The following is a 53,863-nucleotide window of genomic DNA, read 5'->3' on the forward strand; positions in this document are numbered from 1 at the left end:
TTCACGTGAAACAGGGAGGACTCGTTTAACGGCGGCGATGCTGTCGCTCATGCGGCTTCTCGTTCGGCGCGGCGGATGGCCGTCAGCAGGATCGCTAGAGCTGCTGGCGTCATGCCTTCGATCCTGCCGGCCTGCCCGAGGGTGGTCGGACGGACCTGCCCAAGACGCTGCTTCAGTTCGTTCGAGAGCCCCGTAAGGGAAGAGAAGTCCAGCTGCGGATCAATCGCCACGGATTCATCCCGTGCCACGGCCGCGACATCCGCCTTCTGGCGGTCGAGGTAAACGGCATATTTCGCCTCCGATTCGATCTGGCTGAGAACCGCGGAGGAAAAGCGGCTGAGTTCCGGCCAGAGGCCAACAAGCCGCTCGGCATCGATATCCGGATAGGCGAGCAGTTCAAACGCGCTGCGTCGAACACCGTCCGCATTGATAGACAGGCCGCGCCGATTGGCCTCTGTCGGCGTCAGCCTGATCGCCTGGAATGCATGACGCGCCGCATTGATCGCGTCCTGCTTCCGGCCGAAGGCGTTGCTGCGCTCCGATCCGACGATACCCAATGCCTGCCCGAGAGGGGTCAGACGCTGGTCGGCGTTGTCGGCGCGCAATGACAAGCGATACTCCGCGCGAGACGTAAACATGCGATAGGGCTCTGTCACCCCGCGCGTGACCAGGTCATCGATCATGACACCAATATAGGATTCAGCGCGGCTGAAGATCATCCCATCCTGAACGCCGGCGCGGCGCGCGGCATTGACGCCCGCGACTAGCCCCTGGGCCGCCGCCTCCTCATAGCCCGTTGTTCCATTGATCTGACCGGCAAGGAACAAACCGGGGCAACGCTTGGCTTCCAGGGTCTGACGAAGCTCCCGGGGATCGACATGGTCATATTCTATCGCGTAGCCCGGCCGCATGATCGTCGCCCGCCCAAGGCCAGGGATCGAGGCAATGATGGCCGCCTGCACGTCCTCCGGCAGCGAGGTCGAAATGCCGTTCGGATAGACAGTCGGATCATCAAGACCTTCGGGCTCCAGGAAGATCTGATGGCCATCGCGATCGCCAAAGCGCACCACTTTATCTTCGATGCTCGGGCAGTAGCGCGGACCGCGGCTTTCGATCTGGCCGGAATACATCGGCGACCGATCCAGATTGGCCCGGATCACGTCATGGGTCACCTGAGTCGTGCGGGTAATGAAGCAGTCCACCTGCGGATTGGTAATGGCCGAGGTCAGAGTCGAGAACGGCTCCGGCTCATCGTCTCCCGGCTGACGCTCCAGCCCGGACCAGTCGATGGTTCGGCCGTCGAGCCGTGGCGGTGTTCCCGTCTTCAGCCGCGCAAGCTGAAATCCAAGTCGCGCGAAAGCAGAAGACAGCCCGAGAGCCGGCTTTTCGCCGACCCGGCCAGCCGGCGTTGTCTGCGTTCCTATATGGATCAAGCCACGCAGAAATGTCCCCGTGCAGATAATGACGGCGCCGCAGGCAATGCGGCGTCCGTCCGCCAGGACGACGCCAGCGATGGACCCCTGATCCAGGATCAAATCGTCCGCTTCGCCTTCCATCACGCTCAGACCGGCGGTCTCACGAATCGCTGACTGCATCGCCTGGCGGTACAGCTTGCGATCTGCCTGCGCCCGCGGTCCCCTGACCGCCGGACCCTTTCGACGGTTGAGCAACCTGAATTGTATGCCGGCGGCATCGGCAACGCGGCCCATCAGCCCGTCCAGCGCATCGACCTCTCGGACGAGATGTCCCTTCCCGAGCCCGCCGATGGCCGGGTTGCAGGACATGACGCCGATCGTTGCCTGCGAGTGTGTCAGAAGCACCGTCCGGGCGCCAGCACGCGCCGCCGCCGCAGCCGCTTCGGTCCCGGCATGGCCACCGCCTACAACAACTACGTCAAATCGCATTTCAGTCATCAGCTTCTCTCAATTCACCGACGCCATACCGGAAGCTGGCCGAGCCGTCAAAGCGGTGCACTGTTTCACGTGAAACAGGGCGCGTGGGCGCGCTCATTTCCCGATACAGAACTCGCCGAAAATGACGCCAAGCATCTCCTCGACATCCGTTTGCCCGGTCACGCGGGCCAGGCCATCGGCGGACTGTCGAAGCTGTTCCGCCACGAGTTCAGGCGCCATCGACGCCGATATGCCGATCAATCCGTCTCGCGCAGTCGCGACGCCGCTGCGCTGGCGCTCACGTATCAAAAGCGCCGAAGGACGTGGAACTGCAAGGCCGAGCGCTTTCCCGATCGCCTCTCGAAGTCCCGCCAACCCATCTCCGGTTCGCGCGGATACGCCGACGCCTGACGAGATGGTGCCGCCGAGATCCGTCTTGGTTCGAACAGGCAGGGCAGGTCGACCAGTCGGCGCAGACGGCATCTCATGGTCACTATCATGGAGGAGAAGCACGAGATCGGCCCGTTCGCCGCGCTGCCGTGCCCGGTTGATCCCCTCCCGCTCGACACCACTTTTCGCCTCCCGAAGGCCGGCCGTGTCAACCAATGTTACGGCATGGCCATCGATCGTCAGCTGCACCTCGATCATGTCGCGGGTCGTTCCCGCCTCCTCGGACACGATGGCGGCGTCGCGCTGCGCGAGCGCGTTGAGCAGGCTCGATTTGCCGACGTTGGGCGCGCCCAAAAGCACGACTTCAAAACCGGATCTGACGCGCTCTCCCCAATGGCTGTCCTCCAGAATCTCGCCCATTTCGTCGGCGAGCTTGGCGGCCTCGACAAGAGCGGCAGTTCGCACGGACGTTGGCACATCGTCCTCGTCGGAAAAATCGAGCTCAGCTTCGATCAGGGCCCGGGTGCGTAGCAGCCGCGTGCGCCAGGCTTCCAGGCGCCCCGACAAGCCCCCCTCCGCGACGGCCAGAGCCTGTCGCCGCTGCATCTCCGTTTCGGCTGCGATCAGATCAGCGAGGCCCTCGACTTCCGTCAGGTCCGCTTTGCCATTTTCGAAGGCCCGGCGCGTAAACTCCCCGGCCTGCGCGGCCCGAAATCCAGGTAGTGCTCCAAGGACCGACAGAATTGCCGATATGACCGCCCGGCCCCCATGGACCTGCAGCTCCGCCACATCCTCGCCGGTAAAGCTCGCAGGTGCGCTAAAGAACAGGATGATTCCCTGATCGATGACGCTACCATCCGCGGCATGCAGTCGGCGAAGCGCCGCACGCCTCGGTTCAGGGACGTGACCGATCAACGTTTCGAGTCCGAATCGAACTCGCGGTCCGCTGAGGCGGATCACCGCGACGCCGGTAGGCGCGGCGCCGCTCGAAAGGGCAAAGATCGTCTCGGCTGCCATCTGCGCTATGTTCCCTCAAACCGCCGTTCCATCAGGCGCAGACTGTCCGGAGGCCGCCGACGTCATGACTGATAACCAACTCCGCCATGAGACCAGCCCCTATCTGCTGCAGCATGCGGACAATCCCGTGCATTGGCGGGCTTGGGGCCAGGCGGCGCTCGACGAGGCCAAGGCCACCGATCGACCCATCCTTCTGTCGATCGGCTATGCCGCCTGCCACTGGTGCCATGTCATGGCGCACGAGTCCTTCGAACATGCCGAGACAGCCGCGTTGATGAACGCTCTCTTCGTCAACATCAAGGTCGATCGCGAGGAGAGGCCCGATATCGATCAGCTCTACATGGGCGCACTGCATGCCCTTGGTGATCAGGGGGGCTGGCCGCTGACGATGTTCCTGACGCCGGACGGAAAGCCGATCTGGGGTGGAACCTATTTTCCGCGGAAGCCCCGCTACGGCCGGCCCGGCTTCGCGGACGTGCTCCAGCAGATCGCGGGACTTTATCGAACGGATCGGGAGCAGATCCTTGAACAAGCCAACAAGATAACCGCCCATATCGCAGCAACGAAAGAGTCGAGAGGCCCCAGCCGGCTCGATGCGTCGCTATTGGACCAGGCAACAGACGCCATCCTGGGCATTATGGACCCTGTGGCCGGCGGAACGCGCGGGGCACCTAAATTTCCCAATGCGCCGGTGCTGGGCTTCCTGGCTGGTCGCGCCGAGCAGACGGGTCGTACAGACCTTGCCGACGTCGTCAGAGCGACGCGGCTCGGTCTCTGCAACGGCGGTATCTATGATCATGTCGGAGGCGGCTTGGCGCGTTACAGCACCGACGCTCGCTGGCTGGTGCCGCATTTCGAAAAGATGCTCTATGACAACGCGCTTCTGATCGAAGACCTAGCACTCGCATGGCCCGGGTCAGGGCGCGATGCTGATCTGTTTCGTAGCCGAATCGAAGAGACGGTCGGCTGGATGCAACGCGAGTTCCAGCGCGCCAGCGGTGGCTTCGCTGCCGGCCTCGACGCCGATTCGGAAGGCCAGGAGGGTCGATTCTATGTCTGGCGTCCGGACGAGATTGTACGTTTGATCGGTGCCGAAGAGGCGGAATTTCTTGCGGCGCTCTATGACATCACCGCGGCGGGTAACTGGGAGGGCTCGACGATCCTCAACCGCCTGCGCCATCCGGAGCGTCTCGCGGCGCCGCAGGAAGCGAGAGCGCGACGGGCGCTCGACATGCTGCTGCACCAACGCGAAAAGCGCCCACGACCGTCGCTCGACGACCAGCCGCTCACGGATTGGAACGCCCTTGCTATCGCCGGTCTCGCCACCGCCGGCTTCCGGCTCGAGCGCCCCGATTGGATCGATCTCGCGAAAACCACCTACGCGGCGATCGTCTCGGGCGCGACGGAACACGACCGCTTACATCACGTCGCCTACCCGGGTGCCAGACGAGCGAAGGCGTTCTCGACGGACCTCGCAAATCTCGCCCGTGCCGCGATCGCGCTGCATCAGGCAACGGCCGACGAGGGCTGGGTGGCAGATGCGGAACGCTGGCTCGACGAACTGCACCGTCATCATGGCGATGGCGATGGCGGCTTCTATCTGGCGCCAGACGACGGGGACGAGCTGATCGTGCGCCGGCGCGAGCGATTGGATGAGGCGACGCCGAACGCGCATGGCATCGCGGCAGAAGCCCATATCCGTCTCTGGGCCCTGACCGGACGTGATGACCACCGTGCGGCGGCCGACACAATCCTCGCCGCTTCGGCGGGGACGATCCGCGGCAATGTCTTTGGAACGGCGAGCCTGCTCTCCGCTCTCGACCTTCGCCTCAACATCGCGTCGCTGGTCGTGATCGTTCCGGACGGCTCGTCAACGGCAAGCTTCGCCGAGACGCTGCGGGCCTGTGCAGGGAAACACCTGATGATGGATTGGCGCACGGAGGGGCGGCCATTACCGCAGAGTCATCCGGCCTTCGGAAAAGAAGCCGTCGGAGGAATGCCGACGGCCTATCTCTGCCGTGAGGGCAGCTGCTCGCTGCCCGTGACCGATGCCGAAGCGCTTGCCGCGCTGCTGATGCGCGGCAAGGGCGACCGTCAGGTGTTCATCTGATCGAAGAAGTCGGAATTGCCCTTGGTCTGGCGAAGCTTGTCGAGCAGGAACTCGATCGCGTCGACCGTGCCCATCGGCATGAGGATGCGGCGCAGCACATACATCTTCTTGAGGATGTCGGGCGGCACGAGCAGCTCTTCCTTGCGGGTGCCGGAGCGAGTGATGTCGATCGCCGGGAACACGCGCTTGTCGGCCACCTTGCGATCGAGAATGATCTCGGAATTGCCGGTGCCCTTGAACTCTTCGAAGATCACTTCGTCCATGCGGCTACCGGTGTCGATCAGCGCCGTGGCGATGATCGTCAGCGAGCCGCCTTCCTCGATATTGCGCGCCGCGCCGAAGAAGCGCTTCGGCCGCTGCAGCGCATTGGCATCGACGCCACCGGTCAGCACCTTGCCGGATGACGGCACGACGGTGTTGTAGGCACGGCCGAGGCGCGTGATCGAATCAAGCAGGATGACGACGTCGCGGCCATGTTCGACCAGGCGCTTGGCCTTTTCGATGACCATTTCGGCCACCGCGACGTGGCGGGTCGCCGGCTCGTCGAAGGTCGAGGAGATCACCTCGCCTTTCACCGAGCGCTGCATGTCGGTGACTTCTTCCGGCCGCTCGTCGATCAGCAGGACGATCAGATAGCATTCTGGATGATTGACGGCGATCGACGACGCTATGTTCTGCAGGAACACGGTCTTACCGGTACGCGGCGGCGCGGTCACGAGAGCGCGCTGGCCTTTGCCGAGCGGCGCCACGAGATCGATGATTCGCGGCGTCAGATCCTTGGAGGTCGGAACCTCCAGTTCCATCTTGAAGCGCTCGTTGGGATAGAGCGGCGTCAGATTGTCGAAATGGACCTTGTGGCGCGCCTTGTCCGGGTCCTCGAAATTGATCGTGCTGACCTTGAGCAGCGCGAAATAGCGTTCGCCGTCCTTCGGGCTGCGGATATAGCCCTCGACCGTATCTCCGGTGCGGAGCGAAAAGCGGCGGATCTGGGAGGGCGACACATAAATGTCGTCGGGACCGGCAAGATAATTGGCGTCCGGGGAGCGGAGGAAGCCGAAGCCGTCCTGCAACACTTCCACGACGCCCTGGCCGACGATCTCGACATCGTTGCCGGCGAGTTGCTTGAGGATCGCGAACATCAGCTCCTGCTTGCGCAGTGTGCTCGCATTCTCGACCTCGAGTTCCTCGGCGAAGGCAAGAAGCTCCGTCGGGGATTTGGACTTGAGGTCCTGAAGTTTCATTTCACGCATGAGTTTGGCGAATCTCGCTTGGATTCAGGAAAAAGCGTTCATCGAGGGGATTGCGCAGAACTTGAGCCGGGCGGAGCCGCGAAGGGCTGCCTGCATGGTGCGTCGTTCGGTCCTGGGCAAGACCAACCGCACCCGTCTGCTTCGACAAGATTGGCGCACCATAGTCGCTCGAACGCCGCTGGGCAAGCACCGCGCTGAAATGGCGCGGTTGGGTTCAGAACGGCTTGACCACAACGAGGATGACGATGGCGATCATCAGCACCGTCGGAACTTCGTTTGCCATCCGATAGCCGCGCTCGGAAACGGTATTCCGATCCTCGGCGAAGGCGCGCCGTTTGGCCGCAAGCCACATGTGGAAAGCGCTCATCACGATGACAAGAGCGAATTTCGCCATGAACCAGCCCTGACGTTCCCAGCCGCCCATCATCGCGATGGTGAGACCGGTGATCCACGTCACGATCATCGCCGGGTTCATGATGATGCGCAGCAGCTTCTGCTCCATCACCTTGAACGTCTCGGACTGAGGCGAGCCCTTGGGCGCAGCGGTGTGGTAGACGAAGAGACGCGGCAGATAGAAGATCCCCGCCATCCAGCTGATCACTGCGATGACATGTAGCGCCTTGATCCAGTCATAAGCCGCCATCGTTAAGCCTCCGCGTTCAGCCGCGAACGCGGCGGATCAGTTGCTCGACATGAGCGATCGGCGTCTCCGGCACGATGCCGTGTCCGAGATTGAAGATGAACGGGCTGCCCTCCATCGCGGAGAGAATATCATCGATCGCGGCATCGAGCCCGGCGCCGCCTGCCAGCAGCAACATCGGATCGAGATTGCCCTGCAGCGCAGCGCGGCCGCGCAGCTCGGCCCGAACGGCATCCAGCGAGACCGTCCAGTCTACGCCCACGGCATCGACGCCCGTCTCGCCGACAAAATCGCCGATCGCGCGATCGGCGCCCTTGGGAAAGCCGATGATCCTGGCGCCCGGCACGCGCTCGCGGACGCCTTCGACGATGCGCGCGATGGGCTCGATCGTCCAGCGGCAAAAGCCCTCAGGCGAAAGGACGCCCGACCAGCTGTCGAAAATCTGCACGGCATCGGCGCCGGCTTCGAGCTGAGCTGCGAGATAATCGATCGAGGCGACGACCAGATGGTCGATCAGCTTTGCAAAGAGCTCCGGGTGTCGCGCCGCAAAGACACGCGTCGGCGCCTGATCCGTCGTGCCCCGGCCGGCGATCATATAGGTCGCGACCGTGAACGGAGCGCCGCAGAAGCCGATTAGAGCGGTCTCCCTGCCGAGCTGCCCCCGAGCCATTGAAACCGTCTCCAGCACGGGCGTCAGACGTTCCGAAGCCCCTTCACTGGTCAGCGCTTCGATCCCGGCTGCATCGATCGGATCAAGCCGAGGTCCCTCGCCCTCGACGAAACGAACGTCACGGCCAAGCGCCTTCGGAATGACCAGGATATCCGAGAAGAGAATTGCCGCATCGAAACCAAAGCGCTCGATCGGCTGCAGCGTCACCGCGGTGGCCAGCTTCGGATTGAAACAGAGATCGAGGAAGCTGCCGGCCTCGGCGCGCAGCGCGCGGTATTCGGGCAAGTATCGGCCAGCCTGGCGCATCAGCCAGATCGGCGGCGGTGTCACGGCCTCGCCGCCGAGGACCCGCAGCAGCTTCGAAGGCATTTCGTCCTGTCGCGATCCGCTGTCCACCGGGACCCTCTTAATCAAAAGGAAGACTCTAGATTCTGGATTCTTCTTCTTCTTGGCGGGGGATTAGCGTCATTCAGCACCGTCCACAATCGCGCGGCTCTGCGGCATACCATCCGAAGACGGCGAAGCAGGTTCTGGGGACATGTGGAGAAGCTTACCACGCCGTCAGCCTATCGGCTTGAATCGCCACAGGAGTTTCATGATCGTTAAAATTGGAACGATCTGCGCCGGGCTGTTAACGAAGTGTTAGGAATTGGGGCACTGCTGCCGCAATTCCCGATTCCAGCCTTAGCGGGATAATCCTGTCCCCAACCCCAGCCCCTGTTGATCGTTTTGAGCGCTTCGGGGACAGTCGGGCGATGGTGCGTCCGTGCCGGGCATTTGTCCGCGCATCGTCCACAGGCCTGGGGACAATCGTGTGAAGAGCGAGCCGCGACATCTGCATCTCCATCTCGTGTCGGATGCGACCGGCGAAACGCTGATCACGGTCGCCCGGGCGGCATCCGCCCAATATCCGAGCGTTTCCGTCATCGAGCATCTTCATGCCATGACGCGTTCGCCGAAACAGGTCGAGCGGATTCTGGCCGATATCGAGCGCGAACCCGGCATCGTCCTGTTCACGCTGGTCGACCGCAGCATCGCTGATCCGCTTGAAAGTGGCTGCCGACTGATTGCGGTGCCCTGTTTCTCGGTGCTCGATCCCGTGCTGCAGGTGTTCCAGTCCTATCTTGGCGCCTCGCGGGAAGGCCGGGCGGGCGCGCAGCATGCGCTGGATGGCGACTATTTCCGCCGGATCGAGGCGCTCACTTTCGCGATGATGCATGACGACGGCCAGCTGCCGGAAGAACTCGACCTTGCCGACATCGTCATCATCGGCGTCAGCCGAACATCAAAGACGCCGACGAGCATCTATCTCGCCAATCGCGGCGTGCGCACGGCGAATATCCCGATCGTTCCTGGTGTCGCTCTGCCGGCCGAACTGGAGCAGGTGACGAACCCGTTGATCGTCGGCCTGGTCGCGACGCCGGATCGGATCGTGCAGATGCGCGAGAATCGGGTCCTCGCCTTCTCCTCGCTCGGCAATGACGATCCCTATGTCGACCGTGCCGCCGTCGCGGCCGAAATCGCCTCGACGCGGCGCATCTGCGCCCGCAAGGGCTGGCCGGTGATCGATGTGACCCGAAGGTCGATCGAGGAAACGGCGACCGCGATCCTCGCGCTGCGTCGCGGCGGCGAACATGGACGGCGGGAATGACGCGGATCGTCCTTGCCTCCACGAGCCATGCGCGACGTCTCCTGCTGACGAATGCCGGCGTCGCGTTTGAGAGTATCGCTGCGCCGGTCGACGAACGTGCGCTGGAAACGCCGCTGATCGCGGCCGGCGCCAGCCCGTCCGATATTGCGCTGGCGCTCGCCGAAGCGAAGGCCCATGCAGTGCTTGTGCTTCATCCTGACGCGCTGGTCATCGGGGGCGATCAGGTGCTGGATCTCGATGGCGAGCGGCTGGTGAAGCCAGGGAATCGCTCGGGAGCGGCGGCGCAGATCGCGTGTCTCGCCGGCCGCACGCATGTCCTTCGCACAGCCGTTGCGATCGCGCAGCGCGGCGAGATCGTCTGGCGGCATGTAGAGAGCGCGACACTTACGATGCGACCGCTCACCGCGAGGGCGATCGAGCGCTATCTTGATGACGCCGGCGACGGCATTTTCGGTTCGGTCGGTGCCTATCATCTGGAAGAACGTGGAATTCGGCTGTTCTCGGCGATCGAAGGAGATTATTTCAGCATTCTCGGCCTGCCGTTGCTTCCCCTTCTTGAAGCACTGCGTGATGCAGGCGCCATCGACGGGGACGAAGCTCCAGCATGAGCGCATCGAAGATCCCGACCGCTGCCGTTCTTGGCTGGCCGATCAAGCATTCGCGTTCGCCGCTCATCCACCGGCATTGGCTGACGCGCTATGGCATCGAGGGTGACTATGTCCGCCATGCGGTCGCGCCAGAGGAAATCGGCGAATTCCTGTCCGGATTCGCCGGCGGCCCCTTTATAGGCGCCAATGTCACCGTGCCGCACAAGGAAGCGGCCTTCGCTGCGGTTGCGAAGGCGGATGCGGTCGCGACTGCACTCGGTGCCGTCAACACACTGTGGCTGGAGAAGGGTGATCTCATCGGCAGCAACACGGACGCGTTGGGCTTCCTCGCCAATCTCGATCAGTATGTTCCGGATTTTGGCGCCGGCGGCGGCCCGGCGATTGTGCTCGGTGCCGGCGGCGCGGCGCGGGCTGTGATCCATGCCTTGAAGACGCGCGGTTTCGCGCCGGTTTATGTCGTCAATCGCAGCCTCGACCGTGCCGAGGCCATGGTGACGCGCTTTGGGCCGCCGGTCGTCGCTGCAACCTGGCAGGACGTGCCGGGCCTCCTCAAGGAGGCAACCCTCCTGGTCAACACGACATCGCTCGGGATGGAGGGGCAGCCGCCGCTCGAGATCGACCTTGAACCGGTACAGGACACGATGCTGGTGACCGATATCGTCTATGCGCCGCTCGAAACGCCGCTGCTGAAGGCGGCGCGGGTACGCGGGCTTGCCACGGTCGACGGGCTCGGCATGCTGCTCCATCAGGCCGCGCCCGGCTTCGAGCGGTGGTTCGGCGTGCGGCCGGAGGTGACGGATGAGCTCCGCCGCATCATCCTTTCGGATATGGGCGTCGCCGCGTGATCACGCTCGGCCTCACCGGCTCGATCGGCATGGGCAAGTCGACGACCGCAGCGATGTTCGCGGCGCGTGGGGCTGCCGTCTACAACGCCGACACGGCTGTTCACGCGCTCTACAGGCCTGGCGGCGCCGCGGTCGCGCCGGTGAGCGACCTGTTTCCGGACGCAGTGAAGGATGGCACGATCGACCGGGGCTTGCTCGGGGCTCTGGTCCAGAACGATCCGGCGCGGCTTGCGGCGCTCGAGGCGGTGGTGCATCCGCTGGTGCGGGCCGAGGAGCGCGCCTTCCGCGTGGCCGCGCATCAGGCTGGACGCCTTGTCGCGGTGCTAGACATCCCGCTGCTGCTGGAGACACAGGGCGAAAGCCGTGTCGATGCCGTCGTCGTCGTGTCGGCGCCGGAAGCCATCCAGCGCGACCGTGTCCTCGCCCGGCCCGGCATGACAGAAGCGCGGTTCAAGGTGATCCTCGCCCGGCAGATGGCGGATGGGGAGAAACGCCGTCGCGCGCATTTCATCGTCCCGACCGGAAGCGGCCTTTCCCAGGCAGCCCGAACTGTCGACGACATCCTGCGGGCAGTCGCGCCTGTCGCAGCTGCGAGGGGAACGCCGCGCCTTGACTGACGATCTCCTTTACGCCGATCCGGAACTGGTCCGGTTCTATGACTGGGAGAATCCCTGGACGGAGAGCTTCTCGTTCTTCGCAGATCTGGTCGAGGGCTCCGACCGCGTGCTCGACCTCGGCTGCGGCACGGGCCTCTTCGGGGCCGAACTGGCGCGTCGCGGCCATCGTGTGACGGGCTGTGATCCGGCCGGTGCGATGCTGGACGTGGCGCGCCGTCGTCCTGACGGGGAAAAGGTGCGCTGGATAGAGGCCGATGCGCGATCCCTCGCTCTGGACGAGCCCTTCGACATGATCGTGATGACTGGCCATGCCTACCAGACGCTGCTGGCTCCGGCCGATCGCGCGTCGTTGTTCGCCGTCATCGCGCGCCACCTCGCGCCCGGCGGACATTTCTTCTTCGACAGCCGCAATCCGGAGGCGCGCGCGTGGGAGCTATGGACGGCCGACGCAACCCGGGCAACGCTGCCGCATCCGGTTTTCGGAATGGTCGAGCGCTGGAACGACGTCGTGTTCGATGCAGAATCGGGCGTCGTCACCTATGGCACACACTATCGTCTGGACGATGGCCGGCTCTTCGAGGCGCAGTCGAGGATCGCTTTTGCACGAAAGGACGAAATCGAGCGCGAGATTGCGGCTGCCGGCCTTCGCGTCGATCGCTGGATGGGCGACTATGAGGGCAGTCCATTCACAGCCAAGAGCCGGGAGATCATTCCGTTCGGCTCGCTCTGAAGCAGTGCTTTGGCTATGATCGGCAGCGGCCCCGGCGAGGAACGCAGCCGGCGGCGAGGATTGATGAGAACCGATGCGCGAAATCGTCTTCGATACCGAAACCACCGGCCTCGACCCGTTGAAGGGAGACCGGCTTGTCGAAATCGGCTGTATCGAGCTCTATAACCACCTGCCGACCGGCCGCCATTTCCATGTCTATATCAATCCGGAACGCTCGATGCCGGACGAGGCGTTCCGTGTGCACGGCCTATCGACTGAGTTTCTCGCGGACAAGCCGCTCTTCGCCGCCGTCGCAGGGGAATTCGCTGACTTTATCGGTGATGCCCCCCTGATCGCCCACAACGCGACCTTCGACATCGGCTTCATCAACGCGGAATTCGCTCGGCTCGGCATGCCGGCTGTTGCGTCGGCGCGGGTCGTCGACACGCTGATGCTGGCGCGCAAGAAGCACCCGAACGGTCCGAACTCGCTGGATGCGCTCTGCGCGCGCTATGGGGTGGACACGTCGAAGCGCACGCTGCATGGCGGTCTTCTCGACGCGCAGCTGCTGGCCGATGTCTATCTGGAACTGATCGGCGGTCGCCAGCCGGGCCTGATCCTCGTCACCGAGCAGGAGGTCGCAGCAGCGGCGACCGTTGCGGCGAGTGGCGGCGTGCGGCCGATCCTCGTGCGTCCAGCGCCTCTGCCCTCGCGCCTCACGGAGGCGGATCGCGCCGCGCATGCCGCGCTGGTCGGCAAGCTGAGCGGCGCGATCTGGTCGTCCTATCTTGAAGCGGAACGCCAGGCCTGAGCGTCAGCTCGGACGGCCGCTCGGCTGGTTCTGCGAGAATTCCATCAGGCGCTGGCGATAGAGCGCCGTGAAATCGACCGGGTCGATCAACAGTGGTGGGAAGCCGCCATTGCGCGTCATGTCGGCCAGGATCTGCCGCGCGAACGGGAACAGCAGTCGCGGGCATTCGATCATCAAGAGAGGCGCGAGATTTTCCTTCGGCACATTGGCGATGCGGAAAATGCCGGCATAGAGCAGCTCCGCGACGAACAGCACCTGGTCGCCGTCGGTCGCCTTGCCCTCAAGCCGCAGCTCGACTTCGAAATCCTCGGCGTCGAGCGGATTGGCCGAAACATTGATGCCGATATTGATCGAAGGCGCCGTCCGGCGCGGACCAAGCGAGCGCGGCGCTTCCGGATTCTCGAACGACTGGTCCTTCACATATTGCGTCAGGACGGAAAGATTCGGCTGGCCCTGGTTCGGGTCGACCTCGGTGCTGTCTGCCATGAACTGGCGCTCCCTCGACGTAAGATCGGCCGCTCCGGCCGCATCCTTCTGGCGTGGCTCGCTAACACTTCCGCCCCCGTGATACAAGCTTGCAAGGCCGGCCTTCCGCCGGCTGCCGCGGCGAGCCCTTGACAGCATCGACCCCGATCTGTCTTCAACGGGAAAGTGCACTTGGATCGACGCTCCCAGATACCAGATAAAGGGGAGCATCGGCTTGCAGGGACCGGCCTCGCGGCCTGAGAGGATTGGGACGCCTTCGGCATGAACGGCTTCGTCGACATTTACACGCTGATCTTCCTCGTGCTCGCGGTGGTGATCTTCTGGAAACTTCGGGGCGTGCTCGGACAGCGGACGGGCAGCGAACGCCCGCCTTTCGATCCGTTCACACGCAAGAGCGCCAATGACGCCAACGGCAAGCCGCTCGACGCGCGCCCCGTCGAGGTTCCCCGGGGCGACAAGGTGATCCCGATGCCGCGGCGCGACGGGGTCGATGCCCCTGCCGCTACCGTCGATGTTGTCGCGGATCGCATCTCGGCCTATGCGCCGGAGGGATCGCCACTGGCGACCGCGCTCGCCGCGATCATGGCGGCGGATCGCAATTTCGACCCCAAGCAATTCCTCGATGGCGCCCGCACCGCCTATGAGATGATCGTCACGGCCTTTGCCGAAGGCGATCGCAAGGCGCTGAAGCCCCTGCTCGGCCGCGAGGTCTATGACGGCTTTGCCGGAGCCATCACCGAGCGCGAACAGCGTGGCGAGACGGTCGAGTTCAATTTCGTTGGCATCGACAAGGCCGAACTGGTCGACGCGGCGATGAAGGGTAAGTCGGCGCAGGTCACCGCACGCTTCGTCTCCAAGCTCGTCTCCGCGACGCGCAATAAGGCCGGCGAGGTTGTGGACGGTGATCCGGTCGTGGTCGCCGATGTCACGGATATCTGGACCTTCGCGCGCGACACGTCGTCCCGCGATCCCAACTGGCTGCTCGTCGCCACCGAAACCGTCGAATAGCGGAGCCGCCCGTGACCTCGGGGGAAGTGGGTCCGCTCGTGCCGGTCGGCTTCGACACGCTTGCCGGCTGGAATGAGGACGACCATGCGAGCGCCTTTCGGGCGTTTCGTCTTTCGGCCGCCTATATTTCCGACAAGCCGCCAAAAACCCGGGCGCTCGGCGTCGACGGCGAGGCGCTTTCGGCTGTCGCGCGGCAGGCGCTGGCCCTGCCGGAAGCGCTCGATGCGGGTACCGCGCGCGTGTTCTTCGAAACGCATTTTCTGCCACATGAGGGTGCGGCGGGCGACGGGTTCTTCACCGGCTATTACGAGCCCGAGGCGGATGCCTCACGCGTCGCAGACGACCGCTTCCAGACGCCTCTTTTGTGTCCACCGGTGGAACTCGTCGAGGTCGACGAGACGGCGCCACCCCCGGGCTTGCCGCCCGGCATGCGCTTTGCCCGAAAAGTCGCCACCGGCTTCGAGCCCTTCTTCGATCGCGGCGCGATCATGGCTGGCGCGCTCGACGGCCGTGGCCTGGAGATCGCCTATCTCGCCGATGCGGTCGAAGCCTACTTCGTCCACGTGCAGGGGGCGGCCCGGCTGCGGATGCGGGATGGCACCCTGCTGCGCGTCACCTATGCGGCGAAATCCGGCCATGACTATCGCTCGATTGGCCGCGAATTGCTCGATCGCGGCGCGCTGCAGCGCGGCGGCGTAACCATGCAGTCGATCCGCGCCTGGCTCGCCGACCATCCGGACGAGGCGGCCGCCGTGATGGCGTCGAACCCGTCCTACATCTTCTTCCGCGAAGCGCCCGTGGAGGACGCGTCGCTCGGCCCGATCGCCGCCGCCAAGGTCCCGCTTTCGGCCGGCCGCAGTCTTGCGGTCGACAGGACCTTGCATACCTTCCACGCGCCGATCTGGATCGAGACCAGCGTCCCGGAGCCGCATGGTCTGTCACCGTTCCGGCGGCTGCTCATCGCGCAGGATACCGGCTCGGCCATTCTCGGTCCGGGGCGCGGCGACATCTTTTTTGGCTCCGGCGATGCGGCCGGCGAGACGGCCGGGCGCATGCAGGCGAAGGGCCGCTTTGTGACCTTCCTCCCCCGGTCGCCGCAATGAGCCGCCGCCGCCGCGGCCTCTCGTCGGAAGAGCGGACGCTCTGGGCCACCGTCGCGCGAACCGCCGTGCCGCTTCGTGCGGATGAGGCGATCGCGCCGGAGCCCGCACTGTCGGAACCAGTGACTGAGGAGATGCTGGCGGCGTTGCCGGCACCGGACAAGGCAGTGGCGCCGGCCGCGCAGAAGCCGAAGACCCCGCCGCTCGCGGCGATCGAGCGGCGGACGCTCAATCGCGTCGCCCGCGGCATCCAGGGCATCGACGGCCGCATCGACCTGCATGGCTTGACCCAGCACGACGCCCATCATCGCCTCCGCGCCTTCCTGGTCGGCGCGCAGGCGCGGGGCGCGAAGCTGGTTCTGGTCATTACGGGCAAGGGACGCGACGGAGACGTCACGCATGCGGCGCATTTCGGCGAGATGGAGCGCGGCGTGCTGCGCCGGCGTGTCCCGCAATGGCTCGCCGAGCCAGGGATCCGCGATATCGTCATCGGATTCGAGGAGGCCCATCGCAGCCACGGCGGCGGCGGCGCGCTCTATGTGCGCATCCGCCGACGCCGCGAGGGTTGAGCCATGACGCCGTTCGGGCGACGGTTGCGTGAGATGCGCGCCGAGCGGGGCGTTTCGCTGAAGGACATGGCGGAGGCCATCGGCGTGTCGAGCGCCTATCTCTCGGCGCTCGAACATGGCCGACGCGGCCGGCCGACCTGGCTGATGATCCAGCGCATCATCGCCTATTTCAATGTGATCTGGGACGATGCAGAGGAATTGCAGCGCCTCGCGGCACGCTCGCATCCAAAGGTCACGATCGAGACGGCCGGCCTCGCTGCCGAGGCGACCGAACTCGCCAATCTTCTGGCTGACGAGATCGCCGATCTGTCGCCGGAAGCCCTCAGAACCCTAAAGGCCGTCATTCTCGCGGCGACACGGCGCAAGCCCTGAAGGCGTCAGAGCAGGGCGCGCAGCTGCTCGATGCGGTCGTTGACCAGCCAGCCATAATAGTTCTCTTCCGGCCAAGCCTTCTTGTTGCGCTTGCGCGCGGCCGCGAGCGTCCGGGCGCGCACCTTGACGTCGCCGACATTATAGAGCGTCGCGGTGATGCCAGGATTGTCGGAGATGTCGACGCCCGCCGTGTCGCGATAGACATCGATCGACAGGCGGATGATCGCCGCCATGTAGTCGAGCGAGGAATCCGGATCCATGATGGCCTGGTAGACCGCCGGCGCCTGGTCGGCATCGAGTTCCGGCAATCTGCTCTTCTGGTGCACGATATCGGTGACCATCAGCGCCGTCAGCGGATTGATCTGGCCGAGGCCGAAGGTCTGGCCGGCAAAAAGCGGCTGGAAGAACACCTTCGAGAAGCGGTCGCGCGGATAGGCGACGCCGTCGACCTTCTTGCCGCGGAAGCTGGCATTCCACACGCTCTCACGGCAGGTCCAAAGATCGTAATTACTCTTGAAGCTGTCGCAGGCCTTGAATTCCGGCCGGCTCAGAAAGGCGTCGATCGGTTCGCCCTGATAGCCGAAGACAAGTTCCTTGGTGCCGAGATAGGCCAGCGCCTTGACGTAATAGGCCTGGGCATTGTCGATCACGCCGACATTGTAGGTGTGCTCGCCGACGATGGCCCCGATCATGTGGATCGGGTCGATGCCATAGCGAGCGGCTGACTTCTTGATCGAACGGATGAGGCCGGGATCGCGCTTCAGCAGGTTATAGATGCGCTGATACTTGCCCTCGAAGCTTTCCTTGGTCTCGCCCGTGCGCTTGATCGAGCTCATGTCGATCGCTGGCTGCGTCTTCGAGCGATTGCCCGGCGGAACGTCGACCGCAGCATGCGCCGGCAGAACGAAGGCAAGGAGGAGGAGAGCCGAGAGGGCTCCGCTGAGGCGCGACATCGAGACGATCCGCCGTTCGGGACCAGAAGCTGCGGGGCCGGAACCGCGGCTGGCTGGCCGGGCGGCAGGGGCGGCTTATAGCATTCAAACGGGCGCCGGCAACAGACCGGCGCCCGCCACGATGCCGTGAGCGCGCTAGAGAATGTAGCGCGAGAGGTCGGTGTTGCGCGCGAGGTCGCCGATATGGGCCTCGATATAGGCCGCGTCGACCGTCACCGTCTCGCCGCTGCGGTCGGGCGCGGCGAACGAGATGTCGTCGAGAATGCGCTCCATCACCGTCTGCAGGCGCCGCGCACCGATATTCTCGATCGCCGAATTGATCTCGACGGCGATGCGGGCGATGGCGTCGATCGCATCATCCGTGATCGCGAGCGTCAGGCCCTCCGTCGCCATCAGCGCGATATACTGCTTGATGAGACTGGCCTCGGTTTCGGTCAGGATGCGGCGGAAATCCTCTTCCTTCAGCGCCGAGAGCTCGACGCGGATCGGCAGGCGGCCCTGAAGCTCCGGCAGAAGGTCCGAAGGTTTGGCGATATGGAAAGCGCCCGACGCGATGAACAGAATGTGATCGGTCTTGACCGGCCCGTATTTGGTGGCGACCGTCGTTCCCTCGATCAGCGGCAGCAGATCCCGCTGCACGCCCTCGCGGGAAACGTCGCCGGCCCGGCCCTCGCGTGCACAAATCTTGTCGATCTCGTCGAGGAACACGATGCCGTCATTCTCGACGGTCGCAATGGCTTCGGCGGTGATCGCGTCGGTATCGAGCAGCTTGTCCGATTCTTCGTCGATCAGCAGCTTGTAGGAATCCTTGACCGTGACACGTCGCGTCTTGGTCTTCCCGCCGCCGAACGCCTTGCCGAGCATGTCGCCGATATTCATGACGCCGATCGACGCGCCCGGCATGCCCGGAACGTCGAATTGCGGCATGCCGCCCTGGTCGCGCAGCTCGATCTCGATCTCCTTGTCGTCGAGCTCGTTGGCACGAAGCTTCTTGCGGAAGCTCTCGCGCGTCGCCGGGCTCGAAGCATCGCCGACCAGAGCCGTCAGCACGCGTTCCTCGGCCGAGAGATGCGCCTTGGCCTCGACATCCTTGCGGCGCGTCTCGCGCGTCAGCGCGATGCCGATCTCGACGAGATCGCGCACGATCTGCTCGACGTCGCGGCCGACATAGCCGACCTCGGTGAACTTGGTCGCCTCGACCTTCAGGAAGGGCGCATTGGCGAGCTTCGCCAGGCGGCGGGAGATCTCGGTTTTGCCAACGCCGGTTGGCCCGATCATCAGGATGTTCTTCGGCAGCACTTCCTCGCGCATCGGCCCGGTGAGCTGCTGCCTGCGCCAGCGGTTGCGAAGGGCGATGGCGACCGCGCGCTTCGCGTCCTGCTGGCCGATGATGTAGCGGTCGAGCTCGGAGACGATCTCGCGGGGGGAGAAATTGGTCATGTCGGTCTCGTCTGGTTCCCGGAATCCCGCCCCATGATGAGCGCGGGACCGTAAATCGTGGTGCGTTGGTCGAGCACGCGGAACCCGGCCTTGGCATAGGCCCGGACCGCCCTCTGATTGGCAGGGTCCGGATCGGTGATGATGCGCGGCACGCCTTCGGCAAAGCGCTGCAGTGCGAATGTTGCGATCAGTGCCGGCCCGTGACCGACGCCGATGAGGTTCGCCTCGCCGATGAACTGGTCGATGCCGAGCGTGCCGTTCGGCTGGTCTTGATAGGGATGATCCGCCTCCGCATGCGGATCATAGGATTGGAGATATCCGGCCTCGCGGCCGTCGATCAGGATCAGGTAGGAACGGACGGCTGGATCGCTCAGATGGGCTGCGATCTTTTCGGTCGCGAAATCTGCCTCGTCCCACCAGGCCGCCACATGCGGCGCTGACAGCCACGCCCGGATTCGGCCGAGGTCGCAATGCTCAAGCGGCCGGAATCCGTAGCGTTGGCTGGCGTCAGGCGGCATCGAGCTGTTCGAGCGTCACGCTGGTATTGGTGTAGACGCAGATATCGGCAGCGATGGCCATGGCCTTGCGGGCGATCTGTTCGGCACTCTGTTCTGTGTCCATCAGCGCGCGGGCGGCGGCGAGTGCATAATTGCCGCCGGAACCGATGCCCATGACACCGCCTTCCGGCTCCAGAACATCACCTGTGCCGGTCAGCACCAGGCTCGTTGTTTTGTCGGCAACGAGCATCATCGCCTCGAGGCGGCGCAGATAGCGGTCGGTGCGCCAGTCCTTGGCAAGCTCAACGCAAGCGCGCGTGAGCTGTCCGGGATATTGCTCGAGCTTTGCCTCGAGCCGCTCGAACAGCGTGAAGGCGTCGGCGGTCGAGCCGGCGAACCCGGCGATCACGCCGCCCTTGCCGAGCGGGCGTACCTTCTTGGCATTGTGCTTGATGACGGTCTGGCCGAGGGACACCTGCCCGTCGCCGGCGATGACCACCTTGCCGCCCTTGCGGACGGTGATGATCGTCGTGCCATGCCAGGCGGCATAGGGATTGTCGGAATCGTGATGAGACATGAGAGGCTTTCGTGGCGGATCGCGTTGGTCCGCTTGGGCCCCGCGGCGATCCCTGTTGAATCGAGGCTCTTATGTAAGTCCGCCTTTTCAAGATGCAAAGGAGGGGCGCCGGCGTCGATAGACATCGATCGGCAAGCTGGTGGCATTCGCGCGCGACGCCTGCTAAAAGCGCGCCGATCCTCGTTTTCGCGGGGAAGTCAGAAGGAAGCCCTGCCGATGCGCAGCGCCACGATCGAGCGCAAGACGAAGGAAACGGAGATCAGTGTCACCATCGATCTCGACGGCACCGGCCGTGGGGCGATCGCGACCGGGATCGGCTTCTTCGATCATATGCTCGACCAGCTCGCGCGCCATGGCCTGTTCGACCTCGATCTCGCGGCGAAGGGCGACCTGCATATCGACCAGCATCACACCGTCGAGGATGTCGGCATCGCGCTCGGACTCGCCTTCCGCAAGGCGCTCGGCGAGATGCGCGGCATCACGCGCTATGCCGATACGCATCTGGCGATGGACGAAGCGCTGACGCGCTGTGCCGTCGATGTGTCCGGTCGGCCCTATCTCGTCTGGAAGGCCGTCTTCACGCGGCCGAAGGTCGGTGATTTCGATACCGAGCTGTTCCGCGAGTTCTTCCAGGCTTTCGCGCAGAATGCGGCCATCACGCTGCACATTGAAAATCTCTACGGCGAGAATAACCACCACATTGCGGAAACCTGCTTCAAGGCCTTGGCGCGGACGCTGCGAGCCGCTGTCGCCATCGACCCGCGCCAGGACGGACGCGTCCCTTCCACCAAGGGCAAGCTGGGCGATTGAGGCGATCATGAGAGATTACATCGTTCTCGCGCCGCCGCTTCCCTCGAAGGACGGTGCGCCCGAGGCGCTCCGCCTCGTCTTCGTGAAGGATGGCTTCTGCTGGCCGGCGCTGCTGATCACGCTGCCCTGGATGCTGTATCGCCGCCTGTTCGTCGAGGCAGCGCTCTATGTCCTGGCCGTCACCGGGCTCGGCTTTCTCGGCGAGCGGATCGGTGCGCCCGCGACGCTGCTCGCGGCAGCGCTCCCTTTGGCGCTCGGCATTCTTGGCAATGATCTGCGCCGTTTCGCGCTTCGCCGTCGCGGCTATGCCCCCCGCGGCGTCGCGAGCGGCGCCAATATCGATGAGGCGGAGATCCGCTACTTCCTCGGCCTGCCTGAGGCGGCGGCCGCGCCGCTGCCGCCGCGCATTCCTCCGTCCGCGCCGGGCCCGATGAACAGTCAGGTCGGCGGATCGGTCATCGGCCTCTTCCCGCAGGCGGAGGGCGCGCGATGACCATCGCCATCATCGATTATGGCGCCGGCAACCTGCATTCGGTCGGCAAGGCGCTGGAACTCGCGGTGGCGCGCAAGGGCTCCGGCGGACCGGTCGTCGTCACCTCCGATCCGGCCGTGGTTGCTGCCGCTGATCACGTCGTGCTGCCCGGCGACGGCGCCTTTGCCGATTGCCGCGCCCAGCTCGACGCAGTCGACGGCATGATCGAGGCGATCATCGAGACTATCGACCGTCGCGGCCGGCCATTTCTCGGCATCTGCGTCGGCATGCAGCTTCTGGCGACGCGCGGCGTCGAATATGGCATCTCGCCCGGTCTCGATCGCATTCCGGGCGAGGTTCGTCCTGTTCACCCGGCCGATGCCGGGCTGAAGGTGCCGCATATGGGCTGGAATACGCTCGACGCGTCCAGGGATGCCCATCCCCTGCTCGCGGGCATCCCGACGGGGCCCGAGGGCTGGCACGCCTATTTCCTGCATGGCTATCAGCTTTATCCGGATGATCCAGCCGACGTGATCGCGAGCGCCGACTATGGCGGACCGGTCACGGCGATCGTCGCGACCGGCACGATCGCCGGCACGCAGTTCCATCCCGAGAAGAGCCAGAAGCTCGGTCTCGCCCTTCTCGCCAACTTCCTGGACTGGCGCCCCTGATGATCCTTTTTCCCGCCATCGACCTCAAGGACGGCGCCTGCGTCCGGCTGAAGCGCGGTGCCATGGATGAGGCGACTGTGTTCAACACCGATCCGGCCGCGCAGGCGAAGCAGTTCGAGGACCAGGGCTTCGAATATCTACATGTTGTCGATCTGAACGGCGCGTTTGCCGGCAAGGCGGTGAACGGCGCCGCCGTCGAGGCGATCCTCGGCTCGGTGAAGATGCCGGTCCAGCTGGGCGGCGGCATCCGCGATCGCGCCGGCGTCGAGACCTGGCTCGACAAGGGCATCGCCCGCGTCATCCTGGGCACGATCGCCGTGCGCGATCCTGATCTCGTGCGCGAGGCCTGCCGCGCGCATCCCGGCCGGATCGCGGTCGGCATCGACGCACGCGCCGGCAAGGTCGCGGTCGAGGGCTGGGCGGAGACATCGGAACTCACCACGATCGAGCTTGCCCGCCGTTTCGAGGATGCCGGCGTCGCCGCGATCATCTTCACCGACATTGATCGCGACGGCGTCCTCGAAGGGCTCAACATCACCTCGACGCTGGCCCTGGCCCGCGCCGTCGGCATCCCCGTCATCGCCTCGGGCGGCCTCGCTTCGATCGCCGACATCCGCCGTTTGTTGGAGCCTGACTGCCGCATCCTCGAAGGCGCAATTTCCGGCCGCGCCCTCTATGACGGCCGACTCGATCCGGCCGAGGCGCTGAAGCTGATCCGCGACGCGCGGAGACTGAACTGATGCTCAAGACCCGCGTGATCCCCTGCCTCGACGTCAAGGACGGCCGCGTCGTCAAGGGCGTGCAGTTCATCGACCTGATCGATGCCGGCGATCCCGTCGAGGCCGCCAAGGCTTATGACGCGGCCGGTGCCGACGAACTCTGCTTCCTCGACATCACCGCGACGCACGAGAATCGCGGCACGATCCTCGATGTCGTGGCCCGCACCGCCGAGGCTTGTTTCATGCCGGTGACGGTCGGCGGCGGCGTGCGTACGGTCGAGGATATCCGCGCGCTGATGCTGGCTGGCGCCGACAAGGTGGCGATCAACAGTGCAGCCGTGTTCGATCGGACGATCGTCGGCCGTGCGGCCGAGAAGTTCGGCGCGCAGGCGATTGTCGTTTCCATCGACGCCAAGCAGACACGTCGGCGCGGCGTCGGCGGCGACAACGAGGACCGCTGGGAGATCTTCACCCATGGCGGCCGCAAGCCGACCGGCATCGATGCCGTCCAATATTCACGCGAGGTCGCGGAGCTCGGCGCCGGCGAAATCCTGCTGACTTCGATGGACCGTGACGGCACCCGCGATGGCTTCGATCTCGCGCTGACGCGCACGATTGCGGATATGGTGTCGGTGCCGGTCGTCGCATCCGGCGGCGTCGGCAGCCTCGATCACCTCGTCGACGGCGTGCGTATCGGTCATGCCAGCGCCGTTCTGGCCGCCTCGATCTTCCATTTCGGCACCTTCACGCTGCAGCAGGCGAAGGCCCATATGGCGGCGGCCGGCATTGCCGTCCGGCTTGATGGCTGAGGAGGCCCCCGTGTCCGATTTCACTCTTCCCGACCTCGTCGCCATCGTGCATGCCCGCGCGACCTCGGGCGATCCCGGCTCCTACACGGCGAAGCTCCTCGCCAAAGGGCCGGCGCGCGTCGCCAAGAAGTTTGGCGAGGAAGCGGTCGAAGCAGTAATCGCGGCTGTCGAGGGCGACAACGCCGCCTTGACGTCGGAGGCCGCCGACATGCTCTATCATTTTGTGGTTCTCCTCGAAGCGCGCGGCATCCCGCTCGATGCCGTGATGGCCGAGCTTGCCGGGCGTACCGGACGCACCGGGCTCGAGGAGAAGGCGTCGCGGCCGCCCGAATAGGCCGCTGGGAACAGACGATGGACAGCGCATCGCGGCCTCAGCTCGCCCCGCACCGCTACTTCACCCGCGAGGAATGGGCGTCGCTGCGTGCCGACACGCCGCTGACGCTTGACGAGAGCGATCTGGCGCGGCTGCGCAGCCTCAACGACCCGATCTCTATCGACGAGGTCGTGAGCATCTATCTGCCGCTCTCGCGCCTGCTCAATCTCTATGTTGCGGCGACGCAGCGGCTCTATAAGGCGACGCGCACCTTTCTCGGGACTACCGACGGCAAGACGCCCTTCATCATCGGCATTGGCGGCTCGGTCGCGGTTGGCAAATCGACCACGGCGCGCGTTTTGCGCGCCCTGCTCCAGCGCTGGCCGGATACGCCGAAGGTTGAGCTCGTCACCACCGATGGTTTCCTCTATCCGAACGCCGTGCTGCAGCGCGAAGGGCTGATGGAGCGCAAGGGGTTTCCCGACAGCTACGATCTGCCGGCGCTGCTGGCTTTCCTCTCGGACATCAAGGCGGGTTCGCCGCGCGTGTCCGCGCCGCTGTATTCGCACCTCGTCTATGACATCGTCCCTTCCGAGCGCGTCACGATCGATGCGCCCGACATCCTTATCGTCGAGGGCCTCAACGTCCTGCAGACGCCCCGCCTGCCGCGCGACGGCAAGGCGGTGCCCTTTGTCTCCGACTTCTTCGATTTCTCGATCTATATCGACGCCGACGAGATCGATATCCACCGCTGGTATGTCGCGCGGTTCGAGCGGCTGCGCGCCACGGCCTTCCAGGATCCGAGTTCCTATTTCCACCGGTATGCGCTCATCCCCGAGGAAGAGGCGCTGGCGATCGCCGAGCGGCTCTGGTCGCGCATCAACCTTGTCAATCTGCGCGAAAACATCCTGCCGACGCGGCCGCGCGCCGATCTGATCCTCAGCAAGGGCGCCAATCACCTCATCGAACAGGTCGCGCTGCGGCGTCTCTGAAGTCTGTTGCCGACGGGCTGGAATGCCACTCGTTCGCAGTTGCGAAGATAGGCGTTGTGGCGGTGTGTGCCGGGGTGCTAAGGGCGCGAACCCCCACGTGATGCGGATGCGCGCAATGCCGGTACGGATGGATAAGGTGACGCTCGTCGCCTTCAGCTCGATCGTCATCGCCCTTCTGGTGATGGGCCTCAAATATGCGGCCTATCTCGCCACCGGCAGCGTTGCGCTGTTTTCCGACGCGCTCGAAAGCATCGTCAATCTGGTGACGGCCCTCGCCGCCTTCTGGGCAATCCAGGTGAGCCGCAAGCCGGCCGATAACGACCATCAGTTCGGGCATCACAAGGCCGAGTATTTCGCCGCGGTCCTGGAAGGCGTACTGATCGTTGTCGCAGCGCTCCTGATCGCGCGCCAGGCATGGATCTCCTACAATCTCCATCTCACGCCCGAGAACACCATGCAGGGCCTTGCCATCAATGCGGTGGCGACGGCGATCAACGGCGCCTGGGCGCTCTATTTGTTCCGCTTCGGCCGCCGCCGCCGCTCGCCGGCCTTCATCGCCGAAGCGTGGCACCTGACCAGTGACGTCATCAGCTCTGTCGGCGTCATCATCGGGCTTGTGCTGGTGGTGATCACGGGCTGGACCGTGCTCGATCCGCTGGTCGCTGTGATCGTGGCGGTCAACATCCTTTGGTCCGGCTGGAAGGTGATCCGCGATTCGGTCAGCGGCCTGATGGATGAGGCCGTGTCGCGATCGGTTGATACCGAGATCCGCACCATCATCGCCGCCGAGGCCGAAGGAGCGCTTGAGGTGCATGATCTGAGGACCCGTAGCGCCGGCCGTGCTACGTTCATCGAGTTCCATCTCGTCGTTCCCGGCTCGATGTCGGTGGCGGCGGCCCATGCGATCTGCGACCGGATCGAAGTTGCGCTGATGAAGGCCGTCGAAGGGGCGGAGGTCTCGATCCATGTCGAGCCGGAGGCCGAGGCGCAGCATCACGGCGTGCTCGTCCTCTAGCTTGGAGGCCACGCCATCTGCCGCGACTTGATTTTCAAGGCGCGAGCGCTGATATCGGGCGCAAAATGGATTACCAGCTACGAAAGCGAGACGCCGCAATGACCAACGATCCGCAGACGACGCCGGAGACCGAGACGGCCGTCGATCAGCCCGAGGCCGATGGCGCAGCCGAGGCGCGCATCGAGGCCCTGGAAGCCGAGAACGCGGAGATGAAGGACCGTGTCCTGCGCACCATGGCCGAAATGGAAAATCTCCGTCGCCGCACCGAGCGCCAGATCGCTGAAACTCGGCAGTATGCCATCGCGGCGTTTGCCCGCGACATGCTCACGGCCGGTGACAATCTGGCCCGCGCGCTCGAGGCTGTTCCGGACGAGGCACGGGGCGCCGAAGCGATGAAGACGCTGATCGAAGGCGTCGAGATGACCGAGCGCGACCTCCTCAATTCGCTCGAGAAACATGGCGTCAAGAAGCTCGATCCGCTCGGCCAGAAATTCGATCCGAACCTGCATCAGGCGATCTTCGAGGTGCCGACAGACGCGCAGCCTTCGGGCACCGTGATGCAGGTGATGCAGTCCGGCTATGTCATCGGCGAGCGCGTCCTCCGCCCCGCCATGGTGGGTGTCGCCAAGGGTGCGCCGCGACAGAAGGATCCGTCCGACGCGTCCGGCGCCGGCGAGACCGGCTAGTCCAAAATGGGCCTGGATGTCTCCTTGCTCCAGGCCCTCGATTCGATCGGGGTCGTCGTCTTTGCCGTCACAGGCGCACTGGCCGCGTCGCGCAAGGAACTCGACCTTGTCGGTTTCGTCTTCCTGGCGGCGATCACTGGCGTCGGTGGCGGCACGCTGCGTGACGTCATTCTCGGCGAGACGCCGGTCTTCTGGATTCGTGAGCCGCAGCCGGTGATCCTCTGCGCGCTCTCCGGCGTCGCGGTCTTCTTTGCCGCACCGTTCGTCGAGTATCGCTATCAGGCACTGCTCTGGGCCGACGCCATCGGCATTTCCGGCTATTGCGTCATGGGCGCCTCGCGCGCGCTGGATGCAGGCGCGAGCCCATTCGGCGCGGTCGTCATGGGCGTCATGACCGCGTCCTTCGGCGGCATCATCCGCGACGTGATCGCCGGGGAGCCGTCCGTGCTTCTGCGTAAGGAGATCTACGTTACGGCGACGCTGGTCGGCGCGGCGCTGTTCGTGGTCGCCGTTCGATCGGGCATGCCGTTCTGGCCGGCTGCGTTCCTCGGCGGCCTTGCTGCCTTCGCCGTCCGCGCGGGCGCGCTCAGCTTCGGCTGGACGCTGCCGACCTATCGCTCGCGCCCAGGCCGCGAATTCCCGCCGCGCTGAAGTTCAGGCGGCGTAACGCGTCGCATCGACGCCGTAGTGATTGACATAGCGCTCGTTGATGGCGCTGACAGGCAGCACGATCAGCACGTCCGTGGTGCCGAACTGACGATCGACGACCGCCCCGTCGCCGACATAGGCGCCGATCCGCAGATAGCCCTTCAGCAGCGGCGGGAGCAGGTGCAGCGCCGCCTTCGCATCGATCGCCTCGACCGGCACGCGGTCCATCGCAACGCGGCGGCCGGGCAGGGCGCCGACCTGCCAGTCGCCCGGCGCGCGGGCATGATGATGCAGAAAGGCGAGCGGCAGCGCGAGACGGTCGGGGTCGGTTCCCTCGAGCGACGCGCAGCCGATCATGACGTCGATATTGTGCCGGCGCACATAGCTCCAGATGCCGTGCCAAAGCAGTTCGACGGTTCGCTTGGTCCGATAGGGGCGCAGCACGCAGGAGCGGCCGAGTTCCAGGAAACTGAGGCCGCTGTGTCGCTCGATCAGCGGCGCGAGGTCGAATTCATTGGCTGAGTAGAAGCCGGAAAAGCGCTGCGCCACGTCTTGGCGCAGCAGGCGATAGGTGCCGACAATCGCCGCCTCGCCTGACTTGGTGATCGTGTCGTGGTCGATGACGAGAAGATGATCGCAGATGGCGTCGAATGCATCGCGGTCACGCCGCGAAACCTGCGTCTGAATGTCGGGGATCGCCGACATCTCCTCATAGAAGACCTTGTAGCGCAGCTTCTGCGCCTTCTTCACTTCGCGCGGCGTGACCGCTAGGCGCACCTCGAGTGCGCCGATCCGCCCAAGCGGAGGAGGCGACAACGGAGCCGGCAAAAGACCTGGCGGCATCGTCTTTCTGAGCCCATGCAACATGCGCCGGGAAAGATCCGGCAGCGTGGAAAACGGCTCCGGAAACGGCCGCATCTTCGGCCGCGCCCCGCTTTCCGCCCGCTTCAGCATAGCACGATCTCCCATGACGCGGCGTGCCGGCAGGCCCAGGATCGGATTCGCCGGCTGCGATCGACGCGTTAGATCACGGAATTCATGCAGTTTGGTGACGGGGATTGAGAGCAACGCTTCGCCTGCTCAGCGCCTTCTCGAAGGCGTGGCCGAGGCGCTCGGCGGAGATGGGTTTCTCCAGGAACAGATCGGCGCCGGCCGCCAGTGCAGCTGCCTCGTTGGCCGCATCGCCATTTCCCGACGTCGCGATCATCGCAGGGCGCGCGCGCTCGGCTGCGGGTGACGCGAAGGCGCGGACGAGGTCGAGCCCGTCGCCGTCGCCGAGTCTCAGATCGACAAGCACGACATCCGGCGGATCAGCGAGCCGCGCCTTGGCCGCCACCAGCGTTCGCACCTCACTCACCTCATGGCCAAGCCGCTCCAGCACGGCTCGGGCGAGGAGCGCCGAAACGGGATCGTCCTCGACGACGAGGACGTCGAGAGGCCGGCGGCCGCGCCGTTCAGGAGCAATGCCATGGGGTTCGTCCGCCGGATCGGCAACGAAGCGGGCCGGACGGTGGATTGCTTCGCCGACCACGGCAACGAGCGAGCGGCGACGCACTGGACGCATGAGATAAGCGTCGAACCCGTCGTCCTTGAGTGCGTCGACGGCCCGCCGGTCCCGCGATTCGATCATGATTCCCACCGCCAGACGCCCGCCGGCCGCATCGCGCAGCCGCTTCAGCGCAACTTGGGCGTCGATGGCGATGCGTGCGTCGGCAAGAACCATGCGATAGGGCTGTCCAGCCGCTGCGGCCGCTCCGACGAGGCCGGTCGCCTCGGAGAGACTGCCGACGAGACGCGTCTCGGCTCCCGCTTCTTCGAGCGCGGAACCGAGAGCCTCCGATTCAAGACCGGGTGGGGCCACGAGCAGGACCGCCTCGCCGTCGAGCGGCCGGGCTGCGCGGGGCGGGTGCCCGAGGGGCGCCAAGCCAAGCGTGAAGTGAAAGACGGCGCCGCCGCCCGCGCGCGCTTCGAGCGCGATATGGCCGCCCATCCGCGAGACGATCTGTTGCGAGATCGCGAGGCCGAGGCCAAGCCCGGTTCCATCGACCCTCGCCCGCTCGAAGCTCGCGAATATCCGGTCGCGGTCGTCGCTGTCGACCCCCAACCCGCTGTCATGAACTGCAAAGCCGAGGGCGATACCCTCGTCCGCGATCGAATCGGCCGGATCGACGGCCAGCAACACCGATCCCTGCTCGGTTGCCGCGATCGCGTTGGTGAGGAGGTTGATCAGGATCTGGCGCAGCCGTCCGGCGTCGACCATGACCGGCGGCAGGTTGGGCGCGACCCGCGTGCCGAGGCCGATGCCGCGCTCATGGGCCAGCGGGGCCAGCAACTCGGCGATGTCCTCGACGAGCGCCTCGATCTCTGCTGGAGCGGGCTGGAGCGTGAACTGGCCGGTCGCGATGCGTGAGGCATCGAGCAGATCATCGACCAATCGGGCGAGCGCGCCGGCGGACTGCCTGACGGCGCTGACATAGGCGCGCTGCTCGGCCGAGAGCTCGGTTCCGGCGAGCAGATCGACCAGCGCCAGCACGCCATGCAACGGCGCCCGCATCTCGTGGCTGACGGTCGCAATCGGGATCATCGCCTCGGCCGCCTTTTGCGACCCGGCATCGCTGAGTTCCCAGGAGAGATCCTGCAATGCCTCGAAACGCTCAGCCATCGCCCGGCGCGTACGGCGTTCGCGAAGGAGCCGCAGCCAGAGGCCCCCGGCGGCGCCGACGGCCAGGAATAATCCAGCGGCCAGGAAATAGCTGGCCCCGCTCGACGGTTCCAGGAGCCCGATCATCAACGCGAAAATGGCAGGCAGTCCCACACCAAGCGCGATCAGCGCCGCGGCGAGACGGTGCGTTTCGGACGGCGCGACGACAAGGCGGAGCGGATCGGCGGACATCAGGCTGGCCCCTCAGGGTGCCGCAACGATACGGCCGCATCAGGCTAGTGGAGGTTGATTGCGAAACCCTTGCGTCTGGCCGATCGACCCGGCGCTAGATGCTTGCCGCGGCTGATCAGGCGGCCGCCTGCAGCCGCTCGCCAACGGCCCGGTAGCTCAGGGCTTCTGCCAGATGCATGCGGCCGACGCGCGCGGCAGCGTCGAGGTCGGCGATGGTCCGCGCGACCTTGAGCACCCGGTGATAGCCGCGTGCCGAAAGCTTGAGGGAATGCGCCGCCTCCGCGAGAAGCGCGCGGCCACTGGCGTCAGGTGCCGCAATCTCCTCCATGAGATTGGTCGGGCAGCGTGCATTGCTGCCGACATCCCTGAGCGAAAGGGCCTCATAGCGCTCGGCCTGCAAGGCACGCGCCGCAGCGACACGGGCGCCGACCACCGCACTCGTCTCGCCGCGGCCGGGCGCGATCAGATCGGCGGCCGTGACGGCAGGTACCTCGATGCGCAGGTCGATCCGGTCGAGGAACGGCCCCGACAGTCGCCCCTGATAGTCGGAAACGCAGCGAGCTCCGCGCGCGCAGACATGTCCGGGTTCGCCGGCCATGCCGCAGCGGCAGGGATTCATCGCCGCGATCATCTGGAAGCGGGCCGGATAGCTGACGCGATGATTAGCGCGCGCGATGACCGCCTCACCGGTCTCCAGCGGCTGGCGCAGCGAATCGAGCACCTGCGGCTGGAATTCCGGCAGTTCGTCCAGGAACAACACGCCATGATGGGCGAGCGAAACCTCGCCCGGCTTGACACGCAAGCCGCCGCCGACCAGCGCCGCCATCGAAGCCGAATGATGCGGGGCGCGGAAGGGCCGACGGTCGGTGAGCTTTCCTCCGGAGAGTTCGCCGCCGATCGACGTCACCATCGAGACCTCGAGAAGCTCTCGCGGCGTCAGCGGCGGCAGGATCGAGGGCAGGCGGCTCGCCAGCATGGACTTGCCGGCGCCGGGCGGCCCGACCATCAGAAGGTTGTGCCCGCCGGCCGCGGCGATCTCCAAGGCACGCTTGGCGACTTCCTGGCCACGGATGTCGGCGAGATCAGCGAGAAGCGGCGGCTCGCGCATCAGCGCCGGCTCCGGCCGCGTCAACATCTGCGTGCCTTTGAAGTGATTGGCGATTGCGATCAGGCTGCGCGGGGCGAGGATATCGAGTTCGCGGCTCGCCCAGGCGGCCTCTGGGCCGGTGGCCGCCGGGCAGATCAGGCCGCGTCCCATGGCATTGGCACCGATCGCCGCCGGCAGCACGCCCGCGACGGCTGTGATCGTGCCATCGAGCGCCAGTTCCCCGAGAACCAGATAGTCGGACAGCCGCTCGCCGGGAAGGGCGCCGATCGCGGCCATCAACGCCATGGCGATCGGCAGATCGTAATGGCTGCCTTCCTTCGGCCGTCCTGGACTATGCGCTCGCATAATCTCACGTTGCCGGAAGTGCACTCCTCTGCAGATTACCGCCGTTCTAGTCTTATCCGCCCATGCCGGCGATTGGCCGACGTCTCCTATTGTTTCCCCGCGCGAGGTGAGCCTATTGTGAGTGCAGTCTGCAAACTCACCCGGACGCGATGTCGAAACTCACCAAAACGATTGTTGAAAGCGCTGAGCCCCGCGAAAAACAATATACGGTCTGGTGCTCCGACCTGAAGGGCTTCGGCGTCTATATCCAGCCCTCCGGCCGGCGGAGCTATTTCGTCGACTATCGGACCGCGGACGGCGTGCGTAGGCGGATGACGATCGGAGCCCACGGCGTGCTCACGACGGAACAGGCCCGCAAGCTCGCCATCGAGACTATGGGCGGCATCGTTCTGCAGAAGGCTGATCCGCTCCTCGAGCGTCGCACGCGCCGGGCATCGCTTACGGTGGCCGAGCTTTGCGACCGATACATGCGCGCCGCCGAGAAAGGCCTCATACTCGGAAGGAGGAAGAGCCGACCGAAGAAGGCCTCGACAATTGAGATCGATCGCGGCCGGATCTCCCGACATATCAAGCCGCTGCTCGGCAACAAGCTCGTGATCGACCTTAGCCGGGCAGACATCACGAAATTCGTGCGGGACGTGTCGGCCGGGAAGACCGCGGTGAAGAATCGATCGGGCAAGAACGGTGCCCGCGTCGAGGTTACTGGAGGCCTGGGCACCGCCGCAAGGACGGCTGGTTTTCTTGGCGGGATCCTCACCTATGCGGTCGAGGAGGGCATCATCCCGAGCAATCCGGCTCAGGGCGTCAAGCTGCCAGCGGACGGGGTCCGGACGCGGCGCGTTCTTCCCGCCGATTACAAGGCCATTGGGGCAGCCCTCACGGCGCCGGAGGCCGAGATAGACACGCCACAGGCGATCTTGGGCGCGTGGCTGCTCGCGCTCACTGGCTGCCGCCTGGGCGAGATCCAGTCGCTGCGCTGGTCAGAGGTGGACGTGGAGGGCCATTGTTTCCGCCTCGAGGACAGCAAGAGCGGTCCCTCGGTTCGCCCGATCGGCACGGCAGCATTTGACGCTCTCTCCCGCGCCAAGAAGGTGGCGGGCAATCCTTATGTCCTCCCGGCGCTACGCAAGAACGGCCACTACAATGGCCTCTCCGGGGCGTGGGGGCGTCTGATGCAGCGTGCGGGCTTGGAGGGCGTGACACCGCACACGATGCGCCATTCGTTCGCGTCGGTCGCGGGCGACCTGGGTCTCGCCGAAAGCACGATTGCTGCGCTCCTCGGCCATGCCGGCGGGACCGTCACCAGCCGGTATGTGCATCGGCTCGATTCGGTGATGGTGGCAGCCGCGGACAAAGTATGCGGTGAGGTGCTCCGGCAAATGACCGCTGCCGATGACAGCTAGAAGGGCTCTTCGGAGTCGTCTAGCGGGGGCATAGGCGACATAGGCAGCTCTGGCTCTTCGAACGGGTTGTAGGCGTCCTCTTGGGCAATCTCCATCCGCTCCTCCTGCCAGCGCTCCAACTGCTCACTGACGTTTGCGCGGAAGTCTGGCGGCGTCGCGATCTTCCCCTCGTAGATCTTGTCCACGACGCCGCTGATCTCGTCTATCAGGCGATCAACGCCGCGTGACGGCTCCCCTCCAGCCTTCAGCAGGGCAGCCATAGTCGCAAGTTCTTCTAGCTTCTCGTCCAGCGTCTTGGGCGCCGGGAAGAAATGCTCAAGGCACCAAACCACGGCCTCGTTCATCGACATTCCGGCGCGTTCCGCTTTCGCCTTGATGCGGTCCCGCATGCCCGGAGGGAGGCGCAATTGGAACTGCTCGTAGTCCTTCACCTTCGGCTTTTCGGGCAGCACCATTCACAGACCTCTTTCGACCTAGCATGCATGCTAGATTTCGTTTGACTTAGCCACGGGCCTGCGGAATATTCCAGTCATAGCATCAATGCTATGACAATCCGTAGGGATGGTTAGTCAAATGTCAACGCCTGCTCGCCCCCGCCTGCGCCGCTCTGAGGTGCCGAACTACTTGATGGAGAAGCACGGCATCCCGTGCGCATTGAAGACGCTCAACAAGCTTGCCTCGATCGGCGGCGGCCCTGCGATGCAGTATGCCGGCCGCATCCCGCTCTATCGCCCGGAAGACCTTGATGCCTGGGCTGCCGAGCGGCTCAGCAAGCCGGTCCGTTCGACCGCTGAGCGGAGCGCCGCATGAGCGCTGCCGACCTGAAACAGAAAGGTCCGGCGAAGGCGGCAACCTTCCCGGACCGTGGTTCTCACCCCGCGAAGGGATCATCAAACATGAGCAGCAATATCACGGAGCCGGCCGCGCCGGCAATGAAGGACATGATCGAGGCGTTCCGGCTCCTCGAGGGCGCCATGTGCGACACACTGCATATGGCCGACCTCGCGTCCGACGTCGTCTGCGATGCTCTTTCCGACACCGAATTGCACCGGAGCATCACCGGCAAGGAGGACGTCGTCTACATGCCGGCCCTCCGAGTCGACCGCCTGATCTTCGTCACCACGCAGGCATGGGTGATGGTCCGCGATCTACACGCCGCGTACTACGCCGCGCTCCACGGCGAGGTGGCGTCATGACCGAGCCCCTCGTCGACCAGATGGACGGTGGTCTCGATCTCATCCGGGTCAGCCGCATCGCTCTCCTTGCCGAAGGATGGATTGACCAGGACGCGGCAGAGGCGATCGGGCATAGCCTAGACATAGCGCTGAAGATGCTGTCGGCGCCGCGCGAGCACCTGAACCGGGAGCGCGGCGCATGAGCAACGTCATTCCCTTCCCGCAGGTCGATCGGCTCGTGATCGAGACGGGCGTCTCCTCTCGCGACGATGATCCAGATCAGGTCGGCCAGCGTCTCTTCTGGTTGGAATACCAGCCCGCCTCTGGCGGTCATCTCATCGCATGGATGGGAACCAGCTTGGCTGGGGCGCGCCGCGCCGCCGGGGAATGGGCGGCCGACGGCGTCACGATCTCGGACCGGACGGGGATGCCCTGAATGAGCAGCAAGTGGAAGCGAAAGGGCGGTCAGAAGTTTCTCATGATCGACGGCGCGGTCTTCCGATCGGCCGCCTGGAAGGCGCTGCTGCCGGCCGAACGCGTCGCCTACGAAGAACTCAAGTGGCGATACGACGGCACCAACAATGGACGGATCGGGCTCGGCTGTAGGGAGCTGGCCGAATTGCTCCATGCAAAAAGCAAGGACACCGCCAGCCGAGCGCTCGCCGCGTTGCAGGAGAAAGGCTTCGTCGCGAAGGCGAAGCCAAGCGGGTTCACCCTGAAGCATCGCGTCGCAACCGAATGGCGTCTCACCGAGTACCGAGACGACGTCACCGGAGAGCTGCCGACAAGAGAATACGTCCGCTGGAAGCCGCCCCTCGAAAACAAAACACAGTCCGATGGATCGGACGCACGGTCCGATGGATCGGACAGAGGTCGGATTATACCCGGAGCAAATACGGTTCACAGTCCGATGGATCGTACCGTCAGGCCCGTTTCGAGCAAATCACAGTCCGATGCATCGGCCACATATAGATATACCATAGGGGGTGAGACCAATGCGTAGCTCTGACCTTCCGCTCTTTGCCTGGCAGCCGCCTCGCCAGACGATCCCATTTCCGGCCCGATCTCGCATCGGCCACGCCCGGAAGGTCGCTCTGCAGATGGCCAAGGCCCGGACGCAGAATGAAGCGACATGGGCCTATACCCGGGCATGCGACTCGTTCGTTGCCCAAATGCGGAAGGCTGGCATCGCCGAGCATGAGATTGAGCGGCAACTCGCCGACTTCTCCCGAGCCATCTACGGGCAGTGCCTCAGCGAGCACGCGGCCTGGGTGCCCACGCTGCCTGAGCACGCCTCCTACCATCGCAGCCCCGACGGTGCAGCATGACCTCCCAGACAGCAACCCGAGCCTCCGATGGCGGATGGCAGGTTACCAGCGCGGGAGCGGTCCTCGCCGGCCCATTCCCGACCATGGCCGAGGCATGGCGGTGGATCGACCGATACGAGGGCGAGCCGATCACGCCCGTGGGCGTCAACCTCACCGCGCTTCTGCGGCCCCGCACCTCTCTCCCCGATGGTGCAGCATGAACGATCCCCTTTCGCCTGCCGAGTACGATCTGCACTCCGTTTCGACGGTGGAGCGCCAGCTCGCTGAGAGCTTAGCCGACGCAATCGAAGCGGCACGAAACGCAGGGATGCCCGATCCCGCCCTTCGCCAAGCCCTCCTGGACCTCGCCGTTGCGATCTCGAACGACAATCTCGATGCCGCCGTAATGCTCGCGGCCGTCAGGGCTGAGCGCCGCCGGCGGGAGGCAAACCGCCTATGACGGATCGGATCCCCCAGGTTCTCATCGGCCACAAGGAGATTGCCCGCTTCCTCGGCGTCTCTCCTCGTCAGGTGGCATGGCTGGATGAGAAGAACCGTCTTCCCACGTTCCGGATAGGTCGCCGCTCATGCGCTCGGCCCGACAGCCTGCAGGCTTGGCTGATCGCAGAAGAGGAGAAGGCGCGGCGGCAGAGACGGTAGAATGTTGCCGTGAGAACCCATTGATATTGTTATATTTTCTCCTCCATCGACCATTGACATTCGAGGCTTTGACGCCAAAGTCATCGAAGGTTGGCAATAACGTTACGGGCTGAGGGCCATGGCAGACGGCAAGTTCATCAGCTACCTCCGCGTCTCGACGGAGCGCCAAGGGCGTTCTGGCCTTGGCCTTGAGGCTCAGCGGCAGGCGGTCGCCGAGTATCTCAACGGCGGCAAGTGGACGGTCCTGCAAGAGGTCGTAGAGATCGAGAGCGGCAGCAAGGATGATCGGCCGAAGCTTCTCGAGGCCATGGCTCTGTGCCGGCTCCACGGCGCCACGCTGGTCATCGCGAAGCTCGATCGCCTGTCGCGTGATGCCGCGTTCCTGCTGAGCCTGCAAAAGGCTGGCGTGCGCTTCGTCGCGGCCGATATGCCGGAGGCCAATGAGATGGTGGTCGGCATCATGGCCGTGGTTGCCCAGGCCGAGCGCAAGATGATCAGCCAGAGGACCAAGGCGGCCCTGCAAGCGGCGAAGGCGCGTGGCCAGAAGCTTGGCGGCTTCCGCGGCGCGATGATCACTGACGAGGCGCGCAAGGCCGGCCGAGAGGCTGCTTCAGCGAAGGCACGGGCTCGCGCGGCCGACCTGATGCCGGTGATCGAGGAGATCAGGGCCTGCGGCGTAACCAGCCTCGGCGGGATCGCCGCAGCGCTGAGCAGCAAGGGCATCCCGACGGCCCGCGGCATGAGTGACTGGACAGCCGTCCAGGTATCCCGCGTGCTCGCATCTGCTACGCCATCGAACGCTTAGCACCACTTAGCGACAGTTCGGCCTAACCCCGATTGAACCGGGGGCGATGCGCCGACAACTCTCGCTGCATGACGCAAACAAGCCCCTCGATCGCTCAGCCTTTGCCGACCGGCCGCGCCGCTGTGTCGAACGGTTCGCGCCTGCTTCCGGGCGTGGATGGCCGGAGCGCATCGGCACGCCGCTATCGGGACCTGATGAAGGAGTTCACCGGCGAGCTCGGCGGCGAGGGCATCATGACGGAGCCGATGCGTGCCCTCGTGCGCCAGGCTGCAGCCGTGACGGTGGAAGCCGAGAAGATGCAGGCGGCGATCGTCCGCGGCGACCCGGTGGACACCGAGCAGCTGGTGCGGGTGACGAATACCCTCGCCCGCCTCATGAATCTTCTGAAGACGAAAGCCAAGGCGGCTAAGGCCGGCCAGCGAACGGAGCTGTCCGAATACCTCCGCAACAGGGCGGCCATCGCATGAGGCCGCTGGTTAGCCTCCGAGAGGCCATGGCCGACCCGGCATTGCTCGGCGGCGCCATTCCCGGTGAGTCTTGGTTGCCCTGGCGCACGCTCCTCATCGCCGCGATGGGAGAGCCGCTCACGGATGACGAGCGGACGATCTTCACCGCGTTGACGGGCCGCGATATCGAGCCTCTGGAGCAGGTTGAGGAGCTCTGGTGCATCGTCGGCCGGCGCGGTGGCAAGACGCGGGCCGCGGGCACGCTGGCTGCCTATGTCGCCGGCCTCTGCGACCACAGCGACGCACTGGCGCCCGGTGAGCGTGGCGTGCTTCCGATCATGGCGGCGTCGACCGATCAGGCCACACGGGCATTCCACCATGTCGTCGGCATCCTGAACCATTCCCCGGTGCTGCGGTCGGAGGTGCAGGATCAGCTCTCCGATGTCATCCGCCTCGGAACAGCGATCGATGTGCAGATCCGGCCGGCGAACTTCCGGACCCTGCGCGGCATCACGGCCGTCGGCGCGATCGGTGACGAGGTGGCGTTCTGGTCCATCGAGGGCTCGGTCAATCCCGACAGCGAGATCCTCGACGCCCTTCGCCCCGCGCTGGCGACCACCGGCGGGCCTTTGGTGGTGATCAGCTCTCCCTATGCGAGACGCGGCGAGCTCTGGGCAGCATACAAACGGCACTACGGCCCGAAAGGCGATCCCCGCGTTCTGGTGGCCAAGGGACCGTCGCGAACGTTCAACCCGACGCTGAAGCAATCGGTGGTCGACCGGGCCTATGAGCGCGATGCGGCTGTGGCTTCGGCCGAATATGGCGGCGAGTTCCGCACCGATGTTGAGGCGCTGCTGACCCGCGAGGCGGTCGAGGCCTGCGTTAGCCCGGGCGTCCGGGAGCGGGGGGCTGTGGCGTCGACCAGCTACTTCGCCTTCGTCGACCCTTCGGGCGGCAGCGCTGACAGCTTCACGATGTGCATCGGCCACCGAGATGATCGGGTTGTCGTCATTGACGCCATCCGGGAGCGGAAACCACCGTTCTCACCTGAAGGTGTTGTCGAGGAGTATTGCACGCTCCTCAAGAGCTATCGGGTCAATCGTGTCAGCGGTGATCGTTACGCTGGCGAATGGCCACGCGAGCAATTCCGTAAGCACGACATCCAATACGAGGTCGCGGTCAAGGCAAAGAGCGACCTTTATCGGGATCTGTTGCCCGTCCTGAACTCGCGCAACATCGACCTGCTCGATCATGACCGGCTCGTCACCCAGTTGATCGGTTTGGAGCGGCGCACGGCGCGCGGTGGCCGCGACAGCATCGACCATGCGCCAGGCGCCCATGACGACATCGCGAACGCGGTCGCCGGCTGCATCCAAGCCAAGCGCTCATTCAATTACGACTGGGTCGCATAAAGGAGCCCCCATGACCGCCACCGCCCTTGCCACGAAGTCGCCGCCAGCCGCCGCACCCGCGAAGGCCGTCTTGCCGCCCGTCCTGTCGCTCGATGATCGGATCCGCGCCGCGCTCACGGACCATGCGGCATCGACCGTGATCGCTGAACTGGCCGCCGAGGTCGATGACGCCGTTGCCGCTGCGGAGAAGCACTATGCGGCAGCGAATGAACGGGCGATCGACCCGACCATTCCGGGCGAGGCCGTCGCCGAAGCGCGGCGTGTGATGGAAGACAACGACTTCATCCGGCAGCGCATGCACGAGGCAGCGCGGCGTCTCAAGGATGAGCTCGACGTCGCGAAGGCGCGGGAGGCCGATGCGGCCCGACAGATCGAGGTCAGCGCCTTCTTCGCCGAGCGCGACCTGCTCATCCGGGATCTCCGCCAGCAATACGAGAACGCCGCCGGCGTCATTCTCAGCCTGCTCCGGCGGCTGCAGCGAAGCGATGCGGAGCTCGCCCGGCTCGGCCTCGGCCTTGATGCCGGCGCCGAGACAGGGGCGCGTGGCGTTCCGGCGCACTTCCACACGGCGAATGGACCTGTGTCGCGCCTCTATGACGCCCGTCTGCCTCAGTTCTACGGCCACGGCTACCTCTGGCCGCGATGACATCACCGATCCGCGCCGGCGAGCGCGGTGAAGACGGGAGCGGGGCTCGGCGACGCGGGAACCGCTCCCTTCCAAATCCCAACCCAAGGAGATCGCGATGGAGCGAAGAGCTAAGTTCTCACGAGATGGCCAGCTGATCGAGGACGACGACGACATCCTGCGGGATGGTCAGACCCTCCGTATCCCAGTGATGCTCCGCGACGGCAGCCCGGCGCCGGCCGGCACGCCTGCCGCCGACACACTGCCGCCCAACGTCACAGTCCTGGCCGACGGCTCGGCCCGGCACACCTTCGACGATGGCTCCGCTGTGCTGATGATGGGCGATGGCAGCCGCCGCTATCTCGACGCGGCCGGCAATCCCGCCAAGTCGTTGACACTGGTTCAGCAGGCACACGCCGAAGGTGCAGCCGGCCGGGCGGGGCTGATCGATCGCCATGCCCATGTCGACGCGGCTCACCGCGCCTATGAGGCGAACCTCAACACCGCCTGGCGCAACGGCGCCTGAACCTCTCATCGAAGGGATCGACCATCATGGCTGAGAAGAAAATCAACGGGCGGACCTTCAAGGTGACGCCGATGCTGGCCTCCGAAGCGCTGGCGATGCAGGCGCGGCTGTTCAAGGCGATCGGACCGGCCATGCCGCGGCTGCCCGCCATTCTCGCTGGGCTCAAAGAAGATAGGCCGGCGGAGGCCCGTACCGCGGCCGAGGTCAGTTCCATCTCTGCCCTGGTCGAGATCCTCGGCGGCGCTCAGCCGGGCGAGACAACGGCGCTGGTCAAGGACATCTGCGAGAAGGCGATGATCCAGAGGCAGGGCGGCAACTTCGAAGATGTCGACCTCGATCATGACTTCACCGGCCACCTTGCCGATATCCCGGCCGTCGTGCTGTTCGTGCTCAAGGAGAACTTCTCCGATTTTTTCGGCGACGTGCTCAAGAGCGTTGGCAACCGGGCGCGGGCGGCGAGCTGAGCGAGGCTGAGCTGCGCCGGGCCGCGCCGACGCTCGATCTCTTCCTGTGGCGGCCGGTGATGGCCGACCCGCCGCTGTGCAGCCCGAGCGACTTGCGGACCTGGGTGACGCTCGGCGACCTGCTCGACATGCACGAGGCCCTCGATCTGAAGGCGTTCGCTGCCGAGAAGGCGGAGCGGGAAAGGGAACAGCGGCGATGACCGTCATCGACGAACTCATTGCGATCCTCGGCTACAAGTTCGAGGGCGAGAAGGACGTCGCCCGCTTCAAGCAGGGCATCGACGGTGCCGAGAAGCGGCTGCGCAGCTTCGCCTCAGCCGTCACTGTCATCGGTGCCGCGATCACCACCGGCGTTGGGGCGATGTTCGCCCGATCGGTCATTCAGGTCGGCTCGCAGTTCGAGAACCTGCAGGTTCGGCTCGAATCTCTGGAAGGATCATCGGACAAGGCCAAGAAGGCGATGGATTGGGTGACGATCTTCGCGCAGAAGACGCCACTCTCACTCAAGGAGACCGCCGACGCCTATGCGATGCTGAAGACCTTCGGCATCGACCCGATGAACGGCTCGCTGCAGGCGGCCGTCGACACAATGGCGAAGAATGGCGGTTCAGCCGATTATCTCCAAGGCGTCATTCTCGGCCTCGGGCAGGCATGGACCAAGGAAAAGCTGCAGGGTGAGGAAGCGCTGCAGCTGATCGAGCGCGGCATTCCCGTCTGGGAACTGCTCTCGGAGGCGACGGGCAAATCCGCTGCCGAGCTGCAGAACCTGTCGCAGAAGGGCAGGCTCGGCCGGAAAGAGATCGCGCTCCTCATCGAGATGATGGAGAAGAAGTCTTTCGGCGCGTCGGAGAAGATGGCGAAGACCTGGTCCGGCGTCACCGGCCGGCTCGGCGACACCTGGACGATGTTCCTGAAGCGGATCGCCGATGCCGGCTTCTTCGACACGGCGAAGCGCCAGGTCGATCGGTTCTCCGACTTTCTCACGGAGCTCGCTGCCGACGGGCGGCTCGAACGCTGGGCGAGGACGCTGTCCGACGCGCTGTCGGCGGCTGCGGACGCTATCAGTCCCATTGCAAAGGGCATTGTGAAGGACGTCGGCACAATCGTCGATGCCTTCAAGAAGATGCCGGAGCTCAAATGGGCAATGTTGGCGCTCGGCGTCTTCATGTTCCCGACTGTTGCGGCCTTCGGGCTTCTCGCGCTGCTCGCCGATGATGTGCTGACCATGATGCGGGGCGGCAAGTCGATCATCGGCGACTTCTCCAGATGGCTGCAGGATCTCACCGGCATCGCCAAGAGCACCGCCGACGCGATCTCGCTGATCGGAGCCGCGATCCTCGCCGCCTTCATCTTCAAGCCGGCGCTGGCGAGGGCAGGGTTGGCTGCAGTCGGCGGCCTTGTCGGACTGGCAAGAGGCATCCTCGGCAGTGCGGCGCCGGCGGCCGCTCCCGCAGCTGCTCCGGCAGTCGCCCCTGCCGCTGCGGAGGCCGGCTTCCTGGCATGGGCCGGACGGGGGCTCGCGCGCTTCCTGGCGCCGATTGGTGTCGCCCTCGGCGTCGCGGAGCTGCTGAAGACCTTCGATCCCAAGGGAAACCTTTGGGGCCTGACGTCGGGCATCGACAAATGGATGAAGAAGAACACAGGCTTTGATCCGTCCAACGTGACCCCGGACGGTTCGCAGCGCGGCACCTTCGGTCAGCGACTCGACGGCGGGCCGAACAAGGTCGATCTCTTCCGCGTCCCGGCCGCTGTCCCTGATGGCGGACGAGACTACACGCTCGGGGCCTTCGGCGGCTTCCGGCAGCCAGGACAGGCACCTGTAGCGGGCGGGTTCAAGGGCGGCGATGTCTGGGTCGACAGGATGAACGCGGCGCTCGCCAAGCTCCCTGCCGTGTTCGAGATGGTGGACAAGATGTCGGGCGCGATGCCCGGATCGACGGCGCCGCAGGTGATGAATGACAATCGCCAGGACAATCGCTCCACGACGGTCAACATCACGCAGAACATCGCGCAGGCCAGCGATGCGCCGCGCGCCGCGGCCGAGGCGACCGGACGCGCTGTTTCCGGGAGAGCCTCTTCGTTGTCGCAGCCGGCCAGAAAGGTCGATCCCGCCACAAATTGGGGAGGACCGCGCTGATGGGCTTCTATGCCAAGGTGATCCGTCGGAGCGGCGGCGGATTGAAGAAGCTCTTCGTGCCGAAGCGGCGGCGGTCCATCGTCAAGGTCGGCTTCCCCGCCGGAGAGGTCAAATCATCGGTCATCATGCGGGCGATCTACAACGAGTTCGGCACGCGCGGATCCGGCAAAGGATTCAAGACGGAGCGAGGCGGCGGGTTCGGCGGACCTATTCCTGAGCGGCCGTTCCTCCGCAACGCCATGCGCGAGAACCGCGATGCCTACCGCGCGGCGATGAGGGCCGCAGCGCGCAGGATCTTCGCCAAGAAGCTGCCCGTAGGCGAGGAACTGCGCCGGCTCGGCGTCAAGGCGCAGGGCGACGTGCAAAAGTCTATCCAGACACTGACTTCGCCCCCGAATAGTCCGCTCACAATCGCATTGAAGGGCTCTGACAAGCCGTTGATCGACACGGGTGAGATGGGGCAGGCAGTCACCTTCAAGGTCGAGGAGTAACCCGCCATGCCCGCCATCATCTTCTCGCGCGCAATCGGCCCCGTTGCCGTTGATGTCGTGCTCTCCGAAGCCCATGAGAGCCGTCTGTCGATCACGAAAAACCCGATCGAGGCAGGCGCCGATGTCGCGGACCACGCCTATGTCGAGCCAAAGCGACTGACGCTCGATTTCGCGGCAGCCGGCGCGGCTCTGACCTATGCAGCGCTGGTCCGCTTCCAGGAGAGCCGCCAGCCCTTCACGGTGGTCTCCGGTCTGTTCATCTACGACAATATGCTGATCGAGGTCCTGACAGCCGACCGCGACCCCGACACCGCATTTATCTTAAAAGGTCGCGCCGTTCTCAGCGAGGCGATCATCGTCGAAACTGCCTATGCGCAGTCCGAAGACACGGGTTCGCAGAAGTCTGGGCAGGCGGGCGGCAAGAAGTCGACCAATGCCGCAAAGCCTTCCTCCGGTCGTTCTGGTGATGCTGTGACTGCTGATCGTGCTTCCGGCACGGTGGCGCGAGGCGACGCGACCTCATCGGCTTCCTCGACTGCGGAAGATCAGTCGGCGCTCTATCGCCTGAAGTACGGATCTTCGGCAGCGAGAGTGGGCAGAGGGGATCTCTGACATGCTGCAAGCCGCTCGTGCCATCGATCGCTTCGCCGTTCCGCTGACGCTCTACCAGACGCAGCCGACGACCTATGTCAACCACAAGCCGGTGACGCATGACCCGATCGAGATTGCGATCCGTGGCGTCATCCAGCCCGCCAAGGGCAACCAGATGCAGGACATGCCGGAAGGCGTCAGGATCGACGCCGGATGGCTGCTGTGGACCCGGGCCGAGGTCGGCGAGGGCGACATCGTCGCTGACGCCGCGGGTCTCCGCTACCGCGCCATGTGGCTTTGTCCGCGCGCGGAAGGCGGGTTCGTGCGGGCGGTGCTGGAGAGGTTTCGATAGGGATCCGGAATGCGGGCCCCATCGCGGACTAGAAAGACCCGCGGGCAGGATGGAAATGCGGCTTTTCCTGCGCCAAGCTACAGCGATGAGAATACCACCCGGCTTCCGTGAACTTTGCTCTGGGCTCCATCAGGATGCCCTCTACCTGGCGCAAGGTAGCGTTGAACGCCTTGCTGCCAATTGCATCAGTTTTGTCCGGCAAGAACACAGGGCTGACCTCCGTGAATTCCTACGCATCGAACTGGCGGTCCGAACAGCGAGCGAGCTGAAGGGAGTTATCAAGCGACAGAAGCCCGACATTTTCTTTTCCTCTTCCGCGGCGAGAACCTTTCTGGAAAATGTCTATCAGCGCCTTGATTAATCAAATATCCGGCCTAGTTCGGCGCGCGATGTACGGCCTGGGCCGAGATGGCCGACGCTTCAATTCGTTGTGCCCGAGCTCGTCAAGGAGCGGCCGGAAAATGCGATTGAGCTCTGGTCCGAAACCATCAAGAAGGTCTCCAATGTCCTCGCCGCGTTTCCCGAGCTCGAGGCGCGCGGCGGAGCGCTCCTGGACCAGTTCGAGGCGCTAGACCTCGCTCGGCTGCGTCTACGCGCCAAGCAGGTCGCCATAGGCCGGATCGCCGCCCATGAGGCTCTTGCCGTGCTTCTGATCGATGCTCTTGGGCCCGAGTTGCCGCAGGTCGATCCTGTCCCGGTCAAGCGGAAGATGACGGTGAAAGAGAAGAAGGCGCGGGAGGCGGCGGCTCGGCGGAGAGCAAGGCGGTCGACGCATTCCGCGCCAGATCCGGCCGCCTCCGCGAATTCAGCCCAGCTTCCGGGCGGGTAACGTGCGAGACAGGCTCAGAGCGACGGATCGAGTCAAATATGTCCAAGTCGTCTGTCATGGAAGTTTGATTCTGGTGCCTCCGCCCGTTCAGCGCATCGAAGATCAGGAACACGCAATGCGGGCGCCTAAGGGCTTCGCCGGTCGTCGGCCACATATCAACCGGCTCGTTTAAGCCAAGGCGCTTCACCTCCGAAAGCCGGTGAAGCTGAGCCTTCCGTTTTGGCATCGATCGTTTTGGGAACGGAACAATCCGCGATAGCTGCGACATTCTGACTCGGAAACGTGATTGGACGATCGAGTCAGCAGCGCGCTATTTGTTGTTCGACGTAGTTGACACGGTAATATTCTGCCTGCCGTGGGTTCGCATCACCAGTTTCGGAGGAACCGCGAACGCATACCTAGGGGTTCACTTGGCAGGCCCCGACTACGTCGCAAAAAACAGCGCCTCCTCCGGGCGCTGTTTTGCTATCCGCGATGGTTCTGAAGGACCGCGCCTCGAACTAGATGGGATCTTGTCTGCCGCTTTCGGCATCGGTGAAACGTCTGGACCCACACCTCGCAGTTGTTCACGATCTTCAATGAAACCGAATATCGATGCGCAAGAGCCGGGCTGAGGTAGTTCACAATCACGAACCTAGGTTTATCTCGCTCCTGGACGATCAGCCCGTTTCTGATGGCGAACGGCATAACCAGCATCTCCAAGCGGGATATCTGAGGGTGATCCCGCTCGATGTGATCTAGCGCGGAAAGCGCCATATAGACGTTGGGTGTGGCGAGGCGCAGCGCATTGCTGACAGCGGGGCGGAATTCCCCGACATGGATAGGGTCACGCAAGCCGCGAGAAAGGGCGTTTATGTCTTCAAGCGTTAGCGACACCAATAACGCACTCAGCCAGGCCGACAAGTTTCAGAAAGCGGCGAGAGAGGCCGAAACAGACGACAGCGCAGAGGCCTTTGACGCTGTTCTGAAGCGGGTAGCAAATGGCAAAGCCGAGAAAAAACGGCCGCCCCTAAGGGCGACCGCCATGACGATTAGGCAGCGCGTTAACGCCGCTTGACCGCCTCGGCACGGCTGCCAGAGTGCTTGTCGCCGCTTTTGATCTCAGAGACGCGGGCGCTGTTCACGTCGAACTGCGCCGCGATCCGGTTCTGTGTCCATCCATCTAGCAGCATGGATTGGATTTTGACTGCGTCATCATATGTGAGCCGCCGAGAAGGGCGCCTCGGGTCTTCGCCGAATAGGTCGCGCATGGACCTGCCTTTCGCTTTGAGAGCAAAAGCCGGGCTTGACCAAAGGGCGGAAAAGACTCACTACTAACTTGCACTACCGCCCTACGTCCCGTCGCCCGACCATCAATCGTGACGGGGCCTGAACTTCAGAAGCCGTCCCGGTTGGCCCCGTGGCGGCTTCGTTCATTTAGGCTCACACCACATGTAGTTCGAGTCCGCATCCCAGGGCAAGACATAGTAATACGACCGCTGCACACTTTTCGTGGGCGGTTACAATATTCCAGCGATTTCAGTCTTTTAGGGTAGTCCTCCCGTGTGAACGGTGGTCCTCCCTCCACACATCACACGCCACCAGTTAGCGCTGATTCGAGTAGAAGCGCAAATTGCTGCAGCGCGGCTGAGTCGCTGCGTGGCGAAAGACATCAGCGTTACTTACCTATTAGGTAAAAGCATATGCAGATTTCTTTATATCAAACGGGGAGTGGCACGGATTTGCAAGAGATAGGCTAGCCTGCCTCGCGGCCGCTAGCGAGGTGGCCGGTGGCACGCGCGACCCGCCGCATCTCCAGCGGGTCGCGGAGGCTTATAGGGTTTGGCCAAGTCATGCTTACAGAGCGATGTTCATATCTATCTGATAACCAGCTGCTTTGAGCTCCTTCGCGAGAGCAAACTTCCACATGCCGGCACCATCAACTGGTGTATAGAGTACCCCATCGAAATCGTTGGGGGTTTCCACATCGCCGCGGACCAGCGAGGCCACCCGGTTCGGCCCAAGGGCTCCGAGAAAGAAACCCAGCTCCAAAATGACATTCTGCCTCGCCCTCTTCTTGCCATTTGGCAATTCATCGTCGGGCGTCAGTAGGACGATAGCGAACCCAACATCAGCGGCCTCATCTCGGAACTTCTGAATGATCGTTCTACCTACATTCGCCTGCTCATGAAGAATGATGGGCTCGTATCCAAGTTTGGCGATCCAACGCGCGACGCTCTCTTTCAGCTCGCTGTCGTGGCCGTGAACAACGAAGATGCGATTGGACTGTACGTCAGCCGTCTTTGCCGTTCTGCGAACCGCAACCTCTTCGTCAGCTCCGAGACGTTCCTGTAGGAGGGAAATTGCGTCGCCCAGCAATTGGATAGAGCGAACTCTGTCTGCCGAAACGCTCCTCACTTTGTCATGGTGAGGAAGTTCATCCCCAAAAGATATAGGCCAGTCAAACTGCGAGGCCGCCCAATATCTATTATACTCGATTGTATTGCTGCCGAATGTCTCAACGAGTGCGGTCTCGATTGAAGTTGAGAGCGGACGTACGGTCTCGTGCGGATCTTCACGACTGAGACTATTCGGATCGAATGCTTTGACATCGTCGAGCCGCTTGGTCAAACGCACGATGCCGCGCCGCATGTCTTCGGCCGACATTGATGCCTGCTTAGGTTCTTGTGGTGTAGGCCGTCGAGCCATATTGCAACTCCCCCGCGAATCAATCGTCAGTCGAATTAGATGCAGGAGTTGTCGTGCAGGCAAGGACCGGCAGGCGATCGTGTGTGAAGCGAGATACCTGTAGAAATCGAGAGATCGCACAGAAAAGACAACGCGAGCCCTATCGCGCCACCTTTTTCAGTGCTTTGAGGCGCTCAACCAGCGACGCATATTGGTAAGTGGCCTTTAGTATTTCCTTGGCCATATCAATCGCTAGACCAGATTCGTCGATGCCAATGTCGTCGTAGGCCTGAGCCTCAACGTGAGCTGCATCGTTGCCTAGAATTCGGAGCTCATCTGCGGCGGCCAGTAGCTCAGAGGGTATGATGATCGATGTGCTCAGCTTTGATAGACGATCCTTCAGATTGCCACCGGTCGCGCCCTTGTCCTTGCAAACCTCCTCGAGAACTCGTCGAATCATGAGTGCGGATGCCTTATACGCTCCTGCGGCGTGGCACTTTAGGGCCTCTTCAATCGAACTGAGGATAGCTTGTGGGAGCGCCGTGGCGTCAAAGTCGATGAGTTCTGACGGCAGAGAACTGACAAGCTTGCCGCCCTCAACGTGAACGAGAATTATTCCTCGGCAGTCCGGGTTGGGGCAGATTCGGATTCCCGCGCCACACTGGATATTTTCAACGATGCCATCTGTGCGTCTTCGTTGCTCCAACCAACCCGCGTCGAGGCTCTGCTCTGATGGGTGAAAGACGCCAGCGTGCCGACAATAGGGGCAGCGAAGCTTTACATCCTTCGGCGGCAACGGCCCTGGACCCAGAAGCCCACGAAACGGCATTTAGGCACCAACCGTGATTGAGGGTTCGTCACCGAGCGCGGGCGCGCACAAATGATCCTGCGGCGACGTTGCCGGTGAGTGATGCGTGAGTGATGCGCAGGGCCCTCTGGAATTGACAAAAAACTCAACGCGTTGCAGCTCCTGCTGGCTGCCTTCCTTCGGAAGATCGGCCGGCGCGAGATTGACGATGACCCGCTTTGGCGGCAGGGCGAGCCCGGAGGCATGCAGCGCCGAGCGCACCCGTTCACGGCTTTCGGCAACGGTCTTGTCGGGCAGGCCGACGATGATGAAACTCGACAGGCCAGGGACGATCTGCACCTGCACATCCACGGGAACTGCCTCGATCCCCTGGAAGGACACTGTCGTTACATGCGCGACCATTGCCTGATCCCCGTTCACCCAAGGCAAGACTAGGCCAAGCGGGGTGGCGGCGCAAGAACAGGAGGGGAACAAAAATCGCGCAGCAGTTGCGCCTGGGTTGTGCCTGGTTGAAAACCGTTCACCGTTTGGCTTCGATGGCATCCCAGATCAGGCTGGCGATGTCGGCGCCGCCGAAGCGCTTCACTTCGCGAATCCCGGTCGGCGAGGTGACGTTGATCTCGGTCAGATAGTCGCCGATGACGTCGATGCCGACGAACAGGAAGCCACGCCGCTTCAATTCCGGACCAATCGCCTCGCAGATTTCGCGATCGCGCCGTGTCAGCTCGATCGGCTCGGGGCGTCCGCCGACATGCATGTTGGAGCGCGATTCGCCATCGGCGGGGACACGGTTGATGGCCCCGGCCGCGACGCCGTCGACAAGGATGATGCGCTTGTCACCGGCCCGGACGGCGGGCAGATAGCGCTGCACGACATAAGGCTGGCCGTGATAGGCGGCGGCGAAGATCTCCAACAGTGACGCCAGATTCTGGTCGCCTTCCGACAGGCGAAACACCCCGGCGCCGCCATTGCCATAGAGCGGCTTCACGATGATGTCGCCATGGGCACGTCGGAAGTCGCGGATTTCCTCGGCGTCGCGGGAAATCAGCGTCGGCGGCATCAGGGCCGGGAATTCGGTGACGAAGATCTTTTCCGGCGCGTTGCGCACCTCGGCGGGATCGTTGACGACAAGCGTCTTCGGATGGATGCGCTCAAGAAGATGCGTCGTGGTGATGTAGCCCATGTCGAACGGCGGGTCCTGCCGCAGCAGCACGACGTCGAAGGTCGAGAGATCGGTGCGTTCGGTCTCGCCGAGCGTGAAATGGTCGCCCGGGATATCGCGGACCTGTACGGACTCGAGCCGCGCCTCGACCCGTCCATCATTCAGCGACAGACGGTCCGGCGTAAAATGCGCGAGCCGGTGGCCGCGCCGCTGCGCCTCAAGCATCAGCGCGAAGGTCGAATCGCCGCGGATGTTGATGCTGGCGATGTGATCCATCTGCACGGCGACGGAAAGCGACATGGAAACCTCGGGGGCTGGCGCGCGCAGGGCGGGCGATCTGGCCGAGTCTTATGGCGCGACCGGGTGCTGCCTGGCAATCCCGCAGCGTGGCCGTCACCGATCGGTCCCGAAGGCGTCGACGAGATGACGCGGCCAGCGGCGTGGCGCTATGAGCACGAGATCAAAGCGGAGGGTGAGCGTCGCCGCATCGGGATGGCGGCCAATAAAGGCGTCCGCCGCGCGCAGCAGCCTCCGGCGTGCATGGGGCGTGACCGCGAGCGCCGCCGCATCGAAGTCCGCGCGGTTCTTGACCTCGACAAAGGCGAGCACGCCGCCCCGTCGCATTACGAGATCGATTTCCCCGACCGGGCTCTTGAAGCGCCGCGCGACGACGCGATAGCCCTTGAGGCCGAGATACAGCGCGGCGATGCGCTCGGCCCGGCGGCCACGCTGCTCAGCTGCCTGCCGATCTTCCGTCCCGCGGCGCGGACGCCCGCGGTCAGGCCGCGTCGTCATCGCCGCCATCGCCCTGCTTCAGCGCCAGCGCCCGCTGATAGAGATCCCGCCTTGGCAGGCCGGTCTGCGCCGCCGCCTGTTGGGCGGCCTCCTTGACCGGATGGTCGGCGAGGAGGCGCAGCAGCAGCGCATCGACATCCCCGGGCTCCGCGACGCCAGCTTCCGGCGGGCCGACCATGATGACGATCTCACCCTTCGGGTCGGGTTCGTCGGCGAGCTCAGCCGCAAGGCTGCCGAGCGTGCCGCGCCGATGCGTCTCGAACGTCTTGGTGAGTTCGCGCGCCATGGTCGCCGGCCGCTCGGGACCCAGGGTTTCGGCAAGATCGGCCAGCGTCTCGGCGGTGCGATGCGGCGATTCGTAGAAGACGAGCGTGCCGGGGATCGCCGCGAGCGCCGCGATCCGCTTCTTGCGGCCGACAGTCCGCGTCGGCAGGAAGCCGGCGAAGAAGAAGGCGTCGGTCGGCAGCGCCGCAGCGACGAGCCCGGCGAGGATCGCAGACGCTCCGGGAATCGGCACCACGAGATGGCCGGCGGCGGTAACATCCGCGACCAGGCGGTAGCCGGGATCGGAGATCAGCGGCGTGCCGGCGTCGCTGACGAGCGCCAGGCTGCGTCCCGTATCGAGCGCCTCGAGGATTCGCGGCCGCTGTTCCGCGGCGTTGTGCTCGTGATAGGCGATAAGCTGCCCTGAAAGGCCGTAATGGCGCAGCAGCACGCGCGTCGTCCGCGTATCCTCGCAGGCGATGATGTCGGCGGCCGCAAGCGTCTGCAGCGCCCGGATCGTTATGTCGCGGAGATTGCCGATCGGCGTCGAGACGATATAGAGGCCGCCCGGAAGCGGGGGCGCCGTGAAGGCCTGGCCATCGATCGTGTAGCGCAGCGGCTCGTCGTTTGCGGCACTCATGTGCGCCGGCCCTGCGCGCCGGGGGACAAGAATGGTGAGATTGGGGACATCGGCCTCTTGCCTCTCGCGGCCGTCCGGCCCTTTTCTAGTGATATCGTCTGGATCGACCAAGGAGAAGGCCGGCGTGCGACCGATACTGTCAAGACGAGGCATCGGCGGGTTGAAACGGTGGCTTGGTGCGGCCGCGCTGGCCGGAACCGCGCTCGCCTCTGGCTGCTCGCCGACGATCGAGGCCAATGCACCCTCGGCCGGAACGCCGGCCGTGCAGCCGGCCGCCGCCGACACGATCGGCACGGGCAAGGTGCGGGTCGCTTTGCTGCTGCCGGCCTCTGCGCCCGGCAATGCCGGTCTTGTCGCAGCAAGCCTTCGCCATGCCGTCGAGCTCGCGCTCAAGGAGACGCCGGGTGCCGATCTGACGGTCATCGTCGAGGACGACAGAGGGACGAGCGAAGGCGGCCGCGCTGCGGCTGCAGCAGCCGTCGATGCCGGCGCCGAACTGATCATCGGGCCGCTCTTCGCCGCTTCGGTGCGCGGCGCCTCGGAAGTCGCACGTCCGGCGGGCGTGCCGATGCTGGTCTTCTCGACCGATGCCAGCGTTGCGGCGCGTGGCGTCTATCTGTTCGGCTTCCTGCCCGAGGGTGATGCCGAGCGGATTGCGCGCTTCGCTGCCACGCGCGGCAAGCGCAGCTTCGCCGCGCTGCTGCCCGACAACGGCTATGGCTCGGTCTTCGGCTCGGCGTTGCAGCGCGCGGTTGCCGCGAGCGGCGGTACGATCGCCGCCGTCGAGCGCTATGGGGCCGATGCGGCGTCGCTCGGCCAGAAGGCAGCGTCGGTGGCGGCGCTGGCGACGGCCGGCGGCGCGAGCGCCATCGCGGTTCCGGCCGGTGACGATGCTCCGCTACGGGTCGGGGCCGCGCTCGCGGCAGCGCCGGGCGGTCCCTCGCGGGTGCAGTTGCTCGGCTCGGGCCAATGGAACGATCCGCGCCTTCTCGCCGCGCCCGCGTTGCAGGGCGGCTGGTTCCCGGCCCCTGACGGCGCCGGCTTCGCGAGCTTTTCAGCGCGCTATGCGGCGGCGTTCGGCACAGTGCCGGCACGGCCCGCCGCGCTCGCCTTCGACGCGACCCGTCTCGCCGCCGGCCTCGCCGCGCGCTATGGCGAACGGCGCTTCGCGTTCGAGACGCTGACCAATCCGAATGGCTTCACGGGCGTTGATGGTGCTTTCCGCCTGCTGCCGGACGGGCTCAACCAGCGCAGTCTCGCCGTCTATGAGGTCGCCGCTGGCAGTGCGCGCATCATCGATCCGGCGCCGCGCAGTTTCCCGCCGCGCGCCGGGTTCTAGCTGTCAGGCTGCGAGATCGGCGACGACCGCGTCGAGGACGAACGCGCCCGCGCGGGTCGCGCGGACATGGTGCGGCCCGATCCGTTCGACCATGCCATGCGCGATGAGGTCGGTGAGGCGGCTCGGATCGAGCGGCCTGCCGGCGATCGCGCGATAGCGACGCAGATCGATGCCCTCGACGAGGCGGAGCCCCATCAGCAGCAGCTCATCGCCCGATTCCTCGGGCGTCAGCACGTCGTCGGTGTCGACGCCATCGCCCCAGGATTCGACGCGGGAGAGCCATTTTTCCGGTTCGCGCGCCGTCGCGGTGGCGTGGCGGCGGCCGTCGACAACGAGGCGGCCATGCGCGCCAGGCCCGATGCCGGCATATTCGCCATAGCGCCAATAGACGAGGTTATGCCGGCATTCGGCGCCAGGCGCCGCGTGATTGGAGATCTCATAGGCCGGGCGGCCATGCGCCTCGCAGATTTCCTGCGTGATCTCGAACAAAGTCGCCGCCGTGTCCTCGTCGGGGATCTTGAGCTTGCCGGCGGCATAGAGCTTCTCGAACATCGTGTCCGGCTCGATGGTCAGCTGGTAGAGCGAAAGATGGTCCGAGGCGCGGTCGAGCGCGGTCTTGAGTTCGGCCGCCCAGAGTTCCGGCGTCTGGCCGGGCCTTGCATAGATCAGGTCAAACGAGATGCGCGGGAATGTCGCGCGCGCAATCTCGACCGCCTTCATCGCTTCTTCGGCCGTATGCAGGCGACCGAGCGCGCGAAGGTCGGGATCGTTCAAGGCCTGCACGCCGAGCGAGACGCGGTTGACGCCGGCGGCACGATAGCCTCGAAAACGCTCGGCTTCGACGCTGGAGGGGTTCGCCTCCATCGTGATCTCGGCATCGGGCGCCACGGTCCAGGCCCCGGCGATGGCGTCGAGCACGGTCGCAACCGTCGCGGGGTCCATCAGCGAAGGCGTGCCGCCGCCGAGGAAGATGGACGACACCTGCCGCCCGGGCGCACGCGCTGCCGTCGCCTTGATTTCGGCGACGAGCGCCGCCGCAAAGCGCACCTGATCGACCCCCTCGCGCCGCACATGCGAATTGAAGTCGCAATAGGGGCATTTGGAGGCGCAGAACGGCCAGTGGACATAGACGCCGAAGCCAGGATCGATCGGTGCGTCGTTGGGTTCGTCCAAGCGGATCAATCCTCGAGCTCGGCGGCGGCAAAGCGCGCAAAGGCGCGGGCGCGATGCGACAGCGCGTCGGTCCGGCCAGCCGACCAGCCATGTTTCTCG

65 protein-coding genes and 2 pseudogenes (2 of these 67 cut by a window edge) are annotated in these 53,863 nt (G+C 64.7%); 44 read left to right on the forward strand and 23 right to left on the reverse strand.

What is annotated here, in order from left to right; translation table 11 throughout:
• From rsmG to mnmE, 3 genes are all read right to left on the reverse strand, one after another.
• On the reverse strand, positions 1 to 51 hold the start of the coding sequence (rsmG, locus tag BUB39_RS10880) for a 16S rRNA (guanine(527)-N(7))-methyltransferase RsmG (protein WP_073053162.1). The gene continues 585 nt to the left of window position 1, outside the view; 51 of the gene's 636 nt are visible here — the first part of the coding sequence; it begins with the start codon at positions 49 to 51; the stop codon falls past the left edge of the window.
• Positions 48 to 1,913: a tRNA uridine-5-carboxymethylaminomethyl(34) synthesis enzyme MnmG gene (mnmG, locus tag BUB39_RS10885; RefSeq protein ID WP_073053163.1), complete on the reverse strand. Its 1,866-nt coding sequence runs from the start codon at positions 1,911 to 1,913 to the stop codon at positions 48 to 50. Before mnmG ends, rsmG begins: the two co-directional genes overlap by 4 nt.
• Before the next feature lie 93 nt (positions 1,914 to 2,006).
• Positions 2,007 to 3,299 carry a tRNA uridine-5-carboxymethylaminomethyl(34) synthesis GTPase MnmE gene (gene mnmE, locus BUB39_RS10890; RefSeq protein WP_073053164.1) on the reverse strand — a complete coding sequence of 431 codons (1,293 nt, stop codon included), beginning with the start codon at positions 3,297 to 3,299 and terminating at the stop codon, positions 2,007 to 2,009.
• A gap of 64 nt (positions 3,300 to 3,363) precedes the next feature.
• On the opposite strand from mnmE, the gene BUB39_RS10895 reads away from it, so the two are divergent.
• Complete coding sequence (locus BUB39_RS10895) at positions 3,364 to 5,409, forward strand: thioredoxin domain-containing protein (RefSeq protein ID WP_073053165.1); 2,046 nt, start codon at positions 3,364 to 3,366, stop codon at positions 5,407 to 5,409.
• Here the strand turns inward: BUB39_RS10895 and rho are convergent.
• From rho to hemE, 3 genes are all read right to left on the reverse strand, one after another.
• Entirely contained in the window at positions 5,394 to 6,659 is a 1,266-nt protein-coding gene (gene rho / locus BUB39_RS10900; RefSeq protein ID WP_073053166.1) for a transcription termination factor Rho, read from the reverse strand. The two genes, BUB39_RS10895 and rho, sit on opposite strands and share 16 nt — an antisense overlap.
• Before the next feature lie 214 nt (positions 6,660 to 6,873).
• Complete coding sequence (hemJ, locus tag BUB39_RS10905) at positions 6,874 to 7,302, reverse strand: protoporphyrinogen oxidase HemJ (protein ID WP_073053167.1); 429 nt, start codon at positions 7,300 to 7,302, stop codon at positions 6,874 to 6,876.
• Positions 7,303 to 7,318: 16 nt separating this feature from the next.
• Positions 7,319 to 8,338, reverse strand: a complete 1,020-nt coding sequence (gene hemE, locus BUB39_RS10910) for a uroporphyrinogen decarboxylase (RefSeq protein ID WP_073053168.1) — start codon at positions 8,336 to 8,338, stop codon at positions 7,319 to 7,321.
• 445 nt (positions 8,339 to 8,783) lie between these two features.
• Here hemE and BUB39_RS10915 point away from each other — a divergent pair, with 445 nt between their 5' ends.
• The 6 genes from BUB39_RS10915 (at position 8,784) to dnaQ (ending at position 13,210) form a co-directional block, all read left to right on the forward strand.
• On the forward strand, positions 8,784 to 9,620 hold the full coding sequence (locus tag BUB39_RS10915) for a pyruvate, water dikinase regulatory protein (RefSeq protein ID WP_073053169.1): 837 nt from the start codon (positions 8,784 to 8,786) through the stop codon (positions 9,618 to 9,620).
• A complete protein-coding gene (locus BUB39_RS10920; protein WP_073053170.1) occupies positions 9,617 to 10,228 on the forward strand; it encodes a Maf family protein in 612 nt (203 codons plus the stop codon). Before BUB39_RS10915 ends, BUB39_RS10920 begins: the two co-directional genes overlap by 4 nt.
• Positions 10,225 to 11,073, forward strand: coding sequence for a shikimate dehydrogenase (locus tag BUB39_RS10925; protein ID WP_073053171.1), 849 nt, complete (start codon positions 10,225 to 10,227; stop codon positions 11,071 to 11,073). The genes BUB39_RS10920 and BUB39_RS10925 overlap by 4 nt, the downstream gene beginning before the upstream one ends.
• On the forward strand, positions 11,070 to 11,690 hold the full coding sequence (gene coaE / locus BUB39_RS10930; RefSeq protein WP_073053172.1) for a dephospho-CoA kinase: 621 nt from the start codon (positions 11,070 to 11,072) through the stop codon (positions 11,688 to 11,690). The genes BUB39_RS10925 and coaE overlap by 4 nt, the downstream gene beginning before the upstream one ends.
• Positions 11,683 to 12,420, forward strand: a complete 738-nt coding sequence (locus BUB39_RS10935) for a class I SAM-dependent methyltransferase (RefSeq protein ID WP_073053173.1) — start codon at positions 11,683 to 11,685, stop codon at positions 12,418 to 12,420. Before coaE ends, BUB39_RS10935 begins: the two co-directional genes overlap by 8 nt.
• A gap of 73 nt (positions 12,421 to 12,493) precedes the next feature.
• Complete coding sequence (gene dnaQ / locus BUB39_RS10940) at positions 12,494 to 13,210, forward strand: DNA polymerase III subunit epsilon (RefSeq protein WP_073053174.1); 717 nt, start codon at positions 12,494 to 12,496, stop codon at positions 13,208 to 13,210.
• Between the two features lie 3 nt (positions 13,211 to 13,213).
• Here dnaQ and secB read toward each other — a convergent pair whose 3' ends face one another.
• On the reverse strand, positions 13,214 to 13,696 hold the full coding sequence (gene secB / locus BUB39_RS10945) for a protein-export chaperone SecB (RefSeq protein ID WP_073053175.1): 483 nt from the start codon (positions 13,694 to 13,696) through the stop codon (positions 13,214 to 13,216).
• A 261-nt stretch (positions 13,697 to 13,957) separates the two neighbouring features.
• Here secB and BUB39_RS10950 point away from each other — a divergent pair, with 261 nt between their 5' ends.
• The 4 genes from BUB39_RS10950 to BUB39_RS10965 are packed head-to-tail and all read left to right on the forward strand — an operon-like array spanning position 13,958 to position 16,745.
• Positions 13,958 to 14,704, forward strand: a complete 747-nt coding sequence (locus BUB39_RS10950; RefSeq protein ID WP_073053176.1) for a Tim44/TimA family putative adaptor protein — start codon at positions 13,958 to 13,960, stop codon at positions 14,702 to 14,704.
• Positions 14,705 to 14,715: 11 nt separating this feature from the next.
• On the forward strand, positions 14,716 to 15,807 hold the full coding sequence (gene mltA, locus BUB39_RS10955; RefSeq protein WP_244540225.1) for a murein transglycosylase A: 1,092 nt from the start codon (positions 14,716 to 14,718) through the stop codon (positions 15,805 to 15,807).
• The gene (locus BUB39_RS10960; protein ID WP_073053178.1) at positions 15,804 to 16,373 is read left to right on the forward strand and encodes a Smr/MutS family protein; all 570 of its coding nucleotides are present in this window, start codon (positions 15,804 to 15,806) and stop codon (positions 16,371 to 16,373) included. Before mltA ends, BUB39_RS10960 begins: the two co-directional genes overlap by 4 nt.
• Positions 16,374 to 16,376: 3 nt before the next feature.
• The gene (locus BUB39_RS10965; RefSeq protein WP_073053179.1) at positions 16,377 to 16,745 is read left to right on the forward strand and encodes a helix-turn-helix domain-containing protein; all 369 of its coding nucleotides are present in this window, start codon (positions 16,377 to 16,379) and stop codon (positions 16,743 to 16,745) included.
• Positions 16,746 to 16,750: 5 nt separating this feature from the next.
• Here the strand turns inward: BUB39_RS10965 and BUB39_RS10970 are convergent, their stop codons facing one another.
• From BUB39_RS10970 to hslV, 4 genes are all read right to left on the reverse strand, one after another.
• Entirely contained in the window at positions 16,751 to 17,698 is a 948-nt protein-coding gene (locus BUB39_RS10970; RefSeq protein WP_073053180.1) for a DUF1402 family protein, read from the reverse strand.
• A 135-nt stretch (positions 17,699 to 17,833) separates the two neighbouring features.
• Positions 17,834 to 19,138: an ATP-dependent protease ATPase subunit HslU gene (gene hslU, locus BUB39_RS10975; RefSeq protein WP_073053181.1), complete on the reverse strand. Its 1,305-nt coding sequence runs from the start codon at positions 19,136 to 19,138 to the stop codon at positions 17,834 to 17,836.
• Entirely contained in the window at positions 19,135 to 19,656 is a 522-nt protein-coding gene (locus BUB39_RS10980) for a GNAT family N-acetyltransferase (RefSeq protein ID WP_073053182.1), read from the reverse strand. Before BUB39_RS10980 ends, hslU begins: the two co-directional genes overlap by 4 nt.
• A complete protein-coding gene (gene hslV / locus BUB39_RS10985) occupies positions 19,646 to 20,212 on the reverse strand; it encodes an ATP-dependent protease subunit HslV (RefSeq protein WP_073053183.1) in 567 nt (188 codons plus the stop codon). The genes BUB39_RS10980 and hslV overlap by 11 nt, the downstream gene beginning before the upstream one ends.
• 216 nt (positions 20,213 to 20,428) lie before the next feature.
• Here hslV and hisB point away from each other — a divergent pair, with 216 nt between their 5' ends.
• From hisB to BUB39_RS11035, 10 genes are all read left to right on the forward strand, one after another.
• Entirely contained in the window at positions 20,429 to 21,022 is a 594-nt protein-coding gene (hisB, locus tag BUB39_RS10990) for an imidazoleglycerol-phosphate dehydratase HisB (RefSeq protein WP_073053184.1), read from the forward strand.
• Positions 21,023 to 21,029: 7 nt separating this feature from the next.
• Positions 21,030 to 21,515, forward strand: coding sequence for a DUF2628 domain-containing protein (locus BUB39_RS10995; RefSeq protein ID WP_073053185.1), 486 nt, complete (start codon positions 21,030 to 21,032; stop codon positions 21,513 to 21,515).
• Positions 21,512 to 22,165 (forward strand): imidazole glycerol phosphate synthase subunit HisH, encoded by a 654-nt coding sequence (hisH, locus tag BUB39_RS11000; protein WP_073053186.1) that lies wholly within the window; start codon positions 21,512 to 21,514, stop codon positions 22,163 to 22,165. Before BUB39_RS10995 ends, hisH begins: the two co-directional genes overlap by 4 nt.
• Positions 22,165 to 22,905 carry a 1-(5-phosphoribosyl)-5-[(5-phosphoribosylamino)methylideneamino]imidazole-4-carboxamide isomerase gene (hisA, locus tag BUB39_RS11005; protein ID WP_073053187.1) on the forward strand — a complete coding sequence of 247 codons (741 nt, stop codon included), beginning with the start codon at positions 22,165 to 22,167 and terminating at the stop codon, positions 22,903 to 22,905. The genes hisH and hisA overlap by 1 nt, the downstream gene beginning before the upstream one ends.
• Complete coding sequence (gene hisF / locus BUB39_RS11010; protein WP_073053188.1) at positions 22,905 to 23,693, forward strand: imidazole glycerol phosphate synthase subunit HisF; 789 nt, start codon at positions 22,905 to 22,907, stop codon at positions 23,691 to 23,693. The genes hisA and hisF overlap by 1 nt, the downstream gene beginning before the upstream one ends.
• Before the next feature lie 10 nt (positions 23,694 to 23,703).
• Positions 23,704 to 24,027, forward strand: coding sequence for a phosphoribosyl-ATP diphosphatase (locus tag BUB39_RS11015; protein WP_073053189.1), 324 nt, complete (start codon positions 23,704 to 23,706; stop codon positions 24,025 to 24,027).
• 17 nt (positions 24,028 to 24,044) lie between these two features.
• Positions 24,045 to 24,998, forward strand: a complete 954-nt coding sequence (gene coaA / locus BUB39_RS11020) for a type I pantothenate kinase (protein WP_073053190.1) — start codon at positions 24,045 to 24,047, stop codon at positions 24,996 to 24,998.
• A gap of 115 nt (positions 24,999 to 25,113) precedes the next feature.
• Complete coding sequence (locus BUB39_RS11025) at positions 25,114 to 26,013, forward strand: cation diffusion facilitator family transporter (RefSeq protein WP_084527239.1); 900 nt, start codon at positions 25,114 to 25,116, stop codon at positions 26,011 to 26,013.
• Between the two features lie 98 nt (positions 26,014 to 26,111).
• A complete protein-coding gene (grpE, locus tag BUB39_RS11030; protein ID WP_073053192.1) occupies positions 26,112 to 26,699 on the forward strand; it encodes a nucleotide exchange factor GrpE in 588 nt (195 codons plus the stop codon).
• Between the two features lie 6 nt (positions 26,700 to 26,705).
• Positions 26,706 to 27,350 (forward strand): trimeric intracellular cation channel family protein, encoded by a 645-nt coding sequence (locus BUB39_RS11035; protein ID WP_073053193.1) that lies wholly within the window; start codon positions 26,706 to 26,708, stop codon positions 27,348 to 27,350.
• 3 nt (positions 27,351 to 27,353) lie between these two features.
• Here the strand turns inward: BUB39_RS11035 and olsB are convergent, their stop codons facing one another.
• The 3 genes and pseudogenes from olsB to BUB39_RS11050 all read right to left on the reverse strand — a co-directional run.
• Positions 27,354 to 28,214 carry a l-ornithine N(alpha)-acyltransferase gene (olsB, locus tag BUB39_RS11040; protein WP_425292911.1) on the reverse strand — a complete coding sequence of 287 codons (861 nt, stop codon included), beginning with the start codon at positions 28,212 to 28,214 and terminating at the stop codon, positions 27,354 to 27,356.
• 169 nt (positions 28,215 to 28,383) lie between these two features.
• Positions 28,384 to 30,240: an ATP-binding response regulator gene (locus BUB39_RS11045; RefSeq protein WP_073053195.1), complete on the reverse strand. Its 1,857-nt coding sequence runs from the start codon at positions 30,238 to 30,240 to the stop codon at positions 28,384 to 28,386.
• A 115-nt stretch (positions 30,241 to 30,355) separates the two neighbouring features.
• Positions 30,356 to 31,750, reverse strand: a pseudogene (locus BUB39_RS11050) (YifB family Mg chelatase-like AAA ATPase); the annotation flags it as partial.
• A gap of 92 nt (positions 31,751 to 31,842) precedes the next feature.
• Here BUB39_RS11050 and BUB39_RS11055 point away from each other — a divergent pair.
• Complete coding sequence (locus BUB39_RS11055) at positions 31,843 to 33,096, forward strand: tyrosine-type recombinase/integrase (protein ID WP_073053197.1); 1,254 nt, start codon at positions 31,843 to 31,845, stop codon at positions 33,094 to 33,096.
• Here BUB39_RS11055 and BUB39_RS11060 read toward each other — a convergent pair.
• Entirely contained in the window at positions 33,093 to 33,551 is a 459-nt protein-coding gene (locus BUB39_RS11060; RefSeq protein ID WP_073053198.1) for an Arc family DNA-binding protein, read from the reverse strand. The two genes, BUB39_RS11055 and BUB39_RS11060, sit on opposite strands and share 4 nt — an antisense overlap.
• A gap of 118 nt (positions 33,552 to 33,669) precedes the next feature.
• Here BUB39_RS11060 and BUB39_RS11065 point away from each other — a divergent pair, with 118 nt between their 5' ends.
• From BUB39_RS11065 to BUB39_RS11160, 21 genes are all read left to right on the forward strand, one after another.
• Positions 33,670 to 33,906, forward strand: coding sequence for a hypothetical protein (locus BUB39_RS11065; protein ID WP_084527241.1), 237 nt, complete (start codon positions 33,670 to 33,672; stop codon positions 33,904 to 33,906).
• The gene (locus BUB39_RS11070) at positions 33,903 to 34,292 is read left to right on the forward strand and encodes a hypothetical protein (protein ID WP_073053200.1); all 390 of its coding nucleotides are present in this window, start codon (positions 33,903 to 33,905) and stop codon (positions 34,290 to 34,292) included. The genes BUB39_RS11065 and BUB39_RS11070 overlap by 4 nt, the downstream gene beginning before the upstream one ends.
• Entirely contained in the window at positions 34,289 to 34,474 is a 186-nt protein-coding gene (locus BUB39_RS11075) for a hypothetical protein (protein WP_073053201.1), read from the forward strand. Before BUB39_RS11070 ends, BUB39_RS11075 begins: the two co-directional genes overlap by 4 nt.
• Positions 34,471 to 34,707 carry a hypothetical protein gene (locus BUB39_RS11080; protein ID WP_073053202.1) on the forward strand — a complete coding sequence of 79 codons (237 nt, stop codon included), beginning with the start codon at positions 34,471 to 34,473 and terminating at the stop codon, positions 34,705 to 34,707. Before BUB39_RS11075 ends, BUB39_RS11080 begins: the two co-directional genes overlap by 4 nt.
• Positions 34,708 to 35,274, forward strand: a complete 567-nt coding sequence (locus tag BUB39_RS11085) for a hypothetical protein (protein WP_073053203.1) — start codon at positions 34,708 to 34,710, stop codon at positions 35,272 to 35,274.
• Positions 35,267 to 35,599, forward strand: coding sequence for a DUF6074 family protein (locus tag BUB39_RS11090; RefSeq protein WP_073053204.1), 333 nt, complete (start codon positions 35,267 to 35,269; stop codon positions 35,597 to 35,599). The genes BUB39_RS11085 and BUB39_RS11090 overlap by 8 nt, the downstream gene beginning before the upstream one ends.
• Positions 35,596 to 35,799, forward strand: a complete 204-nt coding sequence (locus tag BUB39_RS25205; protein WP_139251440.1) for a hypothetical protein — start codon at positions 35,596 to 35,598, stop codon at positions 35,797 to 35,799. Before BUB39_RS11090 ends, BUB39_RS25205 begins: the two co-directional genes overlap by 4 nt.
• Positions 35,796 to 36,038: a hypothetical protein gene (locus BUB39_RS11095; RefSeq protein WP_073053205.1), complete on the forward strand. Its 243-nt coding sequence runs from the start codon at positions 35,796 to 35,798 to the stop codon at positions 36,036 to 36,038. The genes BUB39_RS25205 and BUB39_RS11095 overlap by 4 nt, the downstream gene beginning before the upstream one ends.
• A gap of 318 nt (positions 36,039 to 36,356) precedes the next feature.
• Entirely contained in the window at positions 36,357 to 37,043 is a 687-nt protein-coding gene (locus BUB39_RS11105; protein ID WP_073053207.1) for a recombinase family protein, read from the forward strand.
• A gap of 194 nt (positions 37,044 to 37,237) precedes the next feature.
• Positions 37,238 to 37,510, forward strand: a complete 273-nt coding sequence (locus BUB39_RS11110) for a hypothetical protein (RefSeq protein WP_139251441.1) — start codon at positions 37,238 to 37,240, stop codon at positions 37,508 to 37,510.
• Positions 37,507 to 38,901: a hypothetical protein gene (locus tag BUB39_RS11115; protein ID WP_073053209.1), complete on the forward strand. Its 1,395-nt coding sequence runs from the start codon at positions 37,507 to 37,509 to the stop codon at positions 38,899 to 38,901. The genes BUB39_RS11110 and BUB39_RS11115 overlap by 4 nt, the downstream gene beginning before the upstream one ends.
• A 10-nt stretch (positions 38,902 to 38,911) precedes the next feature.
• On the forward strand, positions 38,912 to 39,547 hold the full coding sequence (locus BUB39_RS11120; protein WP_073053210.1) for a hypothetical protein: 636 nt from the start codon (positions 38,912 to 38,914) through the stop codon (positions 39,545 to 39,547).
• Between the two features lie 97 nt (positions 39,548 to 39,644).
• Positions 39,645 to 40,052, forward strand: a complete 408-nt coding sequence (locus BUB39_RS11125) for a hypothetical protein (RefSeq protein WP_073053211.1) — start codon at positions 39,645 to 39,647, stop codon at positions 40,050 to 40,052.
• A 26-nt stretch (positions 40,053 to 40,078) separates the two neighbouring features.
• Entirely contained in the window at positions 40,079 to 40,516 is a 438-nt protein-coding gene (locus BUB39_RS11130; RefSeq protein ID WP_073053212.1) for a phage tail assembly chaperone, read from the forward strand.
• A 59-nt stretch (positions 40,517 to 40,575) separates the two neighbouring features.
• Positions 40,576 to 40,716, forward strand: coding sequence for a hypothetical protein (locus tag BUB39_RS25475; RefSeq protein ID WP_175561827.1), 141 nt, complete (start codon positions 40,576 to 40,578; stop codon positions 40,714 to 40,716).
• A complete protein-coding gene (locus BUB39_RS11135; RefSeq protein ID WP_073053213.1) occupies positions 40,713 to 42,653 on the forward strand; it encodes a tape measure protein in 1,941 nt (646 codons plus the stop codon). The genes BUB39_RS25475 and BUB39_RS11135 overlap by 4 nt, the downstream gene beginning before the upstream one ends.
• Positions 42,653 to 43,144, forward strand: a complete 492-nt coding sequence (locus BUB39_RS11140) for a hypothetical protein (protein WP_073053214.1) — start codon at positions 42,653 to 42,655, stop codon at positions 43,142 to 43,144. Before BUB39_RS11135 ends, BUB39_RS11140 begins: the two co-directional genes overlap by 1 nt.
• 6 nt (positions 43,145 to 43,150) lie before the next feature.
• Positions 43,151 to 43,756: a phage baseplate protein gene (locus BUB39_RS11145; protein ID WP_073053215.1), complete on the forward strand. Its 606-nt coding sequence runs from the start codon at positions 43,151 to 43,153 to the stop codon at positions 43,754 to 43,756.
• 1 nt (position 43,757) lies between these two features.
• Positions 43,758 to 44,087, forward strand: a complete 330-nt coding sequence (locus BUB39_RS11150) for a hypothetical protein (protein WP_073053216.1) — start codon at positions 43,758 to 43,760, stop codon at positions 44,085 to 44,087.
• 55 nt (positions 44,088 to 44,142) lie between these two features.
• Complete coding sequence (locus BUB39_RS11155) at positions 44,143 to 44,448, forward strand: phosphoheptose isomerase family protein (RefSeq protein ID WP_073053217.1); 306 nt, start codon at positions 44,143 to 44,145, stop codon at positions 44,446 to 44,448.
• 69 nt (positions 44,449 to 44,517) lie between these two features.
• The gene (locus BUB39_RS11160) at positions 44,518 to 44,916 is read left to right on the forward strand and encodes a hypothetical protein (protein WP_073053218.1); all 399 of its coding nucleotides are present in this window, start codon (positions 44,518 to 44,520) and stop codon (positions 44,914 to 44,916) included.
• Positions 44,917 to 46,752: 1,836 nt separating this feature from the next.
• On the opposite strand, the gene BUB39_RS11175 is transcribed toward BUB39_RS11160, so the two are convergent.
• The 6 genes and pseudogenes from BUB39_RS11175 to rsmI all read right to left on the reverse strand — a co-directional run bounded on the left by BUB39_RS11175 (position 46,753) and on the right by rsmI (position 51,252).
• Positions 46,753 to 47,562: a TIR domain-containing protein gene (locus BUB39_RS11175; protein WP_175561829.1), complete on the reverse strand. Its 810-nt coding sequence runs from the start codon at positions 47,560 to 47,562 to the stop codon at positions 46,753 to 46,755.
• Between the two features lie 181 nt (positions 47,563 to 47,743).
• A complete protein-coding gene (locus BUB39_RS11180) occupies positions 47,744 to 48,379 on the reverse strand; it encodes a DUF4145 domain-containing protein (protein ID WP_244540227.1) in 636 nt (211 codons plus the stop codon).
• 168 nt (positions 48,380 to 48,547) lie between these two features.
• Positions 48,548 to 48,793: pseudogene (locus BUB39_RS25210) on the reverse strand (magnesium chelatase domain-containing protein); the annotation flags it as partial.
• 118 nt (positions 48,794 to 48,911) lie between these two features.
• On the reverse strand, positions 48,912 to 49,853 hold the full coding sequence (gene gshB, locus BUB39_RS11190; RefSeq protein ID WP_073053223.1) for a glutathione synthase: 942 nt from the start codon (positions 49,851 to 49,853) through the stop codon (positions 48,912 to 48,914).
• Between the two features lie 93 nt (positions 49,854 to 49,946).
• The gene (locus tag BUB39_RS11195) at positions 49,947 to 50,348 is read right to left on the reverse strand and encodes a YraN family protein (RefSeq protein WP_073054158.1); all 402 of its coding nucleotides are present in this window, start codon (positions 50,346 to 50,348) and stop codon (positions 49,947 to 49,949) included.
• Complete coding sequence (gene rsmI / locus BUB39_RS11200) at positions 50,332 to 51,252, reverse strand: 16S rRNA (cytidine(1402)-2'-O)-methyltransferase (protein ID WP_073053224.1); 921 nt, start codon at positions 51,250 to 51,252, stop codon at positions 50,332 to 50,334. Before rsmI ends, BUB39_RS11195 begins: the two co-directional genes overlap by 17 nt.
• 160 nt (positions 51,253 to 51,412) lie before the next feature.
• Between rsmI and BUB39_RS11205 the strand changes: the two genes are divergently transcribed.
• On the forward strand, positions 51,413 to 52,591 hold the full coding sequence (locus BUB39_RS11205) for a penicillin-binding protein activator (RefSeq protein ID WP_084527246.1): 1,179 nt from the start codon (positions 51,413 to 51,415) through the stop codon (positions 52,589 to 52,591).
• A 3-nt stretch (positions 52,592 to 52,594) separates the two neighbouring features.
• Here BUB39_RS11205 and hemW read toward each other — a convergent pair whose 3' ends face one another.
• Together hemW and BUB39_RS11215 are read right to left on the reverse strand one after the other, a co-directional pair.
• Positions 52,595 to 53,773: a radical SAM family heme chaperone HemW gene (gene hemW / locus BUB39_RS11210; RefSeq protein ID WP_425292904.1), complete on the reverse strand. Its 1,179-nt coding sequence runs from the start codon at positions 53,771 to 53,773 to the stop codon at positions 52,595 to 52,597.
• Positions 53,770 to 53,863 carry the end of a non-canonical purine NTP pyrophosphatase gene (locus tag BUB39_RS11215; RefSeq protein ID WP_073053226.1) on the reverse strand. Its footprint extends 548 nt past the window's final position, so 94 of the gene's 642 nt are visible here — the last part of the coding sequence; the start codon falls outside the window, past its right edge; it ends in the stop codon at positions 53,770 to 53,772. Before BUB39_RS11215 ends, hemW begins: the two co-directional genes overlap by 4 nt.

The organism is Kaistia soli DSM 19436 (assembly GCF_900129325.1).
Lineage (GTDB): Bacteria > Pseudomonadota > Alphaproteobacteria > Rhizobiales > Kaistiaceae > Kaistia > Kaistia soli.

Coding starts and splice junctions, on each gene's coding strand:
- BUB39_RS11075 (WP_073053201.1), top strand. CDS start 34,289: ATGACCGAGCCCCTCGTCGACCAGATGGACGGTGGTCTCGATCTCATC.
- BUB39_RS11120 (WP_073053210.1), top strand. CDS start 38,912: ATGACCGCCACCGCCCTTGCCACGAAGTCGCCGCCAGCCGCCGCACCC.
- BUB39_RS10920 (WP_073053170.1), top strand. CDS start 9,617: ATGACGCGGATCGTCCTTGCCTCCACGAGCCATGCGCGACGTCTCCTG.
- BUB39_RS11195 (WP_073054158.1), bottom strand. CDS start 50,348: ATGACGACGCGGCCTGACCGCGGGCGTCCGCGCCGCGGGACGGAAGAT.
- BUB39_RS11140 (WP_073053214.1), top strand. CDS start 42,653: ATGGGCTTCTATGCCAAGGTGATCCGTCGGAGCGGCGGCGGATTGAAG.
- BUB39_RS11085 (WP_073053203.1), top strand. CDS start 34,708: ATGAGCAGCAAGTGGAAGCGAAAGGGCGGTCAGAAGTTTCTCATGATC.
- coaA (WP_073053190.1), top strand. CDS start 24,045: ATGGACAGCGCATCGCGGCCTCAGCTCGCCCCGCACCGCTACTTCACC.
- BUB39_RS10965 (WP_073053179.1), top strand. CDS start 16,377: ATGACGCCGTTCGGGCGACGGTTGCGTGAGATGCGCGCCGAGCGGGGC.
- hslV (WP_073053183.1), bottom strand. CDS start 20,212: ATGTCTCATCACGATTCCGACAATCCCTATGCCGCCTGGCATGGCACG.
- BUB39_RS11175 (WP_175561829.1), bottom strand. CDS start 47,562: ATGTCGGCCGAAGACATGCGGCGCGGCATCGTGCGTTTGACCAAGCGG.
- BUB39_RS11055 (WP_073053197.1), top strand. CDS start 31,843: ATGTCGAAACTCACCAAAACGATTGTTGAAAGCGCTGAGCCCCGCGAA.
- BUB39_RS25205 (WP_139251440.1), top strand. CDS start 35,596: ATGACCTCCCAGACAGCAACCCGAGCCTCCGATGGCGGATGGCAGGTT.
- BUB39_RS11035 (WP_073053193.1), top strand. CDS start 26,706: ATGGGCCTGGATGTCTCCTTGCTCCAGGCCCTCGATTCGATCGGGGTC.
- olsB (WP_425292911.1), bottom strand. CDS start 28,214: ATGTTGCATGGGCTCAGAAAGACGATGCCGCCAGGTCTTTTGCCGGCT.
- hemE (WP_073053168.1), bottom strand. CDS start 8,338: ATGCCTTCGAAGCTGCTGCGGGTCCTCGGCGGCGAGGCCGTGACACCG.
- secB (WP_073053175.1), bottom strand. CDS start 13,696: ATGGCAGACAGCACCGAGGTCGACCCGAACCAGGGCCAGCCGAATCTT.
- BUB39_RS11090 (WP_073053204.1), top strand. CDS start 35,267: ATGCGTAGCTCTGACCTTCCGCTCTTTGCCTGGCAGCCGCCTCGCCAG.
- BUB39_RS25475 (WP_175561827.1), top strand. CDS start 40,576: ATGGCCGACCCGCCGCTGTGCAGCCCGAGCGACTTGCGGACCTGGGTG.
- BUB39_RS10950 (WP_073053176.1), top strand. CDS start 13,958: ATGAACGGCTTCGTCGACATTTACACGCTGATCTTCCTCGTGCTCGCG.
- BUB39_RS10995 (WP_073053185.1), top strand. CDS start 21,030: ATGAGAGATTACATCGTTCTCGCGCCGCCGCTTCCCTCGAAGGACGGT.
- BUB39_RS10980 (WP_073053182.1), bottom strand. CDS start 19,656: ATGCCGCCTGACGCCAGCCAACGCTACGGATTCCGGCCGCTTGAGCAT.
- BUB39_RS11130 (WP_073053212.1), top strand. CDS start 40,079: ATGGCTGAGAAGAAAATCAACGGGCGGACCTTCAAGGTGACGCCGATG.
- BUB39_RS11135 (WP_073053213.1), top strand. CDS start 40,713: ATGACCGTCATCGACGAACTCATTGCGATCCTCGGCTACAAGTTCGAG.
- BUB39_RS11045 (WP_073053195.1), bottom strand. CDS start 30,240: ATGTCCGCCGATCCGCTCCGCCTTGTCGTCGCGCCGTCCGAAACGCAC.
- BUB39_RS11115 (WP_073053209.1), top strand. CDS start 37,507: ATGAGGCCGCTGGTTAGCCTCCGAGAGGCCATGGCCGACCCGGCATTG.
- hemJ (WP_073053167.1), bottom strand. CDS start 7,302: ATGGCGGCTTATGACTGGATCAAGGCGCTACATGTCATCGCAGTGATC.
- BUB39_RS11150 (WP_073053216.1), top strand. CDS start 43,758: ATGCTGCAAGCCGCTCGTGCCATCGATCGCTTCGCCGTTCCGCTGACG.
- mnmG (WP_073053163.1), bottom strand. CDS start 1,913: ATGACTGAAATGCGATTTGACGTAGTTGTTGTAGGCGGTGGCCATGCC.
- BUB39_RS11110 (WP_139251441.1), top strand. CDS start 37,238: ATGAAGGAGTTCACCGGCGAGCTCGGCGGCGAGGGCATCATGACGGAG.
- BUB39_RS10895 (WP_073053165.1), top strand. CDS start 3,364: ATGACTGATAACCAACTCCGCCATGAGACCAGCCCCTATCTGCTGCAG.
- BUB39_RS11145 (WP_073053215.1), top strand. CDS start 43,151: ATGCCCGCCATCATCTTCTCGCGCGCAATCGGCCCCGTTGCCGTTGAT.
- hslU (WP_073053181.1), bottom strand. CDS start 19,138: ATGACCAATTTCTCCCCCCGCGAGATCGTCTCCGAGCTCGACCGCTAC.
- grpE (WP_073053192.1), top strand. CDS start 26,112: ATGACCAACGATCCGCAGACGACGCCGGAGACCGAGACGGCCGTCGAT.
- hisH (WP_073053186.1), top strand. CDS start 21,512: ATGACCATCGCCATCATCGATTATGGCGCCGGCAACCTGCATTCGGTC.
- dnaQ (WP_073053174.1), top strand. CDS start 12,494: ATGCGCGAAATCGTCTTCGATACCGAAACCACCGGCCTCGACCCGTTG.
- hisB (WP_073053184.1), top strand. CDS start 20,429: ATGCGCAGCGCCACGATCGAGCGCAAGACGAAGGAAACGGAGATCAGT.
- rho (WP_073053166.1), bottom strand. CDS start 6,659: ATGCGTGAAATGAAACTTCAGGACCTCAAGTCCAAATCCCCGACGGAG.
- BUB39_RS11025 (WP_084527239.1), top strand. CDS start 25,114: ATGCCGGTACGGATGGATAAGGTGACGCTCGTCGCCTTCAGCTCGATC.
- gshB (WP_073053223.1), bottom strand. CDS start 49,853: ATGTCGCTTTCCGTCGCCGTGCAGATGGATCACATCGCCAGCATCAAC.
- BUB39_RS11095 (WP_073053205.1), top strand. CDS start 35,796: ATGAACGATCCCCTTTCGCCTGCCGAGTACGATCTGCACTCCGTTTCG.
- BUB39_RS11125 (WP_073053211.1), top strand. CDS start 39,645: ATGGAGCGAAGAGCTAAGTTCTCACGAGATGGCCAGCTGATCGAGGAC.
- BUB39_RS10970 (WP_073053180.1), bottom strand. CDS start 17,698: ATGTCGCGCCTCAGCGGAGCCCTCTCGGCTCTCCTCCTCCTTGCCTTC.
- mnmE (WP_073053164.1), bottom strand. CDS start 3,299: ATGGCAGCCGAGACGATCTTTGCCCTTTCGAGCGGCGCCGCGCCTACC.
- BUB39_RS11065 (WP_084527241.1), top strand. CDS start 33,670: ATGTCAACGCCTGCTCGCCCCCGCCTGCGCCGCTCTGAGGTGCCGAAC.
- hisA (WP_073053187.1), top strand. CDS start 22,165: ATGATCCTTTTTCCCGCCATCGACCTCAAGGACGGCGCCTGCGTCCGG.
- BUB39_RS11070 (WP_073053200.1), top strand. CDS start 33,903: ATGAGCGCTGCCGACCTGAAACAGAAAGGTCCGGCGAAGGCGGCAACC.
- rsmI (WP_073053224.1), bottom strand. CDS start 51,252: ATGAGTGCCGCAAACGACGAGCCGCTGCGCTACACGATCGATGGCCAG.
- BUB39_RS11060 (WP_073053198.1), bottom strand. CDS start 33,551: ATGGTGCTGCCCGAAAAGCCGAAGGTGAAGGACTACGAGCAGTTCCAA.
- BUB39_RS11105 (WP_073053207.1), top strand. CDS start 36,357: ATGGCAGACGGCAAGTTCATCAGCTACCTCCGCGTCTCGACGGAGCGC.
- BUB39_RS11155 (WP_073053217.1), top strand. CDS start 44,143: ATGCGGCTTTTCCTGCGCCAAGCTACAGCGATGAGAATACCACCCGGC.
- BUB39_RS10925 (WP_073053171.1), top strand. CDS start 10,225: ATGAGCGCATCGAAGATCCCGACCGCTGCCGTTCTTGGCTGGCCGATC.
- BUB39_RS11080 (WP_073053202.1), top strand. CDS start 34,471: ATGAGCAACGTCATTCCCTTCCCGCAGGTCGATCGGCTCGTGATCGAG.
- BUB39_RS10960 (WP_073053178.1), top strand. CDS start 15,804: ATGAGCCGCCGCCGCCGCGGCCTCTCGTCGGAAGAGCGGACGCTCTGG.
- hisF (WP_073053188.1), top strand. CDS start 22,905: ATGCTCAAGACCCGCGTGATCCCCTGCCTCGACGTCAAGGACGGCCGC.